This is a genomic window from Vibrio maerlii (assembly GCF_003415655.1).
GTDB lineage: Bacteria > Pseudomonadota > Gammaproteobacteria > Enterobacterales > Vibrionaceae > Vibrio > Vibrio maerlii.
On sequence record NZ_QRHC01000003.1, the window covers coordinates 576,714 to 634,384 of the forward strand.

Annotated in this window: 53 protein-coding genes, 10 tRNA genes and 1 other annotated feature (2 of these 64 cut by a window edge); of the genes, 18 read left to right on the forward strand and 45 right to left on the reverse strand. The window is 44.9% G+C overall.

Annotated elements, in window-relative coordinates; all coding sequences use genetic code 11:
- From aceF to ampD, 4 genes are all read right to left on the reverse strand, one after another.
- Positions 1-299, reverse strand: partial view of a pyruvate dehydrogenase complex dihydrolipoyllysine-residue acetyltransferase gene (aceF, locus tag DPF91_RS06960; protein ID WP_117233702.1) — the start only. It extends 1,597 nt beyond the left edge of the window; 299 of the gene's 1,896 nt are visible here — the first part of the coding sequence; the start codon lies at positions 297-299; the stop codon falls past the left edge of the window.
- A 30-nt stretch (positions 300-329) separates the two neighbouring features.
- On the reverse strand, positions 330-2,993 hold the full coding sequence (gene aceE / locus DPF91_RS06965) for a pyruvate dehydrogenase (acetyl-transferring), homodimeric type (protein WP_117233703.1): 2,664 nt from the start codon (positions 2,991-2,993) through the stop codon (positions 330-332).
- Between the two features lie 59 nt (positions 2,994-3,052).
- Positions 3,053-3,820 (reverse strand): pyruvate dehydrogenase complex transcriptional repressor PdhR, encoded by a 768-nt coding sequence (gene pdhR, locus DPF91_RS06970; protein ID WP_117233704.1) that lies wholly within the window; start codon positions 3,818-3,820, stop codon positions 3,053-3,055.
- 433 nt (positions 3,821-4,253) lie between these two features.
- Positions 4,254-4,802, reverse strand: coding sequence for a 1,6-anhydro-N-acetylmuramyl-L-alanine amidase AmpD (gene ampD / locus DPF91_RS06980; protein WP_117233705.1), 549 nt, complete (start codon positions 4,800-4,802; stop codon positions 4,254-4,256).
- A 105-nt stretch (positions 4,803-4,907) separates the two neighbouring features.
- Here ampD and nadC point away from each other — a divergent pair, with 105 nt between their 5' ends.
- The 8 genes from nadC to yacG all read left to right on the forward strand — a co-directional run bounded on the left by nadC (position 4,908) and on the right by yacG (position 12,074).
- Positions 4,908-5,795, forward strand: a complete 888-nt coding sequence (nadC, locus tag DPF91_RS06985) for a carboxylating nicotinate-nucleotide diphosphorylase (protein ID WP_117233706.1) — start codon at positions 4,908-4,910, stop codon at positions 5,793-5,795.
- Positions 5,796-6,036: 241 nt separating this feature from the next.
- Positions 6,037-6,495: a pilin gene (locus DPF91_RS06990; RefSeq protein ID WP_117233707.1), complete on the forward strand. Its 459-nt coding sequence runs from the start codon at positions 6,037-6,039 to the stop codon at positions 6,493-6,495.
- 21 nt (positions 6,496-6,516) lie between these two features.
- Positions 6,517-8,205 carry a type IV-A pilus assembly ATPase PilB gene (pilB, locus tag DPF91_RS06995; protein WP_117233708.1) on the forward strand — a complete coding sequence of 563 codons (1,689 nt, stop codon included), beginning with the start codon at positions 6,517-6,519 and terminating at the stop codon, positions 8,203-8,205.
- A gap of 9 nt (positions 8,206-8,214) precedes the next feature.
- On the forward strand, positions 8,215-9,447 hold the full coding sequence (locus DPF91_RS07000; RefSeq protein ID WP_117233709.1) for a type II secretion system F family protein: 1,233 nt from the start codon (positions 8,215-8,217) through the stop codon (positions 9,445-9,447).
- 38 nt (positions 9,448-9,485) lie between these two features.
- On the forward strand, positions 9,486-10,361 hold the full coding sequence (locus DPF91_RS07005; RefSeq protein WP_117233710.1) for a prepilin peptidase: 876 nt from the start codon (positions 9,486-9,488) through the stop codon (positions 10,359-10,361).
- Positions 10,358-10,972 carry a dephospho-CoA kinase gene (gene coaE / locus DPF91_RS07010; protein WP_117233711.1) on the forward strand — a complete coding sequence of 205 codons (615 nt, stop codon included), beginning with the start codon at positions 10,358-10,360 and terminating at the stop codon, positions 10,970-10,972. Before DPF91_RS07005 ends, coaE begins: the two co-directional genes overlap by 4 nt.
- 67 nt (positions 10,973-11,039) lie before the next feature.
- The gene (zapD, locus tag DPF91_RS07015) at positions 11,040-11,780 is read left to right on the forward strand and encodes a cell division protein ZapD (RefSeq protein ID WP_117233712.1); all 741 of its coding nucleotides are present in this window, start codon (positions 11,040-11,042) and stop codon (positions 11,778-11,780) included.
- Between the two features lie 99 nt (positions 11,781-11,879).
- Positions 11,880-12,074 carry a DNA gyrase inhibitor YacG gene (gene yacG / locus DPF91_RS07020; RefSeq protein WP_117233713.1) on the forward strand — a complete coding sequence of 65 codons (195 nt, stop codon included), beginning with the start codon at positions 11,880-11,882 and terminating at the stop codon, positions 12,072-12,074.
- 251 nt (positions 12,075-12,325) lie between these two features.
- Here yacG and rplS read toward each other — a convergent pair whose 3' ends face one another.
- The 5 genes from rplS to ffh form a co-directional block, all read right to left on the reverse strand.
- Positions 12,326-12,679, reverse strand: coding sequence for a 50S ribosomal protein L19 (gene rplS / locus DPF91_RS07025; RefSeq protein WP_021712249.1), 354 nt, complete (start codon positions 12,677-12,679; stop codon positions 12,326-12,328).
- 41 nt (positions 12,680-12,720) lie between these two features.
- Complete coding sequence (gene trmD, locus DPF91_RS07030) at positions 12,721-13,479, reverse strand: tRNA (guanosine(37)-N1)-methyltransferase TrmD (protein WP_117233714.1); 759 nt, start codon at positions 13,477-13,479, stop codon at positions 12,721-12,723.
- Positions 13,480-13,505: 26 nt separating this feature from the next.
- On the reverse strand, positions 13,506-14,060 hold the full coding sequence (gene rimM / locus DPF91_RS07035) for a ribosome maturation factor RimM (RefSeq protein WP_117233715.1): 555 nt from the start codon (positions 14,058-14,060) through the stop codon (positions 13,506-13,508).
- A 28-nt stretch (positions 14,061-14,088) separates the two neighbouring features.
- A complete protein-coding gene (gene rpsP / locus DPF91_RS07040; RefSeq protein ID WP_117233716.1) occupies positions 14,089-14,337 on the reverse strand; it encodes a 30S ribosomal protein S16 in 249 nt (82 codons plus the stop codon).
- Positions 14,338-14,583: 246 nt separating this feature from the next.
- Complete coding sequence (gene ffh / locus DPF91_RS07045; protein ID WP_117233717.1) at positions 14,584-15,972, reverse strand: signal recognition particle protein; 1,389 nt, start codon at positions 15,970-15,972, stop codon at positions 14,584-14,586.
- 260 nt (positions 15,973-16,232) lie between these two features.
- On the opposite strand from ffh, the gene DPF91_RS07050 reads away from it, so the two are divergent.
- Both DPF91_RS07050 and DPF91_RS07055 read left to right on the forward strand, forming a co-directional pair.
- Positions 16,233-17,027 carry a cytochrome C assembly family protein gene (locus tag DPF91_RS07050; RefSeq protein WP_117233718.1) on the forward strand — a complete coding sequence of 265 codons (795 nt, stop codon included), beginning with the start codon at positions 16,233-16,235 and terminating at the stop codon, positions 17,025-17,027.
- A 134-nt stretch (positions 17,028-17,161) separates the two neighbouring features.
- Positions 17,162-18,427, forward strand: coding sequence for an HlyC/CorC family transporter (locus DPF91_RS07055; protein ID WP_117233719.1), 1,266 nt, complete (start codon positions 17,162-17,164; stop codon positions 18,425-18,427).
- Positions 18,428-18,509: 82 nt separating this feature from the next.
- Here DPF91_RS07055 and brnQ read toward each other — a convergent pair whose 3' ends face one another.
- Positions 18,510-19,820, reverse strand: a complete 1,311-nt coding sequence (brnQ, locus tag DPF91_RS07060; protein ID WP_117233720.1) for a branched-chain amino acid transport system II carrier protein — start codon at positions 19,818-19,820, stop codon at positions 18,510-18,512.
- Between the two features lie 314 nt (positions 19,821-20,134).
- On the opposite strand from brnQ, the gene DPF91_RS07065 reads away from it, so the two are divergent.
- Both DPF91_RS07065 and srmB read left to right on the forward strand, forming a co-directional pair.
- The gene (locus DPF91_RS07065) at positions 20,135-20,893 is read left to right on the forward strand and encodes a tRNA1(Val) (adenine(37)-N6)-methyltransferase (protein ID WP_117233721.1); all 759 of its coding nucleotides are present in this window, start codon (positions 20,135-20,137) and stop codon (positions 20,891-20,893) included.
- 85 nt (positions 20,894-20,978) lie between these two features.
- A complete protein-coding gene (srmB, locus tag DPF91_RS07070) occupies positions 20,979-22,223 on the forward strand; it encodes an ATP-dependent RNA helicase SrmB (RefSeq protein ID WP_117233722.1) in 1,245 nt (414 codons plus the stop codon).
- A gap of 55 nt (positions 22,224-22,278) precedes the next feature.
- On the opposite strand, the gene DPF91_RS07075 is transcribed toward srmB, so the two are convergent.
- The 3 genes from DPF91_RS07075 to DPF91_RS07085 form a co-directional block, all read right to left on the reverse strand.
- Positions 22,279-22,914 carry an alternative oxidase gene (locus tag DPF91_RS07075; RefSeq protein WP_117233723.1) on the reverse strand — a complete coding sequence of 212 codons (636 nt, stop codon included), beginning with the start codon at positions 22,912-22,914 and terminating at the stop codon, positions 22,279-22,281.
- 200 nt (positions 22,915-23,114) lie between these two features.
- Positions 23,115-23,891: a peroxide stress protein YaaA gene (gene yaaA, locus DPF91_RS07080; protein WP_117233724.1), complete on the reverse strand. Its 777-nt coding sequence runs from the start codon at positions 23,889-23,891 to the stop codon at positions 23,115-23,117.
- 122 nt (positions 23,892-24,013) lie between these two features.
- The gene (locus DPF91_RS07085; protein ID WP_117233725.1) at positions 24,014-25,447 is read right to left on the reverse strand and encodes an alanine/glycine:cation symporter family protein; all 1,434 of its coding nucleotides are present in this window, start codon (positions 25,445-25,447) and stop codon (positions 24,014-24,016) included.
- A 737-nt stretch (positions 25,448-26,184) separates the two neighbouring features.
- On the opposite strand from DPF91_RS07085, the gene DPF91_RS07090 reads away from it, so the two are divergent.
- Positions 26,185-26,364, forward strand: a complete 180-nt coding sequence (locus tag DPF91_RS07090) for a DUF3545 family protein (protein ID WP_117233726.1) — start codon at positions 26,185-26,187, stop codon at positions 26,362-26,364.
- Between the two features lie 83 nt (positions 26,365-26,447).
- Here DPF91_RS07090 and DPF91_RS07095 read toward each other — a convergent pair whose 3' ends face one another.
- The 3 genes from DPF91_RS07095 to nfo form a co-directional block, all read right to left on the reverse strand.
- Complete coding sequence (locus DPF91_RS07095) at positions 26,448-26,999, reverse strand: hemerythrin domain-containing protein (protein WP_117233727.1); 552 nt, start codon at positions 26,997-26,999, stop codon at positions 26,448-26,450.
- A 166-nt stretch (positions 27,000-27,165) separates the two neighbouring features.
- On the reverse strand, positions 27,166-27,834 hold the full coding sequence (gene ung, locus DPF91_RS07100; protein WP_420855577.1) for a uracil-DNA glycosylase: 669 nt from the start codon (positions 27,832-27,834) through the stop codon (positions 27,166-27,168).
- Positions 27,835-27,839: 5 nt separating this feature from the next.
- Positions 27,840-28,727, reverse strand: coding sequence for a deoxyribonuclease IV (gene nfo / locus DPF91_RS07105; RefSeq protein ID WP_117233728.1), 888 nt, complete (start codon positions 28,725-28,727; stop codon positions 27,840-27,842).
- A gap of 323 nt (positions 28,728-29,050) precedes the next feature.
- On the opposite strand from nfo, the gene grcA reads away from it, so the two are divergent.
- A complete protein-coding gene (grcA, locus tag DPF91_RS07110) occupies positions 29,051-29,428 on the forward strand; it encodes an autonomous glycyl radical cofactor GrcA (protein WP_117233729.1) in 378 nt (125 codons plus the stop codon).
- Between the two features lie 77 nt (positions 29,429-29,505).
- Here the strand turns inward: grcA and DPF91_RS07115 are convergent, their stop codons facing one another.
- The 4 genes from DPF91_RS07115 to thrA all read right to left on the reverse strand — a co-directional run bounded on the left by DPF91_RS07115 (position 29,506) and on the right by thrA (position 34,958).
- Positions 29,506-30,165, reverse strand: coding sequence for an NADPH-dependent FMN reductase (locus DPF91_RS07115; RefSeq protein ID WP_117233730.1), 660 nt, complete (start codon positions 30,163-30,165; stop codon positions 29,506-29,508).
- Positions 30,166-30,248: 83 nt separating this feature from the next.
- A complete protein-coding gene (thrC, locus tag DPF91_RS07120; protein ID WP_117233731.1) occupies positions 30,249-31,529 on the reverse strand; it encodes a threonine synthase in 1,281 nt (426 codons plus the stop codon).
- Entirely contained in the window at positions 31,526-32,482 is a 957-nt protein-coding gene (gene thrB, locus DPF91_RS07125; protein WP_117233801.1) for a homoserine kinase, read from the reverse strand. Before thrB ends, thrC begins: the two co-directional genes overlap by 4 nt.
- 16 nt (positions 32,483-32,498) lie before the next feature.
- Positions 32,499-34,958 (reverse strand): bifunctional aspartate kinase/homoserine dehydrogenase I, encoded by a 2,460-nt coding sequence (thrA, locus tag DPF91_RS07130; RefSeq protein ID WP_117233732.1) that lies wholly within the window; start codon positions 34,956-34,958, stop codon positions 32,499-32,501.
- A gap of 42 nt (positions 34,959-35,000) precedes the next feature.
- Positions 35,001-35,119, reverse strand: a sequence feature (Thr leader region).
- A gap of 339 nt (positions 35,120-35,458) precedes the next feature.
- Here thrA and DPF91_RS07135 point away from each other — a divergent pair.
- Positions 35,459-35,938: a ribonuclease regulator gene (locus DPF91_RS07135; protein ID WP_117233733.1), complete on the forward strand. Its 480-nt coding sequence runs from the start codon at positions 35,459-35,461 to the stop codon at positions 35,936-35,938.
- Between the two features lie 52 nt (positions 35,939-35,990).
- Here the strand turns inward: DPF91_RS07135 and DPF91_RS07140 are convergent, their stop codons facing one another.
- On the reverse strand, positions 35,991-36,485 hold the full coding sequence (locus DPF91_RS07140; protein ID WP_117233734.1) for a putative 4-hydroxy-4-methyl-2-oxoglutarate aldolase: 495 nt from the start codon (positions 36,483-36,485) through the stop codon (positions 35,991-35,993).
- Positions 36,486-37,054: 569 nt separating this feature from the next.
- On the opposite strand from DPF91_RS07140, the gene arcA reads away from it, so the two are divergent.
- A complete protein-coding gene (gene arcA / locus DPF91_RS07145; protein WP_117233735.1) occupies positions 37,055-37,771 on the forward strand; it encodes a two-component system response regulator ArcA in 717 nt (238 codons plus the stop codon).
- 63 nt (positions 37,772-37,834) lie between these two features.
- On the opposite strand, the gene luxS is transcribed toward arcA, so the two are convergent.
- The 23 genes from luxS to DPF91_RS07260 form a co-directional block, all read right to left on the reverse strand.
- The gene (gene luxS, locus DPF91_RS07150; RefSeq protein ID WP_117233736.1) at positions 37,835-38,353 is read right to left on the reverse strand and encodes an S-ribosylhomocysteine lyase; all 519 of its coding nucleotides are present in this window, start codon (positions 38,351-38,353) and stop codon (positions 37,835-37,837) included.
- 55 nt (positions 38,354-38,408) lie between these two features.
- Complete coding sequence (gene gshA, locus DPF91_RS07155; protein ID WP_117233737.1) at positions 38,409-39,986, reverse strand: glutamate--cysteine ligase; 1,578 nt, start codon at positions 39,984-39,986, stop codon at positions 38,409-38,411.
- A 143-nt stretch (positions 39,987-40,129) separates the two neighbouring features.
- A complete protein-coding gene (locus DPF91_RS07160) occupies positions 40,130-42,988 on the reverse strand; it encodes a M16 family metallopeptidase (protein ID WP_117233738.1) in 2,859 nt (952 codons plus the stop codon).
- 79 nt (positions 42,989-43,067) lie between these two features.
- Positions 43,068-43,529 (reverse strand): YqaA family protein, encoded by a 462-nt coding sequence (locus DPF91_RS07165; protein ID WP_117233739.1) that lies wholly within the window; start codon positions 43,527-43,529, stop codon positions 43,068-43,070.
- A complete protein-coding gene (locus tag DPF91_RS07170) occupies positions 43,523-44,473 on the reverse strand; it encodes an NADP-dependent oxidoreductase (RefSeq protein WP_117233740.1) in 951 nt (316 codons plus the stop codon). Before DPF91_RS07170 ends, DPF91_RS07165 begins: the two co-directional genes overlap by 7 nt.
- A 149-nt stretch (positions 44,474-44,622) precedes the next feature.
- Entirely contained in the window at positions 44,623-45,753 is a 1,131-nt protein-coding gene (locus DPF91_RS07175) for a sodium ion-translocating decarboxylase subunit beta (RefSeq protein WP_117233741.1), read from the reverse strand.
- A gap of 9 nt (positions 45,754-45,762) precedes the next feature.
- Positions 45,763-47,550: a sodium-extruding oxaloacetate decarboxylase subunit alpha gene (gene oadA / locus DPF91_RS07180; RefSeq protein ID WP_117233742.1), complete on the reverse strand. Its 1,788-nt coding sequence runs from the start codon at positions 47,548-47,550 to the stop codon at positions 45,763-45,765.
- Positions 47,551-47,580: 30 nt separating this feature from the next.
- Positions 47,581-47,838, reverse strand: a complete 258-nt coding sequence (locus DPF91_RS07185; protein ID WP_117233743.1) for an oxaloacetate decarboxylase subunit gamma — start codon at positions 47,836-47,838, stop codon at positions 47,581-47,583.
- Positions 47,839-48,246: 408 nt separating this feature from the next.
- Positions 48,247-48,323, reverse strand: a tRNA-Arg gene (locus tag DPF91_RS07190).
- Positions 48,324-48,374: 51 nt separating this feature from the next.
- Positions 48,375-48,451: transfer RNA gene (locus tag DPF91_RS07195), tRNA-Arg, on the reverse strand.
- 51 nt (positions 48,452-48,502) lie between these two features.
- Positions 48,503-48,579: transfer RNA gene (locus DPF91_RS07200), tRNA-Arg, on the reverse strand.
- A 51-nt stretch (positions 48,580-48,630) separates the two neighbouring features.
- Positions 48,631-48,707 (reverse strand) — tRNA-Arg (locus DPF91_RS07205).
- Positions 48,708-48,758: 51 nt separating this feature from the next.
- Positions 48,759-48,835, reverse strand: a tRNA-Arg gene (locus DPF91_RS07210).
- 51 nt (positions 48,836-48,886) lie between these two features.
- Positions 48,887-48,963: transfer RNA gene (locus DPF91_RS07215), tRNA-Arg, on the reverse strand.
- A gap of 82 nt (positions 48,964-49,045) precedes the next feature.
- Positions 49,046-49,122: transfer RNA gene (locus DPF91_RS07220), tRNA-Arg, on the reverse strand.
- 84 nt (positions 49,123-49,206) lie between these two features.
- Positions 49,207-49,299 (reverse strand) — tRNA-Ser (locus tag DPF91_RS07225).
- 44 nt (positions 49,300-49,343) lie between these two features.
- Positions 49,344-49,420 (reverse strand) — tRNA-Arg (locus DPF91_RS07230).
- A 38-nt stretch (positions 49,421-49,458) separates the two neighbouring features.
- Positions 49,459-49,551, reverse strand: a tRNA-Ser gene (locus DPF91_RS07235).
- Positions 49,552-49,813: 262 nt separating this feature from the next.
- Entirely contained in the window at positions 49,814-50,011 is a 198-nt protein-coding gene (csrA, locus tag DPF91_RS07240) for a carbon storage regulator CsrA (RefSeq protein ID WP_004415691.1), read from the reverse strand.
- A gap of 93 nt (positions 50,012-50,104) precedes the next feature.
- Positions 50,105-51,292, reverse strand: a complete 1,188-nt coding sequence (locus tag DPF91_RS07245; RefSeq protein WP_117233744.1) for an aspartate kinase — start codon at positions 51,290-51,292, stop codon at positions 50,105-50,107.
- Positions 51,293-51,401: 109 nt separating this feature from the next.
- Entirely contained in the window at positions 51,402-53,984 is a 2,583-nt protein-coding gene (alaS, locus tag DPF91_RS07250) for an alanine--tRNA ligase (RefSeq protein ID WP_117233745.1), read from the reverse strand.
- Positions 53,985-54,184: 200 nt separating this feature from the next.
- Positions 54,185-54,880 (reverse strand): oxidative stress defense protein, encoded by a 696-nt coding sequence (locus DPF91_RS07255; protein ID WP_117233746.1) that lies wholly within the window; start codon positions 54,878-54,880, stop codon positions 54,185-54,187.
- Between the two features lie 139 nt (positions 54,881-55,019).
- The gene (locus DPF91_RS07260) at positions 55,020-55,916 is read right to left on the reverse strand and encodes a LysR family transcriptional regulator ArgP (protein ID WP_117233747.1); all 897 of its coding nucleotides are present in this window, start codon (positions 55,914-55,916) and stop codon (positions 55,020-55,022) included.
- 117 nt (positions 55,917-56,033) lie between these two features.
- On the opposite strand from DPF91_RS07260, the gene DPF91_RS07265 reads away from it, so the two are divergent.
- Both DPF91_RS07265 and DPF91_RS07270 read left to right on the forward strand, forming a co-directional pair.
- Positions 56,034-56,651, forward strand: coding sequence for a LysE/ArgO family amino acid transporter (locus DPF91_RS07265; RefSeq protein ID WP_117233748.1), 618 nt, complete (start codon positions 56,034-56,036; stop codon positions 56,649-56,651).
- Between the two features lie 14 nt (positions 56,652-56,665).
- Positions 56,666-57,151 carry a YbaK/EbsC family protein gene (locus DPF91_RS07270; protein WP_117233749.1) on the forward strand — a complete coding sequence of 162 codons (486 nt, stop codon included), beginning with the start codon at positions 56,666-56,668 and terminating at the stop codon, positions 57,149-57,151.
- Between the two features lie 62 nt (positions 57,152-57,213).
- On the opposite strand, the gene mscS is transcribed toward DPF91_RS07270, so the two are convergent.
- On the reverse strand, positions 57,214-57,671 hold the 3' portion of the coding sequence (gene mscS / locus DPF91_RS07275; RefSeq protein ID WP_117233750.1) for a small-conductance mechanosensitive channel MscS. It continues 412 nt past the right edge of the window; the window shows 458 of its 870 coding nt (coding positions 413-870); the start codon falls outside the window, past its right edge; the stop codon is at positions 57,214-57,216.

Sequence of the window (57,671 nt, forward strand, 5' to 3'; positions counted from 1 at the left end):
GCCGCCGCTGCTGGTGCAGGAGCTGCCGCTGGAGCTGCTTCAGGAGCAGGTGCCGCAGCACCCGCCTCTTCGCTCTCGAAAATCATGATAAGAGAACCAGTCGTTACTGAATCGCCTTCAGCAATTTTGATTTCTTTAACGATACCTGCCTGAGACGCTGGTACTTCCATAGAAGCTTTGTCGCCTTCAACAGTGATCAGAGACTGTTCTTCTTCAACCTTGTCGCCAACGCTTACAAGAATCTCAGTAACTTCAACCTCATCCGCACCGATGTCAGGTACATTAATTTCGATTGCCATTGCTTATTTACCTTCTAGTTAAGCGCTGTATTAAGCGTATTGTGGGTTTGTTTTTTCAGTATCGATATCGAACTTAGCAATTGCTTCTGCAACTATAGACTTCTCGATATCACCACGGTTAGCTAGCTCAGTTAGTGCTGCAACTACTACGTAGCCTGCGTTCACTTCGAAGTGACGACGTAGGTTTGCACGGCTGTCTGAACGACCGAAGCCATCAGTACCAAGTACTTTGTAAGACTCAGAAGGCATGAACGCACGTACTTGCTCAGCGTAGTTCTTCATGTAATCCGTTGCAGCGATTGCTGGTTCATTACCAAGAACTGTTGTGATGTAAGGTACTTTCGCTTCTGCTTCTGGGTGAAGCATGTTGTAACGCTCTGCGTCTTGACCATCACGAGTTAGCTCGTTGAAAGACGTTACAGAGAATACATCAGATGCGATGCCGTACTCTTCGCTTAGGATAGTTGCTGCTTTACGTACTTCGTTCATGATAGTACCAGAGCTCATTAGCTGAACTTTACCCTTCGCGCCAGCATGAGTTTCTAGCTTGTAGATACCCTTGCGGATGCCTTCTTCAGCGCCTTCTGGCATTGCTGGCATTGCGTAGTTTTCGTTCATTACCGTTAGGTAGTAGAACACGTTCTCTTGGTTCTCACCGTACATGCGACGGATACCGTCTTGCATGATTACCGCTAGCTCGTAAGCAAACGTTGGGTCGTAAGAGATACAGTTAGGGATAGTGTTCGCTTGGATGTGCGAGTGACCATCTTCGTGCTGTAGACCTTCACCGTTCAGTGTTGTACGACCTGCTGTAGCACCTAGTAGGAAACCACGAGCTTGTTGGTCACCTGCTAGCCATGCCATGTCACCGATACGTTGGAAACCGAACATTGAGTAGTAGATGTAGAACGGGATCATTGGCAGATCGTTTGTGCTGTAAGAAGTCGCAGCAGCAACCCAAGATGCCATTGAGCCTAGTTCGTTGATACCTTCTTGAAGAACCTGACCAGACGTTGCTTCTTTGTAGTAAGAAACGATGCCTTTATCTTCTGGCGTGTATTCCTGACCATGTGGGTTGTAGATACCAACCTGACGGAATAGACCTTCCATACCGAACGTACGAGCTTCATCACAGATGATAGGAACGATGTTCTTACCAATGTTCTTGTCTTTTAGTAGGATGTTCAGTGTACGAACGTAAGCCATTGTTGTAGAGATATCACGCTTCTGCTCACCTAATAGTGGAGCGAATGCGTCAAGCTCAGGAACCTTGAACTCTTGAGTGAACTTAGGCAGACGCGCTGGCGTGTAACCTTTAAGATCTTTACGACGAGCGTGTAGGTATTCGTATTCCGCTGAACCTTCTTCAAGTTTCAGGTAAGGAAGCTCTGCCACTTTCTCATCAGATAGAATGTCTTGTAGACCTAGACGATCACGTAGGTATTGTACGTGAGTCATGTCCATCTTCTTAACACCGTGAGCGATGTTCTTACCTTCTGCAGCTTCACCCATGCCGTAACCTTTAACCGTCTTAGCTAGGATTACAGTCGGCTTGCCACCTGTCTCTTTTGCATTGTTGAATGCAGCGAACAGTTTAGAAGAATCGTGACCACCACGCTTCAGTTCGAAGATTTGGTCGTCAGTCATGTCTGCCACTAGTGCAGCTGTTTCTGGGTACTTACCAAAGAAGTGCTCACGTACGTATGCGCCATCTTTAGATTTGAATGTCTGGTAGTCACCATCGATAGTTTCGTTCATTAGTTGAAGAAGCTTACCTGTTGTGTCTTTAGCCAGTAGAGAATCCCAGTTGCTACCCCAGATAACTTTAACAACGTTCCAACCTGCACCTTTGAATAGGCCTTCAAGTTCTTGGATGATGCTACCGTTACCCATTACAGGGCCGTCTAGACGCTGTAGGTTACAGTTGATGAGGAAACATAGGTTGTCTAGCTTCTCACGCGCAGCGAAAGAGATAGCACCACGTGATTCTGGCTCATCCATCTCACCGTCACCTAGGAACGCGTATACGCGCTGTGCAGATGTGTCTTTAAGACCACGGCCTTCTAGGTACTTAAGGAAACGCGCTTGGTAGATCGCTGAGATTGGACCTAGGCCCATAGATACAGTAGGGAACTGCCAGAACTCAGGCATTAGTTTAGGGTGCGGGTATGATGGGATACCTTTACCGTCTACTTCTTGGCGGAAGTTGTCTAGCTGCTCTTCAGTTAGACGGCCTTCAACGAATGCACGAGAGTAGATACCTGGTGAGATGTGACCTTGGTAGTAAACGAGATCGCCACCGTCTTTCGCGTTTGGTGCGCGGAAGAAGTGGTTGAAACATACTTCGTAGAATGCAGCTGCTGACTGGTAAGAGGCCATGTGACCACCTAGGTCTAGGTCTTTCTTAGATGCACGCAATACGATCATGATTGCGTTCCAGCGAATGATTGAGCGGATACGACGCTCAAGAGTAACGTCACCAGGGTAAGCTGGCTCTTGCGCTGCAGGAATGGTGTTGATGTAGTTAGTGTTGATACCTGTTGGCATATCAACGCCGTCTAGACGTGCTTTCTCTAGAACGGTTTCTAGTAAGAACTGTGCGCGTTCTACACCTTCTTCACGTACAACTGACTCAAGAGCTTCTAACCAATCCTGAGTTTCCAGTGCATCTACGTCATGCTTCATGTCAGACATGGCGATCTTTCCTTTTGTTGGTTTGATCTACTAATTAGTTATGGCAAATGATTCTTAATCTAAGAATCATTACCTCGTTGAATTCGACGTAATGAGCGTTCTCGACGAGACTCCTCACGCGTCAGATCCAGCAATGTTTCTTCAATATAAGCTAAGTGTGAATGCGACATTTCTCGCGCCTTTTCAGGGTGACCAGAAACGATAGCCTCAACAATATTAGCTCTATGTTTGCTCACTCGCTCCAATACCTCCTCGCGGCGGTGAAGGAGCTTTAAATTTTGCAGAACATTTTGCTCAAGCAGGGGTGCAAGGCTTCGAACAATATGCAAAAGCACCATGTTATGAGCCGCTTCAGTGAGAGCGACCAAAAAGGCCATAACAGCATTGGCTTCAGCCTCAACATCTTTGTTTTTCTGTGCTGAGTCGATTCGAGCTAAACACTCTTGAATTTGAGCAAAGTCCTCATCGGTACCACGAATTGCTGCAAAGTAAGCAGAAATGCCTTCCATCGCATGGCGCGACTCAAGCAGATCCAATTGAGTTTCAGAATGAGATGAAAGCAAGTCCAATAAAGGATCTGAAAAGTTCTTCCAGATATTTTCACTGACGAATGTTCCCCCACCCTGACGGCGAGTAAGCAGACGCTTTGCTTCCAAACGCTGTATTGCTTCTCGGATTGAAGGACGTGACACATCGAACTGTTTTGCCAATTCGCGCTCCGGTGGCAATTGCTCGCCTGGAGAGAGTGTTCCTTCCACAATCAGCCTTTCCAATTCTTGCTCAATCACATCAGAAAGTTTTGGCTGACGAATCCTTTGATAAGCCATATTTGTTGTTCTTCTTTAAACTCTTTGCAGTGAATTGGTATTACCAATTTCAAGATGTGACGAAATTTAACACGCTTAAAACGCCAATGTCTAGTCAAAAATTGATTCAAATCATAGAACAGGACTAGAGTTAACCGAGATTTAACAAATGAAATTTAAAACAGCAACGCAATTGGTCTTACCATTTACAGCGTTAATACTTTGGGGGAAGGTGCGTGCTAGGGATATGAATAAAGAAATGAGCAGCTGTTAATGCCAATGAAACCTAATTTTGTTGAAAAGGGCATCAAGATCTTATTACTGAGCAAGAAATCATTAACAACCGGCATTAAAGTCTAATAAATCAAAAAATACCCCTTAAGAGAAAATTCAACCTATTGATAGAGTGATTAAATCGTATTGATTAGATTAACCAGTACAAAGCGTTAACAACTCAGGTCGATATTTGCGCAAAGTAATGCTTCCAATCAAATGAAAGGCCCGGGTCGGTCTTGCGTAGAGGTGCAATAAATTGATGTCCTGTGATCCGGTTCAAATTGATTTGCGGATAAGTGAGCATAATTTGACAGCTTAAATCCGATAGAGATTGATACTGTTCAGCGGTATAGGCTACATAATCGGTACCCTCCAACTCGATACCTATCGAATAATCATTGCAGCGTTCAACACCAGCGAAACTTGATTGACCAGCATGCCAAGCTCGATCGTTAAAAGAAACAAACTGTACGATCTCTCCTGTGCGTTTAATCAAGCAATGAGCCGATACCTTCATGTCCTTAATAACGTCAAAAAAAGGATGCTGTTTAGGGTCTAATTGATTCGTAAAGAATGCCTCGATGTACTCATTACCAAACTGGCCAGGCGGTAGACTGATGTTATGCACCACCAGCAACGAGACCCTTGTTTCCTGGGGGCGGTGGTCAAAATTTGGTGAAGGACAATGTCTCGCTTCCACCAGCCAACCCTCTTGATTGATCGTCATTAAAAAGCCTCGCTTATCTTCTATTCTCTTGAGCTATGGTGCTTTAATTTACCTGCTAGCAAGAGTATCATTCGAAGCCAAATTCGAATCAAGCTTAGACCCACGATGAAAAACACACATAACAGCCAAGAACGCCTAGAGTTTCTAAAACAACAGCTACCTCATGAGATCACTCGTGCTGTAGCCGACACATTAAAAGAAGACCTAGGTGGCAACATCGAACTGAGTAATGACGTTACCGCTGGCCTTATTCCTGAAGATGCAGTAAACGTAGCGACAATCATTACCCGCGAACATGGTGTGTTTTGTGGTCAAGCGTGGGCCGACGAAGTTTTTAAACAGCTTGGGGGGCGCGTTACTATCGAATGGCATGTGCAAGACGGTGATAAAGTCGAACCAAACCAAACGCTATGCACACTAACAGGTCCAGCGCGTGACCTGCTAACAGGTGAACGCAACGCGATGAACTTTATCCAGACGCTATCAGGCTGTGCAACGACAACCTCTATCTATGCAGAAAAAATTGCACACACAGAGTGTCGCCTACTTGATACTCGTAAAACCATTCCTGGCTTACGCAGCGCACTAAAATACGCAGTTGCCTGTGGCGGTGGCTTTAACCACCGTATCGGCGTTTTCGATGCATACCTGATTAAAGAGAACCACATCATTGCATGTGGCGGCATCGAGAAAGCTATCTCAACAGCGAAAGAGCTAAACCCTGGCAAGCCTGTTGAAGTCGAAACCGAAAGCCTAGAAGAGCTTCAACAAGCGATCGATGCAGGCGCAGACATCATCATGCTAGACAACTTTACTACAGACATGATGCGTGAAGCGGTGAAGATAAACGCTGGCCGTGCTGCACTTGAAAACTCAGGCAACGTAACGCTAGAAACGATCGCTGAGTTTGCAGAGACAGGTGTTGACTACATCTCTGTCGGTGCATTGACTAAGCACCTCAAAGCAATGGACCTGTCTATGCGTTTTAAGTAATGCACTGACCAACCAGTAATAGCTTCAATAATGACATTAGGGAGAACATTCGTTCTCCCTTTTTGGTGATTAAAAAAACACTACCAAGCTTTAACCCCCTCCCATTTTTTTGTTCCCACAATGCAAGAATGGCCGTTTTTATCGTAGCTCAGTCGTGTACTGTTCCCTGCCTTATTCTTCTTATCACATTCACCCAATATTCTGCTTACCGCTATAAATCATGTGGATAAGGAGATACCCAGTGAAAACTAATACACCCAAAAAACAACAAGGATTCACCCTCATTGAGTTGATGATCGTGGTCGGTATTATAGGCATATTAAGTGCGATAGCCGTACCTGCATATCAAGGGTACGTATTGAAAACCGAAGCAAATACAGCAGTCGGGATACCGCGAGCGTTAACAGCAAACATTGACCTATTTATTCAAAAAACGGGGAAGTTCCCTAGTGATCAGGTTGCAACAGATCTTACTGGTATTGGCGCTGCAACAGACATGAGTTCATTAGGGTTGCTCGATATAGAGCCCACAGCTTCAGGCTCGGAGTATGGCACCATTTTATTCTCTATCGGCTCAACCGGCGCACTATCAGGAAAGAAAGTCCAACTGACTAGATCAGCCAATGGTTGGTCATGCAAGCATGATACAGGACAAAGCTTAAAAGGTTGTACTTCAGGCACATTCAGTAGCGGTAGTTAGTACAGATAATTTCCTCAACCTATGCTTACCAACCTACCTACAATTCTTCGTCAGGCTGAGCTTATTAGCCTGGCGCAAGAGGAAGCCATCATTACACAAGTCCAGCGTTCAGGGAAAAATGTACCTGAAGCGATCCTTGATCTGGGTTTATTATCTTCTTTCGATCTGACCGAACAACTGAGTGTTATCTTTGGTCTTCCCAACACTGACCTCTCCCGCTACCGATATGAAGAGCTATGCACCTCACTTGGTGTGCGTGACCTTATCTTACGCTACCAAGCTCTACCTCTTTCTGAAAACGATGCCTGTTTAGTGATTGCCGTATCAGACCCAACTCATCTACAGGTCGAAGATGACTTTCGGTTCGCAACAGGTAAGCAAGTAGAACTCGCCCTAGCAAACATTAAAGACCTGCAAGCCGCTATTCGTCGATTGTACGGCCAACAAGTTGATCAGCAAGAGAACTCGGGAAAGGAGATCAGCCACCAAGAGCTCGCAGAACTGGTTGATATTAGTCGAGAAGAATTCGTTGAGAGCGAGGATCTCAGTCAAGATGACGCCCCAGTTAGTCGTTTCATCAATCAAGTGCTGCTTGATGCTGTAAGCAAAAACGCATCCGATATCCACTTTGAGCCGTACGAAGACTTTTACCGAATTCGCCTTCGGTGTGATGGTATCTTGGTCGAGACTCAACGCCCCGCCTACCAATTAAGCCGCCGACTCTCTGCTCGAATAAAAATACTCTCCAAGCTCGATATAGCCGAGCGCCGACTTCCTCAAGATGGCCGAATAAAACTGCGGTTAAACATAGACACCGCTATTGATATACGAGTCTCTACCCTGCCGACGCTATGGGGAGAAAAAATCGTCCTACGGATACTCGACAGCAGCACCGCGAGTCTCAACATCGATGCGTTAGGTTATACAGAACAGCAAAAAGATCTCTATCTCCATGCCCTAAAACAGCCTCAAGGTATGATCCTAATGACCGGCCCGACTGGCAGCGGAAAAACAATCTCCTTATATGCTGGGCTAAGCATATTGAATACCGCTGAGATAAATATCTCCACAGCTGAAGATCCAGTGGAGATCAACCTATCCGGAATAAATCAAGTACAAGTCCAACCCAAGATCGGTTTCGGATTCGCCGAAGCGCTGCGATCGTTTCTACGCCAAGATCCGGATGTGGTGATGGTCGGTGAGATACGTGATATCGAAACGGCAGAGATAGCAGTGAAAGCAGCCCAAACTGGACACCTTGTACTGTCTACATTGCATACTAACTCGGCAGCCGAAACCTTACTTCGTCTGGACAATATGGGGATTGAGGCCTATAACTTAGCGTCTTCTTTAAGCCTTATCATTGCCCAACGGTTGGTTCGTCGCTTATGTCCATTCTGCAAGTATCCTGATGCCTTAGCCTCTCTTACTCGTGAAAGCTTAATGATTGCAGAAGATGATTTAATTTTTAAAGCCAATCCACAGGGCTGTAACGAATGCACTCATGGCTATTCTGGCCGAGTGGGCATCTATGAAGTCATGCCATTTACCACAGAGCTTGCACAAGGGCTGATGAATGGAGCGACGGTTGCTGAGCTGAATAAAATCGCAAAAGCTCGAGGTATGTTGACGCTAAAACAATCGGGCATAGAAAAGCTGAAGCAAGGGATAACAAGTTACGCAGAACTTCAACGAGTACTCTACTTCTAGGAAGTTTATATGACCCACCGAAACAGCAATCGAACTCAACTAAAAAACTACCGTTGGAAGGGAATCAATAATTCAGGAAAGCGGGTTTCGGGTAGCACGCTTGCGCTGACGGAGGTGGAGGTTCGAGATAGACTTCGCGACCAACATATCCAAATCACCAAGGTTAAGAAAAGCAACATCTCTTTAATCACTCGATTGAGCCACTGCGTAAAGTCAAAAGACATCACTATACTCACCAGACAACTCGCAACCATGCTAGCCACTGGTGTTCCTATTGTTCAGGCATTAAAGCTTGTGATGGACAACAGTACCAAAGCTGAAATGAAATCCATTTTGAATCAAGTCACCAAAGGCGTTGAAGCAGGTACACCAATCTCCAAAGCGATGAGTACGGCCAGCAGCTTGTTCAACCCGCTCTATACCGACCTCATTGCAACCGGGGAACAAGCGGGTAATCTCGCTGAAGTCTTTGAGCGTTTAGCCACTTATCGAGAAAAGAGCGAGCAGCTGCGAGCAAAGGTAATCAAAGCGCTGATCTATCCATCTATGGTTGTCGTCGTCGCACTCACCGTTTCTTATCTAATGCTAACAATGGTTATCCCAGAGTTTGAACTGATGTTTCAGGGATTTGGTGCTGAGCTACCTTGGTTTACTCAACAAATTTTAAAAGTTAGCCATGCAGTACAACATTATTCTCTCACTACTTTAAGTCTCTTTCTGCTAGCTCTCTTTGTCTTTCGTACAGCGTGCAAAAGCTCCTCTTCATTGCAACTTCAAACCAGTCGTCTTGGATTAAAAGTTCCAGTTATAGGCGATGTGCTCAGTAAGGCCGCTATTGCTAAATTTAGCCGCACTTTATCCACTAGCTTCAGCGCCGGTATCCCAATTCTCACCAGCCTACAAAATACGGCTAAAACTTCGGGTAATATTCATTACCAAACCGCTATCGAATGGGTATATAGAGATACAGCGGCGGGCATGCCTATCTATATCGCAATGAAAAATACTCAAGCCTTTCCAGAGATGGTTTTACAGATGATCATGATTGGTGAAGAGTCTGGAAAACTCGACGATATGCTCAACAAGGTGGCGTCGATCTACGAGTTCGAAGTTGACAACACCGTCGATAATCTAGGAAAGGTTTTAGAACCTCTGATTATTGTTTTTTTGGGCGTAGTCGTAGGAGGATTAGTCGTTGGAATGTACTTACCAATCTTTAACTTAATGAGTGTGTTAGGTTAGACTCTCGTTTAGCTTAAAAGATGTTTAAAGAGACCAACATGGACGCACTACAACAAATACCCTGGTTTTTCCCTACTCTATGTATCCTGTTAGGTCTTATCGTCGGTAGTTTTCTTAACGTTGTTATTTATCGACTTCCAAAAATGATGGAACGCGAATGGCAACTCGAGTGTTCCGAGTCTTTTCCTGAATACAATCTCCCCAAGCCAGAGGGTGAGTTCAATCTGAGTGTCCCACGTTCAACGTGCCCTAAATGCGAACAACCTATTCGTATTATCGACAATATTCCTGTGTTCAGTTGGTTAGTATTGAGAGGGAAATGCTCACGTTGTTCAAACCCGATTAGTCCTCGTTATCCACTTATCGAAGCATTGACTGCATTACTGTGTGGCGCGATTGGTTTTTACTTCGAGCCTAGCTGGTATTCCATTGCTCTACTGTTTTTTACTTTTACTTTAGTTGCAGCAACCTTTATCGATTTAGATACCATGCTACTGCCTGACCAACTGACTTTACCCCTAACATGGGCAGGTATCGCCCTAGCACTATTTGAGATAAGCCCTACCTCATTACAAGATTCCGTCATCGGCGCAATGGCTGGCTATCTATGTCTATGGAGCGTTTATTGGCTGTTTAAGCTGCTAACGAAAAAAGAAGGCATGGGTTACGGTGACTTCAAACTACTTGCGGCACTGGGTGCTTGGCTGGGTTGGCAACACTTACCATTAATCATCTTACTCTCTTCGTTAGTCGGCCTCGTCTTTGGCATTATTCAACTTCGATTGCAGAAAAAAGGCATAGATAAAGCTTTTCCTTTTGGCCCCTATCTAGCGATAGCTGGCTGGATTAGCCTGATATGGGGTGATCAGATCATCACTTGGTACTTCAACAATATCTTAGGAGTCGCGCTATGAGTTTCGTCGTTGCCATTACTGGCGGCATCGCGAGTGGGAAAACCACAGTAGCTAACCTGTTTCATGATGAGTTTGGTATCGAGATAGTGGATGCAGATGTCGTTGCCCGTGAAGTGGTAGCAGCGGGTAGTGAAGGCTTAACCGCGATCATCGAAAAGTTTGGTCAGGATATCCTGACAGAAGAAGGCGAGCTCAATCGTACAAAGCTTCGAGAGATTATCTTTGCGAGTGATGAAGACAAGCAATGGTTAAATGGACTGCTTCACCCAATGATTCGTCAAAAGATGAAATCAGACCTCGACAGTATCTCATCTGAATATGGTTTATTGGTTGTTCCTCTGCTGGTTGAAAACAATCTTCAATATATGGCTGATCGCGTGCTTGTTGTTGATGTAGAAGAAGAAATTCAGATAGAACGTACTATGCTAAGAGATGAGGTTGATAGAAAACAGGCGCTTTCTATCCTCAAAGCTCAAGCAAGTCGAGCCCAACGATTGGACGCAGCAGACGACATAATAGAAAACAGCGTAAAAAACCAACAACTTTTGCCATTAGTCACAGATTTACATCAAAAGTATCTGGCAATGAGTAGGAAAAATCGGTCACAATAGAATTGTTGCAACGAAAGGCTGAAATCAGTCTGCCTCCTGCATTTTAGGAGTACGTAAAGGCTATCCCATGACTATTCATAAATTTGAACACCCACTAAATGAAAAGACTCGTATTTACCTGAGAGTAGAAACGTTACTGAGACAGATGCATCAGTCCTCTTCATTTATTGATAGCCAGCAATATCAACTCTTCTTCCGCTCGATCTTCGATATGCTAGAAATCTTCGAGCAGATTCAGATCAAATCCGAGTTAGCCAAAGATCTTGAGAAGCAGCGCCAAGCTTACCGTAGTTGGTTGAATGTTGAGGGTGTAAACCAAGCCATGCTGCAAGAGGTATTGGCTGAGGTTGATGTGACTCATAAAGCGCTGATGCAGACAGAACGTATCGGCCAATCACTCAAAGAAGACCGCTTCTTGAGTACCATACGTCAACGCTTCAACCTACCTGGTGGTTCATGCTGTTTTGACCTTCCTGCCCTTCATTATTGGCTACACTTACCAAACGAGCAGCGTACACGCGATGCACAGCGCTGGATGGATACGCTAAAGCCACTATCTAACGCCCTTAACCTATGGCTAAAACTGACTCGAGAAACCGGTCATTTCAAACCACAGATTGCACGCGCAGGATTCTTCCAAAGTGACGCTGAAGAAGCTAACATCCTTCGTCTCGCGATACCGATTCATTTCGGCGCTTACCCAATGATCTCAGGCCATAAAAATCGCTTTGCGATTAAATTTATGTCTTTTGAGACTGGGTTAGCCTACTCACAAGATATCGATTTTGATCTGGCGGTTTGTAGTTAAAAAAGAGAGCTAGAGAGCTAGAGAGCTAGAGAGCTAGAGAGCTAGAGAGCTACTTTGTCAGTTACACCAAATATTTAGCAAGTACCACTGAGATTTATTATGTCAAAGATTACCATTGTTCCATGCCCACAATGTGGTGCCGATGTTGAGTGGGGCGAACAAAGCCCTCACCGTCCATTTTGCAGTAAGCAGTGCCAAATGATCGACTTCGGAGAATGGGCAGACGAAGATAACAAAATCGCTGGCGCACCGGATATGTCGGATAGCGACGGTTGGTCGGAAGATCAGTACTAGGGAAAGAAGCTAGTACCTAGAAATGAGTCCCTTGATGGCTGAGGTCGATGTGAATGCATCGGCCTTTTTTATTAACTTTTTCGATTAGAGTGCGGGTATTTTGCTTTCAGCCTAGGAGGAGGAGCGGAGTTTACGAATGTAAAGGAGTACCGACGACAACGGCTGGGAGAAAAATAACCAGCTATAACTCAAAAGAAAAAAACGGAGCCCATATGGACTCCGTTTTCACTATGAGAACGCTAGTTCTAGCATTACTTCTTAGCAAGTTTCTCTTTGATACGAGCTGACTTACCAGAACGCTCACGTAGGTAGTACAACTTGGCACGACGTACTGCACCACGGCGTTTAACTTCAATGCTATCAACCATTGGAGAGTGAGTTTGGAACGTACGCTCAACACCTTCACCGTTCGAGATCTTACGAACTGTGAATGCTGAGTGAAGGCCACGGTTACGGATTGCGATTACAACGCCTTCGAAAGCCTGTAGACGCTCACGGTCACCTTCTTTTACTTTAACTTGAACTACTACTGTGTCACCAGGTGCGAAAGTAGGTAGGTCTTGTTTCATTTGCTCTTGCTCAAGAGCGTTGATGATGTTACTCATTTTTTAAATTCCTAGAATAAACTGATACTAAATTTAATAGGTTACTGCTTGCTTTTCATTGTGAGCTTTTGCTCTTTAATGAATTCAGCCAGTAATTGTTCCTGTTCGTCAGTCAGAGCTAGGTTTTCCAGGAGTTCTGGTCTTCTCAGCCAAGTACGGCCCAGCGATTGTTTTAATCGCCAGCGACGAATGTCCTTGTGATTGCCGGATTTAAGTACCGAAGGTACCTCAACACCGTCTAACACTTCGGGACGCGTATAGTGTGGACAATCTAACAAGCCATTAGCAAAAGAATCTTCTTCTGCAGACGCCATATCTCCAAGCACTCCCGGTACAAACCGAGACACTGAATCAATCAACGTCATGGCTGGTATCTCACCACCCGTCATTACAAAATCACCAATCGACCATTCTTCGTCGACTTCAGATTGAATAACGCGCTCATCTACCCCTTCGTAGCGACCACAAATCAGAAGCAAGTTCTCATTTGTTGCCAACTCTTCGACTCCTTGCTGGTCGAGCTTGCGACCTTGAGGAGAAAGGTAAATGACTTTCGTCTTACCCGGTGAGGCTTCTTTTGCCGCCGTGATAGCATCGCGCAAAGGCTGAACCATCATTAGCATGCCAGGGCCACCACCGTAAGGTCTGTCATCAACAGTGCGATGTTTATCATGAGTGAAATCACGAGGATTCCATGTCTCAATAGATAAAAGACCTTTTTTAACCGCTTGACCTGTTACTCCAAAATCCGTAACAGAACGGAACATTTCAGGAAATAGGCTAATTACGCCAACCCACATGTGTTCTCTCGCTCTGAACTTTAGAGTTAGAATCCAGGATCCCAGTCAACTTCGATCCGTTGAGCTTCGCGATCAACTTTCTTGATCACTTGCTCTTCAAGGTACGGGATTAACCGTTCCTTTTGCCCGAAAGCATCTTTAAGATTTGCTTTTACTACCAAAACATCGTTGGAGCCAGTCTCTAATAGGTCAGTGACCTCACCAAGGTTATATCCCTGAGTGGTAACAACTTGCATACCAAACAATTCACGCCAGTAGAACTCGTCTTCTGACAATTCAGGTAGAACAGCAGGGTCGATTGCGATTTCAAAGTTAGTTAGAAGATGAGCGTCTTCACGAATCTCAAGACCTTCTAGTTTCGCCACCATACCTTTGTTATGGCGTTTCCACGTTTCAACTTTGTACTCAACCCACTCGCCTTTTTGGTTAATAAACCAAGGGCTGTAATCGAAAATACTTTCAGCGTTGTCTGTGTAGGAAAAAACTTTCAGCCAACCACGAATGCCATAGGTAGCACCAAACTTGCCCACAACAATTTTTTCGTTTTGTTCGCTCATCGTTTCTTTATCCTTCATCGACATAAATAAACTAGTCTTCTTAAATTAAGAATTAAGCCGCTTTTTGAGCGTCTTTTACTAGCTTAGCAACGCGGTCAGATAGAGATGCGCCTTGACCAACCCAGTGGTTAACGCGATCTAGATCTAGGCGTAGGCCTTCTTCTTGACCAGTTGCAGTAGGGTTAAAGAAACCTACTTTTTCGATGAAACGGCCAGTTGCAGCATTGCGGCTGTCCGCTACTACGATTTGGTAAAATGGACGCTTTTTAGCGCCGTGACGTGCCAAACGAATGGTAACCATGTCGTCCTCTTTTGCTTTCTCAAAATTAAAAATGACCTCTAATCATTCTTAGATGAATAACTGAGGTCTCGTGCCAAATTAAAGCCCCGGAATTTTACTCTTATCCCGAGGCAATGCAAGACTTTTAGCTATTTTTTCACCAACATACTTTAAAAAAAATGTTTGTGACCTAGCTAACAGTCTGAATTATTTAAGTTCCTAGTTTACTAGTGCCTCTAGGAACTCGCTTCTAGGTACTAGATACTCTTATCGACCGAACGGATTAAAACCGCCACCGCCCATTCCACCCATGCCGCCCATCATGCCTTGCATGTTGCGCATCATGCCTTTCATGCCGCCCTTCTGCATCTTCTTCATCATCTTCTGCATCTGAGTGAACTGCTTAAGTAGACGGTTTACGTCTTGAACCTGAGTACCAGAACCCGCAGCAATACGCTTCTTACGAGAACCTTTAATAAGCTCAGGGCGTTGACGCTCTTTCATCGTCATAGAGTTGATGATTGCTTCCATCTGCTTAAACATTTTGTCGTCGACTTTGTCTTTCACATTATCAGGGAGCTGAGACATGCCAGGAAGTTTATCCATCATGCCCATCATGCCACCCATGTTTTGCATCTGACCAAGCTGCTCACGGAAGTCTTCAAGGTCAAAACCTTTCTTCTCTTTAAACTTCTTAGCAAGCTTCTCTGCTTTATCTTGGTCAACATTACGTTGTAGGTCTTCAATCAGTGACAGTACGTCACCCATACCTAAGATACGTGAAGCAACACGATCCGGGTGGAACGGTTCAAGTGCATCGGTTTTTTCACCCACACCCAAGAACTTGATTGGTTTACCCGTAATATGGCGAACAGATAGCGCTGCACCACCACGAGCATCACCGTCGACCTTGGTTAGGATCACACCCGTTAGTGGCAGTGCATCTCCAAATGCTTTCGCAGTGTTTGCCGCATCTTGACCTGTCATTGCATCAACAACGAACAGCGTCTCAACTGGGTTGATTGCAGAGTGAAGCTCCTTAATCTCGCCCATCATCTCTTCATCGATAGCAAGACGACCTGCCGTATCGACTAGAAGTACGTCGTAGAATTTCTTCTTTGCATGGTCGATTGCCGCATTAGCAATATCGATTGGCTTTTGATCAGGACTTGATGGGAAGAAGTCTACACCCACGTCAGTTGCAAGTGTTTCTAGCTGCTTGATTGCCGCTGGACGGTAAACGTCGGCAGACACAACCAGCACTTTCTTCTTGTCACGCTCTGTAAGAAGCTTAGACAGTTTACCTACAGAGGTGGTTTTACCCGCACCTTGTAGACCTGCCATCAGGATCACAGCCGGTGGCTGAGCCGCAAGGTCAAGTGCCTCATTTGACTCACCCATAACCGCTTCAAGCTCAGCCTGAACGATTTTAATGAACTCTTGGCCTGGAGTAAGCGATTTAGAAACCTCTACACCTACCGCGCCTTCTTTAACTCGCTTAACGAAATCACGTACAACCGGTAACGCTACGTCAGCTTCAAGTAATGCCATGCGCACTTCGCGCAGGGTCTCTTTAATGTTGTCTTCGGTCAGGCGACCTTTACCGCTGATATTCTTCAGCGTTTTGGATAGTCTATCCGTTAAATTCTCAAACATAGTTGTCTCTTCGCAAACCTATTTGTCTTTTTGCAAAGCCTTATCAGTGATTAACAAGCGATGCCTCTTTGCAAAAAGCGGCGACATATTCCCCGAAGTATACCTCACGCAGCACGTGACTGCATACCCGCTAAATCGAGGGCTAACTAACAAAGCGATGAAACTTCGCGATTGTTTGGGTTGAACTCGTAGCCCATTGTGTGTTGTCAGGGTATAATTGCCTATTCATCACATTCATTTTGGGAATCTTAGTTGAAGTTATGGACAGCATAATCGCTATTGGCGCTGCTATTCTTTACGTTCTTGCAATCGCAATGATTGTTCCGGGCTTGGTCCATCAAACGGGCATTCGAGCTAAGACGGTATTCGTAAGCGCAACCATCGCCCTTGTTTTTCATGCTTGGCTACTTAGCGATCTTATATTTGCCACTTACGGCCAAAATCTTAGTATTCTCAACGTCGCTTCTCTTATCAGCTTCATTATTTCTGTAGTAATGAGTATCGCGATGCTCAAGACACGTATTTGGTTCCTACTGCCAGTGGTATACAGCTTTGCTGCTATTAACTTAACTGCTGCAACCTTTCTACCAACATCGTTCATCACGCACTTAGAGTCTCGCCCAGAAATCCTGCTTCACATGTCGCTAGCCTTGTTCTCTTATTCAACGCTAACTATTGGTGCGCTCTATGCACTGCAGTTAGCATGGCTAGACCACAAACTGAAAAAGAAAAACGCCTTAGCAATTAACCCAAATTTACCTCCACTAATGAAAGTGGAAAGACAGCTATTCAAGATCATCTTGATTGGTAACCTGTTGCTAACCGGTACACTACTGACTGGCTTCACCTTCGTTCAGGATATGTTTGCCCAAGGAAAGGCACACAAAGGTATTCTCTCTTTCATCGCATGGATCATCTATACCACTCTACTTTGGGGTCATTACCAAAAAGGCTGGCGTGGTAAAAAGGTGACTTGGTTTGCGGTGGCAGGTGCGACCATCCTTACACTGGCTTACTTTGGTAGCCGCTTTGTTCAAGAAGTGATTCTTAGCTAACGTCACAAAGAGCTTTGATTGAAAGGTGATTAACCATCACCTTTCTTTTACAATATAAGGTTCTCTATTAGAATTTGACTCCACTCTCTATTTGGGTCATAAATTAACCAAACATACTAAGGAAAAGATAAGTTTTGGAAGACATATCAACAGGCATATTATTTGGATTACTCGCCTGTCTTATCATCATCTCTGGATACTTTTCAGGTTCAGAAACAGGGATGATGTCCCTAAATAGATACCGACTTAAACACCTATCTAATCAAGGCCACAAAGGCGCTAAACGCGTTGAAAAGCTGCTTGATCGCCCCGATCGACTCATTGGTCTTATCCTTATCGGCAACAACCTAGTTAATATTCTTGCTTCAGCGATTGCGACCATTCTTGGTATGCGCCTCTATGGTGACCTTGGCGTTGCGATTGCAACGGGTGCCTTGACCATGGTGGTGCTAGTTTTTGCAGAGGTTACGCCTAAAACACTCGCTTCCCTTTATCCAGAGAAAGTCTCTTACGCAAGCAGTATCGTTCTCTCTCTCTTGATGAAGATACTGTCGCCACTGGTGCTGTTAGTTAACTTCATCACCAATGGTTTCCTTCGCATCCTTGGTATTAAGGCCGATCACGGTGCAGAAGACCATTTAAGCTCAGAAGAGCTGCGTACTGTAGTAAACGAGGCGGGCAGCCTAATACCAAGTCGCCACCAAGATATGCTGATTTCGATCCTCGATCTTGAGCATGTGACAGTGAACGATATCATGGTGCCACGCAACGAGATCACCGGCATAGACATCAACGATGACTGGAAATCTATCGTACGCCAGTTAACTCACTCTCCTCATGGCCGCGTAGTTCTTTATCGTGACCAAATTGATGAAGTGGTTGGCATGCTTCGTTTGCGTGAAGCCTATCGCTTGATGCTAGAAAAGAACGAGTTCAATAAAGAGACGCTTTTACGTGCGGCTGACGAGGTTTACTACATTCCTGAAGCAACACCTCTAAATGTTCAAATACTTAAGTTCCAACGCAATAAAGAGCGTATTGGTCTGATTGTTGACGAGTATGGTGATATCAATGGTCTAGTGACACTAGAAGATATCCTAGAAGAGATTGTCGGCGAGTTTACGACCTCGATTGCTCCGAGCTTAGCAGAAGAGATCACCCCACAATCTGATGGCAGCTTCCTTATCGAGGGCAGTGCCAACATTCGAGATATCAACAAAGGTCTTAAGTGGAAACTGCCTACCGATGGTCCACGTACACTAAACGGGCTTATCTTAGAACAACTTGAAGACCTGCCAGAGACCTGTATAAGTTTGGAGCTTGCTAAGCATCCAATGCAGATCATCGAGTTTGATGAGAACAAGATAAAGATGGTTCGAGTCTATCCTGAAGTTCGTTAAGGACTCTTAGAACTCTAACCTTAAAACCTAAAAAAGGATGCCTCGGCATCCTTTTTTGATTCTCGTGTACTCTGAGACTTGATTATGACTGCTGAGCAAGCTCTTGTTCTTGGTTGTTGCCAACAAAGAACATAGCAATCAGTGCTGCTGCAGTTGGCAGCAACCACCCCATCCCCATTTCGAATAGTGGAAGCACGCTGAAGGCTGATACATCGACACCAGCTACTTTTGCACCATCAATCAATGCAAACAGTAGCGATACCAGCATGACTACTCGATATGCACTGCGTGGGTTTGGCAACTTGTGGCGAACAAACGTCAAAGCAACCAATGCAATTGCCACAGGGTAAAGTGCAAACAGCACAGGGACAGAAAGAGAAATCAACTGAGATAGGCCGATGTTCGCAACAACCGCACAAGCGATACCTGTAATGATCACCCACGCTTTGTACGATAGTTTAGTAATCGAGCTGAAGTAGTCAGAACATGCTGAGATCAAGCCGATTGCTGTTGTTAGACATGCTAGCAATACAATCACCGACAGAACCAACTGCCCTGATGAACCGAATAGCGCTTGAACATATTGGCTAAGTACGACACCACCGTTGTCAGCGCCATCAGCAACTGCACCACTGGTTGCGCCTAGGTAAAATAGCGAAATGTAAACAAACGCCAGACCTGCCGCAGCAATCAGCGCAGCACTGATCAGGTACTTGGTAGTTTGTGCTTTATCTTCGATACCCTTTTGACGAATTGCATCCACAATCAACATACCAAACATCAATGAACCAAAGGTATCCATGGTGTTGTAACCCTCAAGGAAACCGGTTGTTAATGGTTGCGTAAGGTAATTGCCTTGTGCTGCCATGATGTCACCTTGCGGGTTAAGGAACACCGCAGCTGCAAGTACAATAAGACCGACAAACAGAGCGGGGGTAAGGAACTTGCCGATGATGTCGATAAGCTTTCCTTGGGTCCATGCAAAACACATTGCGACAACAAAGAAGAAGATTGAGAACAGCGTCAGATCCATTTGACCAGCGTCAGCAATAAATGGACGAATCGCCATTTCATAAGCAACAAGGCCGGTACGTGGCGCAGCAAATGCAGGACCAATAATGATGAAGATCAGAACGGCCATCAGCACTGCAGCGCGTTTTGGTAAGTCTTTCGTCAGATGATCCCAGCTGCCACCAGCAATCGCGATAGCGATAATGGTCAGAAGTGGCAGACCGACGGCAGTAAGAAGAAAGCCAACCATGGTTGGGATGACGTTATCACCAGCCAATTGACCAGCTAGCGGTGGAAAAATGATGTTCCCCGCACCTAAAAAGAATGCAAAAAGCATAAAGCCTAATGCGATAATATCGGATGGTTTTAAGTTGTGCTTCACAGCTAACCCTTTACGTTATCAAATCCGTTAAACTGACGGATATAGTGTGGCGATTGCACTCAACGGCTGAGTGATAATCTATAAAATACCGACGCATCATGCAGAAAGTATCAATAGCCGACAACCCTATAGAGAAAAACACCACATAAAACCAATAGAACCGCAAAAAGCCAGTGATATACACTATATTAAAAACAAATAACTAGAATATTAAACTACACAAAATCGCATACAAACACCACCAAACAGCGTAACAACCTGCGATATAGTTCAACAATAGTCAGATAATTCATAACTTAGGTCATATACAGAATATGCAACCAAAGACAGATACTAACTTCGCTGCCAAGTTTCGATTTAAACAGTTCTCCATCTTTAAAGCAGAAGTCGGAATGCCTGTCAGTACCGATGGCGTAATGCTGGGGGCTTGGACAGAAGTGAAAGCATCGGACAAGGTTCTAGATATAGGAACAGGCACTGGGCTGCTCAGCTTAATGCTAGCTCAACGCTACCCGAACGTTGCTATCACCGCCTTAGATATAGAACCGAGCGCTGTGGAAGCAGCATCATTCAATGCTGAACAATCGCCATGGAACGAGAGAATCGCGGTTCAACAAGCCGATGTTTTGCAGTTTGCACAAAATAAAGATGACCAAATAGTCTTCGATAGTATTATCTGTAACCCACCCTATTTCATTTCAGGTGAACAAGCGCAAAGTGAAGAGCGAGCTACCGCAAGGCATTGCGACTCACTCGATCACCGCGATTTATTGATTGCATGCGAGCGGCTATTAAACCCAAATGGCGGTGCAAGTTTCATCCTCCCTACTGTTGAAGGAGAAGCCTTCATCACGATGGCGGAAACCTTAAGCTGGAAGTTGACCAGACTCTGTCGTATCCGCTCAACAGAGAAGAAGCCATACTCAAGACTGCTGTTCGAGCTCACTTTAACCAAAGACCAGGCAGAGTACGAAGAAGGTTTCGAAGAAGAATCACTGACGATCCACGGGGATCACAAAGGCTACAGTGAGGCGTTTGTTGACCTGACCCATGCCTTTTATCTCAAGATGTAGAAATAACATGTGATCCTTATCACCAAACCCTCTATAATAACCGACCATTTTTTAAGCCCATTCACTGGCTAGCGGAGACACTACTGTGATCAGAACTTTTGCTGAACTCGATCTTGATCCTACCCTACTCACTGCTCTTGAGGAGATGGGGTTTGACCGTCCTACTCAAGTACAAGCAGAGGCGATTCCTCAAGCTCTAGAGGGTAAGGATATTCTTGCCTCAGCACCAACCGGCACAGGTAAAACAGCTGCGTTTGCTATCCCTGCTATCCAGTACCTAGAAGACTTCCCTCGTAAGAAAGCGGGCCCTGCACGTGTTTTAATCTTAACGCCAACTCGTGAGCTAGCCATGCAGGTTGCAGAGCAAGCGCGTCAACTAGCAAAACACACTCACCTAAAAGTGATTACCATTACAGGTGGTGTACAGTATCAAGAGCATGCAGACGATCTAGCGGCGACTCAAGATATCGTGGTGGCCACTCCTGGTCGTCTGATGGAGTACATCGAAGCTGAGCGTTTTGATTGCCGAGCAATTGAGTGGTTAATCCTAGATGAAGCAGACCGCATGCTAGATATGGGCTTCGGTCCAGTTGTTGATCGTCTATCAGGTGAGTGTCGCTGGCGTAAACAAACATTACTGTTCTCGGCAACGTTAGAAGGCCGAGGTGTTGAAGGTTTTACCGCGGATCTACTAAAAGACCCAGCAGAGATCGAAGCTAAATCTTCGCTACGTGAGCGTAAAAAGATCACTCAATGGTATCACCGTGCTGATACTGCAGAGCATAAGTTGCAGCTTCTAAAACACATCATTACTAATGATGCTGAACGCACAATTATTTTCCTTAAGACGCGTGAGCGTCTTGCTGATCTTCGAGCACAGCTTGAGAGTGCGCAAATCCCATGTGCATGGATCCAAGGTGAAATGCCACAAGATCGCCGTAACAATGCTATCTCACGCTTCCGAGATGGAACGGTGAACGTCCTGCTTGCTACGGACGTTGCGGCTCGTGGTATTGATTTACCTGACGTTAGCCACGTAATTAACTACGACATGCCACGTACTGCTGATGTTTACCTACACCGTATTGGCCGTACTGCACGTGCTGGTAAGAAAGGTAATGCGATTTCACTGATCGAAGCTCACGATCAGCCAATGATCGAACGTGTTGCTCGTTACACTAAAGAAGCGATCAAAGAGCGTTTTGTTGAAGGCATGCGTCCTACGCACAAGAAAGCAGTGTTTAAAAAGAAAAAGAAAGACACTGCGAAAGGTAAAAAACCAGCAAGCAAAGCGAAGAGCAGTAAAAAGAAAAGCGCTAAGAAGAAATAACACTCTTACCGTATTTGAGAAGAGCCGCATCATGCGGCTCTTTTGGTTTTAGTCATTAAAGTTGGTGTGCTGGGAGCGCTTTTTCTTCATACGCATCAGCAAAGCCGTGGTTACGATCACGGTGACCCGCTTCATCTTCACGGATTCGCAGAACCACATCTCGTAGTTTTGCATCTAAAGGAAGCTGATAGTAATCAATCGCCAGCTTTGGAGCCGGTACATTCTCCACTTCCTCATTATCAATCTTCTCTAGATACTCGGTGTAGCTATTACACGCTTCTTCTTCAAAGTAACCGACCACTCGGTGAGCAATCTTTGAAGACATCAAATAGATCAGGCTATAAACGACAATGAATACGCCCTGACCTAACAACACCAATAGCCGCTCTACCCAGCTTGGTTTTGCAATATCGAGGAAAATCATCAGATGCATACGTTCATTTTCCGCTTCATCTAATAATTCACGAATCCAGCCCTCATCATCCTTCATTCGACGCAAAGCTTTCAGGTGGTTAAACATCCCAGCCACCATGCCTGGAACAGCGGCAATAGTCTCGAGTATCACTGCACGCTTCGCATACTTTTTGCCGTAAAAAACATTGAGCGTTAGCTTCAATAACTTGGTAATTCGTAATGCAACGTACTCTGATAGCTTTGATGCTTTCTTATGTGTGAGCTTGAAGTCTGACATGATGAGCATTCCTTATTTATAAGTTGCATTTAACATACAACTTATAGCCTTCCCGTTCAACTTTTTTTTAATGGATAAAATAATTTTTAACAGAAATTGCATGGAGCGACAAGTGTACAAATACCGAACAATAAAAAAGGGCTGACCTTAATGGTCAACCCTTTCGCTTTTTAGCTCTCGCGTGGCGATACTGCTAAAGATTAATTTTGCTCTTCGCGCTTAAATACAAGCTCGGTTGCTGTCGACTCTTCTTCGACAAAGTAGTAACCCGCTGTGTCAAATTTAGTCAGATCTGCCACAGATTCAACACGGTTCTCAATGATATATCGCACCATCATGCCACGAGCTTTCTTCGCGTAAAAACTAATCACCTTATATTGACCATTCTTACAGTCTTTGAACACTGGCGTGATGATTTGACCATCCACGTTCTTCGGTTTCACAGCTTTAAAATACTCGTTTGAAGCAAGGTTAATTAAGACATTGTCACCTTGAGCATTCAAAGCCTCATTGAGCTTATCCGTTATCAGGCTTCCCCAGAATTGATAGAGATTGGTGCCACGAGCGTTAGCTAGCTTAGTCCCCATCTCTAGACGATATGGTTGCATCAGATCGAGTGGTTTTAATAAGCCATATAGGCCAGAGAGCATACGTAGGTGTTGTTGAGCGTAGCCGAAATCTGCTTCAGTTAAGCTCTGAGCATCCAGTCCAGTATATACATCACCTTTAAAGGCTAAGATGGCTTGGCGAGCATTTTCTTGTGTGAACTCGGTAGACCACTCTTGGAAACGCGCCACGTTAAGGCCTGCAATCTTATCGCTTACCTTCATCAAACCCGATACATCAGCCGGAGAGAGCTTACGACACTCCTCAATAAGCTCTGCAGAATGTTCAACAAACTCTGGTTGAGTATAAGTTTGTGTCGCGAGCGGCGATTCATAGTCCAGCGTCTTAGCCGGAGAAACAACGATGAGCATGACTTTAAGTCCCTAATAATATTTATTCTGTACTTAGGGTACAAAAAAAGCCGTGCATTGTCTGCACGGCTTTCTCAATCGTTTTGATTGTCGCGCTCTATCAAGAGCACTCAACTACAAGATTACTTCTTGTCGTTGTTATCCCAAATACCATCTTCAAGTTGAGATTTAAGCTCTGGGTAATCGTTCGCATCAAAAGTCGGCACCTTGCCTGCTTTCAGCTGCGCATTGTAGTCTTTTGCTAGCTTGATAACGATACCTGATAGAAGCAGGATTGCCACTAAGTTAACGATAGCCATCAGACCCATAGATACGTCAGCTAGAGACCACACTACTGGTAATGAAGCCATTGAACCAAACATAACCATACCAAGAACAATCACACGGAAGATGCCAAGGCCAGCTTTGTGGTTGTGCTCTAAGAAGATTAGGTTCGTTTCCGCGTAAGAGTAGTTCGCAATGATCGATGTGAATGCAAAGAAGAAGATTGCAACCGCAACGAAGATACCACCCCATTCACCAACCTGAGTACTTAGTGCGCGCTGTGTTAGCTCGATACCTGTTACCGCTGTCTCAGCACCAACGTACTCTCCAGACATCAGGATAATCGCAACCGTAGCTGAACAGATAACGATAGTATCTGTAAATACACCTAACATTTGTACGTAACCTTGAGAAGCAGGGTGCGGCGGGTAAGGTGTTGCTGATGCTGCTGCGTTTGGCGCAGAACCCATACCAGCTTCGTTCGAGAATAGACCACGCTTAATACCGTTAATCATCGCTTGAGCAATTGCGTAGCCTAGGCCACCTGCAGCCGCTTCTTGTAGGCCGAATGCGCTCTTGAAGATTAGCGACAGCACGCCTGGTAGCTTGTCTAGGTTAGTTAGCATGATAAACAGAGCTAGCGCTAAGTAAGCAAGTGCCATTACTGGAACAATTAGCTCAGCAGTACGAGCGATACGCTTGATACCACCGAAGATAACAACTGCTGACAATACAACGATAGCAATACCAACATACATTTCGTCTAGGCCAAATGCCGTCTTCATTGCGCCAGCGATTGAGTTTGCTTGTACTGCGTTAAACACTAGACCAAACGCGATGATCAGGAAGATAGAGAATAGAACCCCCATCCAACGCATACCCAGGCCTTTTTCCATGTAGTATGCCGGGCCACCACGGTAGTTACCGTCATCATCTTTCGTTTTGTATAGTTGTGCTAGCGTACTTTCAGCAAATGATGTTGCCATACCCAGCATTGCGATTAACCACATCCAGAAGATAGCACCTGGGCCACCTGCCGTTAGTGCTACCGCCACACCCGCCATGTTACCTGTACCTACACGAGCAGCAAGACTAGTACAAAGTGCTTGGAAAGAAGAAATACCAGCGCTGTCTGCTTTTCGGCTGTTCTTAAGAACCGAGAACATGTGGCCAAAGTGGCGGAATTGAATGAAGCCTAGGCGTACGGTGAAGTAGATACCAACACCAACTAGAAGATAAACAAGAATCGATCCCCAAAGTAGATCGTTCATTAAGTTAATTAGATCTGTCACGATAACCTCTCATAGAGTTTTAGCTGACCCGCAGTTGTGCATGCTCCACACTTCACACCGCCAAAATCATTTCAGCAACGTATTATTAAATTTGTATATGAAGTGTAGGTCGTAAATCCTACTGAACGATAGAATTTACAAATCAGTGATTTTTTGACGCGGCGGATAATGCGCTCGAAGAAGTAAAAAATCAATATGCAACCAATTAAATAAAACTGTAAATATCACCAAATAAAAACATCGCATTTACATAATTTAGAAGTTTAAGCCTCATAATTATCTACAATTGTAATTGATTGAAACATGATTATTTGTAGCGCGATAGGTTTGTGCTTCTAATATAAAAAAGTCCCTTTAGCCTTTAAGCTTCAATGCTTGCCTAAGTTCACCTCGTACCTGTAAAGTCAAAAACCCATCAGTGATCGAAAATAAGACGATTTGGCGACTTATCGCATTACGCAATCGTTCATCCACACTCTTTTAACAAACTGATGCAACGACAAAAAAACCACGTTAATAGTTTGTTTGACTACTTTTTAACCATAACTCTGGTAAAAAAAGTGTGATTCGCTCCTTAGTTTGACCTCAAAATGTCATCTGGAAGAAACAATTGAGAAATAAATCACCGCTAATATGACCCTAAATATGCTCTACTGGCTCAGCTCAATAAGTTTCAATAAAAGCTGGCTTGAAGGGCATGACAAATAGGCTTAACACGTTTTGGCAAGGGGCTGCTTATGGAAGGCTTTCAACTTGATAGTGTAATGGAAATGGATGTTCCTCAATCACGTTCCACTCGTTCTAAACCCACAAAAAGAAAATGGCGAGAGATAGAGGCGATCAAAGACCGCCAACGTCTTCAAAAAGAGCTTAAAGACCTAGGGGTAGAGTTCGAGCTAGAAGAAATCAATATCTGACATTCCTTTAAATAGAAAGACGCCTACTAGGCGTCTTTCTTCTATCTATATACTTGCACAGCTTCAATTAAATCTTGTGGGTTCTACACGCACTCTCTTTCGTTCTGTTTTACTCTATCAGCAAGCTGCTTGTATTGGTCTGCAATGGTATCGCCGAATACAGGGTCATCTTCTGTGACCTCCCACATCGCTTCGACATTTTTCCAATCTTCAGTGGTAAAGGCTGTTTTAATCAAAGGAAGGACGTTCTTTTCTTCCATATCAAGGTGCTGCTTCTGTTCAACAATGAAATGCTCGAGACGCTCAACGAACACCTCTTTAGGAACCACAGCGTCTTGCAAGATCATCTCAACGATATCGAGAAAATCATGCGTATTCTTAGATAGCTCGACATGCTGCAGTTCTAGGTTTTCGATATCCTGTTGGTCACCATAATGGTCAATAAAGTAGCGATAAAGAATATCTTCTTTAGGGTGATGCACTTTCTCAGAATGGTTGCCCAAGTAGTCTACAATCTCTTTGACTAAGCTGTAGTTAATCGTCTTTTCGTTGTTGAGTTGAGCTAGTTTACTTTTAAGAATAGCTAACAGTCGTACCATATAGCCATGCTCTCGCTTAATCCTTTCAATCATCATGACATCACTCCTTATCACTTACTTTTTATAAGTGTATAGAAACAGTTTAGTTGATGCTTTGATGACGGTCGAAATTTAAGCACCTCACCCCAATTGGTGAAACTATGGCTATAGAGTTACCGCTTTAACGACTACAGTTATCGCTCTACTATATAGCCATATAGCGTTACACCTGCCAGTTGATAGCAGAATGTCCTTGTTCAATAAGGAACTGATTGGCTTGTGAGAAGTGTTTGCAGCCAAAGAAGCCACGGCGCGCAGACAAGGGAGATGGGTGGACCGTTTTTAAGACACAGTGATGATTCTCATCGATGTCTTTCCCCTTCTTCTGAGCGTGTGCGCCCCAAAGTAAAAAGACAATAGGCTGCTTTTGTTGGCTAAGGGTCTTAATCACCACGTCCGTAAAGGTTTCCCAACCAAATTTAGCGTGAGAATGAGCACTTCCCTCTTCAACCGTCAATACAGTATTAAGAAGCAACACTCCCTGTTCTGCCCAACTCTGAAGGTACCCATGCTTAGGAAGCTCAAATCCTTCAATATCTTCAGCAAGCTCTTTGTACATATTGCGTAAAGACGGCGGTATTTTTACTCCTGGATGCACTGAGAAACTCAGCCCATGAGCCTGCCCCGCCCCGTGGTATGGGTCTTGTCCAATAATAACAACCTTTACTTGATCCAACGGCGTGGCTTCAAATGCACTGTAGATATCTTCAGGTTGAGGGAAGACCTTAACGCCGGCTTTGCGACGAGACTCAATCTTGCTCTCCATTTCAACGAAGTAAGGTTCTGCTTTCTCTTGCTCTATTAAAGCTTGCCAGTTATTCAGTGGTTTCACATTCTTTACTCCTGCTCTAATGCTAAGAGGTGATGTTGACGCATCCAGTGAATTTCATCTTTCCATTTATCAGGGTCAATCGTCTCGAGAACCAATGGCATACCATCAAAGCGAGGATCTCTCGAGATGTACTCAAAACAATCCCAACCTATCTCTCCACTTCCCAACGAATGATGTCGATCGACACGTGAACCCAGTTCTACTTTAGAGTCGTTAATATGCATCGCTCGTAGGTATTGCATTCCAACTACACGATCAAATTCAGCAAATGTTTCTTCGCACGCTTGCATTGAACTCAAGTCATAGCCCGCCGCAAAGGTGTGGCAGGTATCAATACACACCCCGACTCTCGATTTGTCTTCAACTTGCTCGATAATGGCAGCGATATGTTCAAAGCGCCAACCTAAGTTAGAGCCCTGCCCAGCTGTGTTTTCAATAACGGCGATAACCTTGGGCACGGCTTGATGAGCTATGTTAATAGACTCTGCAATTCTCGATAAACACTCGTCCTCAGCAATTTTCTTCAGATGGCTTCCAGGATGAAAGTTCAATAGGGTTAACCCAAGTTGCTCACAGCGCTTCATCTCATCAATAAATGCAGCACGAGATTTCTCGAGCTTTTCTTCTTCTGGTGCACCAAGATTAATCAGATAGGAATCATGAGGTAGAATCTGGTCACTCGAAAATCCCAACATTTGACAGTTAGCTTTAAACGCTCGGATTGTTTTCTCTTCTAAAGGCTTCGCATTCCATTGACGTTGGTTCTTGGTGAACAAGGCAAACGCATTGGCGCCGATTTCTCTTGCACGCATCGGCGCCTGATCAACCCCACCAGCGGCTGAAACATGAGCCCCTAAAAATTTGTTGCCATACATCTTTTTATTGTTTGTCATTTAATCACTTTCGACTTTCAAAATACTCTGCTAACACCTTGAAACTAGGTAAGCAGAAACAAGAACAAAAACCATTTTGTAGTAAAATTACAACAAAAGCGGCGTTAAACTATTTTTTAATGATTAAAATATTATGTTACACGCCTGTTTTTAATAGTTTTATTGATATAGAACAAAAAATTAACCTCACTATAAATAATGTTTTTTGTTGATTTTTGACTTAAATCAATATTATTATAACCACATTGAGGTATACATTACTCAGCTCAACAAAAATTGAAAATTAACACCAAATATCCACTAAAGTGGAATAGGAGAAAGTAATGATTCAAGGTATTCAAATTACTAAAGCTGCAAACGACGACCTACTAAACTCTATCTGGCTACTGGATACAGAAAAGAACGAAGCTCGTTGTGTTGCTGCAACTGCTGGTTACGAAGCAGACCAAGTTGTTGCTGCTGCAGACCTAGGTGAGTACGAAAGCCGTGAGGTTGCTATCGAAGCTGCGCCAAAAATCGAAGGTGGCCAACACCTAAACGTTAACGTTCTGAAGCGTGAAACTCTAGAAGACGCAGTTGCGAACCCAGAGAACTACCCACAGCTAACTATCCGCGTATCTGGCTACGCTGTACGTTTCAACTCTCTAACACAAGAGCAGCAACGCGACGTTATCGCTCGTACATTCACTGAATCTCTATAATTTTAGAGACGAAGTACAAAATTTAAAGAGCTTGGTTAGCGATAACCAAGCTTTTTTTATGTCCGAAGACCGTCCCTTTATGGTGCATTTCTTTGGGAAGGGTCCTTACTAAACACCTTAGCTTTCTTCGTCGGATCTTGCCTTTCTCTTTGCAGAGCTGCTCCCTGTGCCCACCATAACAGCTGATGTAATGTGCGATTCATATACTCATCCCATTCACTCTGTTCACTAGCATTAACAACAAAGCCATTCTCATCCAGTACTTGCGCAGCTTTTGGTAAATGAATCATTGCCGATACAGGTAAACAGCCAAGTTCAGATAAGAAAGTACGCATATTGACCGCAGCTCTTGCTCCTCCCCACTGTCCGGCAGAGTATGTCACTATCGCACTCGGTTTGTACGAAAAACGAGAGCTTCCAAAATGATTGAGCAGGTTTGCCAATGCTGGACTCATGGAGTGGTTATACTCTGGGCTGACCATAATATAGCCGTCAGCATCTTGAATTTTCTTCGCTAATGATTCCATTTGATTCGGCACTTGAGAGCGTCTATAGGCAAACTCCGGTTTGAATATATCGCCGAAGTCATACTCTAATGGATCAATGAGTTCCACAGTATGCTGTGGGTAGCTTTGTTCTAGCAATCGAACACAGGCCCTACTCACTCTCATCCCAATTCTGGCAGGCTTGGGCGGCGTACTCTCTCGAACTGAACCCAAAAAAACTAAAAAGTACATTTCACTCACCTTAGAGTCTAATCAAAACAAAAAAGGTGAATGCGACAGCATTCACCTTCCTCAGTTTAAATATTCAACCTGATTTACTGAACTCGACGCAGCACCGCTTTTAGAGCCTCAAAGTCGTTAGCAAGGTCTTCCGATAACAGTTCCATAACAGCGTGTTTCGCAAGTGGACCTGGAAGTTCGATATCTGATTCTAGGATTTCATCAACGACTTCTTTGAACTTCGCAGGGTGCGCGGTACACAAGAAGATACCTGTTTCACCTTCTTGCAACTGTTCATCAAGAAGACGATAGGCAATCGCACCGTGTGGTTCACATAGGTAACCTTGTGCATTAAGAGCTTTCACGGATTCCGCGCTCTCAGCATCGGATACCTTACCTTTACCTAAAGTATCTAATCCCCAGCCTTTAATACGACAAAGCTCTTCGATTCTCGGCCAGTTGTTCGGCTGGCTAACATCCATTGCGTTTGATGTCGTCGCTACCGTTGGCTTTGGATCCCACTCACCGGTTTCTAGGTAACGAGGTACCGTGTCATTCTCATTGGTTGCAGCAATAAAGCGTTTAACCGGCAGACCCAGTGCTTTTGCTAATAGACCGGCAGTCAGGTTGCCAAAGTTACCACTCGGTACAGAGATAACTAGCTCTTCTCGCTGTGCTTTTGTTAGCTGAGAGGCTGCTTCAAAGTAGTAACAGATCTGCGCCATTAGGCGGCTAATGTTGATTGAGTTTGCAGAGTTTAGACCAATCTCTTCGCGCAGAGCTGCGTCATCAAATGCTTGCTTCACCAGCGCCTGACACGCATCAAAATCACCATCGATAGCAACCGTATGAATATTTTTACCTAGCGTACAGAATAGTTTTTCTTGCAGTGGACTAATCTTCCCTTTCGGGTAAAGGATCACAACATTGATGTCTTCCATGCCATAGAACGCATGTGCTACAGCTGCACCAGTGTCACCAGATGTCGCGGTTAGAATCGTGATCTTGCCGCCATCCGAAACCGCCGCCAAAGACTGAGCCATAAAGCGACCACCGAAGTCTTTGAATGCTAATGTTGGGCCATGAAAAAGCTCAAGTGCGTAAACACCTTCTTTAACTTGATTAATAGGTGCAGGGAACTGGAATGCTGCATCAACCAGTGCGTTCACTTGTTCTTTTGGTAGTTCATCACCAATTAGGGCAGACAAAATCTTAGTACTACGAGAAACAAAGTCTTCCTCAAGTAGTGCATCGATATCATCAAACTTTGGCAATTCTGATGGGAAAAATAGACCCTGGTTACGACCAAGACCTTGGCGAACAGCTTGTCCAAAGCTTACTTGTTCGTCATTTTCTTTGATATTGTACAGCTTCATAGCTTACTTCCTGTTACTTTTGAGCCCTGTTTGTTCAGACGACAAACATGGACGAATCCTTCTTCATTTTGAACATAATTTTGTTCTAGCCATTTAGCTACGCGTTCAGCCACGTCTTTCTCTTTACAGATACTAAACAGAGTTGGACCACTGCCAGAGATACCCGTTGCAAGAGCACCCGCTGTAGCAGCATATTGGCGAGCTTGCTTGAAGCCTGGCAATAGTTTTTCACGGTATGGTTCCGCGATAACGTCTTTGATCATCTTCGCGGCTAACTCTGGTTGGTTAGAGTGGCATGCGTGAACAAAGCCTGCTAAGTGACGGCCATGAGCAATAATATCTTGTCTGCGATACTGAGATGGTAGGATCTCTCGCGCCTCTGCAGTCGATACCTTGATGCCTGGATACGCCATTACCCAGTACCAATCGTCAAAGCTTGGTACTTCCTGGCTAATGATGTCGAGCTCTTCAACCATCAGCTGCACACCACCTAGGTAACAAGGTGCCACATTATCATAGTGAACACCACCGGAGATCTTACCTTCCATCTCCCCCATCAAAGCCAGAAGTTCCGTCTCGTTGAGTGGTTGATCATGGAAACGGTTTAACGCATCTAGTGCCGCGACAATGGAGCAAGCGCTTGAACCTAGACCCGAGCCGATAGGCATATTCTTCTCGAGTGTCATAGCGACGGGTTTTACAACCAGCCCTTTCTTATCCAGTTCGCGAGAGAACACCTGCCAGCAATCATAAACAATGTTCTCTTTAGTCTCTGCCGGTAGCTTATCAACAAAGCGACCAGCCGTGGTAAGTGTAAATGCTTCATCACCCGATGCCACTAAAACACGGTCACCCAATAAGGTTCCATCAACCGGTGAAACCGCTGCACCAAGTACATCAAAACCAACACTTACGTTACCGATTGATGCTGGTGCATAAACGACAACATCCATATTACCTTCGCTCATATTACATCCCTAGCTTCCAGCCTAAAGTACGCATCACATCAGAGAATACACCTGCTGCCGTTACCTCAGTACCAGCACCATACCCACGAAGAACCAGTGGGATCGGTTGGTAGTAGCGGCTGTAGAATGCTAATGCGTTCTCACCATCTTTGATCTTGAACATTGGGTCATTGCCATCAACGGCAGCAATTCGCACCTTGCACTTGCCGTCGGCGATTTCACCGACATAGCGGAGCACTTTGCCCTCTTCTGCAGCATTCGCACACTGTTCACGGAAATAAGCATCCGCTTCAGGAAGGCGAGCCATAAACTCTTCAACCGAACCTGAATCATCAAAGCCAGGTGGTAGAGCTTGGTCAACTTCAACATCTTCAAGTTCGAGCATCATGCCAGCCTCACGCGCCAGGATTAGAAGCTTACGCGCGACATCCATACCAGATAGGTCATCACGAGGGTCTGGCTCCGTGAAACCATTTTCTTTAGCAATGTTAGTTGCTTCGCTTAACGTCATACCTTCATCAAGCTTGCCGAAGATGTAAGACAAAGAGCCAGACAAGATGCCATTGAAGCGCTCAAGCTCATCACCTGCAGCAATAAGGTTTTGTAGATTTTCGATTACCGGTAGACCTGCACCAACCGTAGTTTCATACATCAACTTACGACGAGAGCGACGAGACACTTCTCGTAGCTGATGGTAGTACGCCATGCTCGAGGTGTTTGCTTTCTTGTTTGGCGTCACAACGTGGAAGCCTGCGGCTAAGAAATCTGCATATTGATTGGCGATATCTTCACTAGAAGTACAGTCAACTAGAACAGGGTTGATAATATGGTTGCGAGAAACAAGCGCACTTAAAGAGGCAACGCTAAAGCGCTCAGATGCATCTTTCATTCGGTCACGCCAGCTCTCCAGAGGAAGACCCTCACCATCCAATAGCAGGCCTTTACTGTTTGCTAGGCCACACACACGAATAATGATGCCTTTCTCTTTCAATTTTGCTTGCTGACGCTCAATTTGGTCCACCAGTTCACCACCAACGCCGCCAACACCGACAACAAACACATCAAGGAAGTGCTTGGAGTTAAATAGATTTTCGTGACACGCCTTGATCGCTTCAGAGATCTTATCTTCAGGGATCACAGCAGAAATAGCACGCTCTGATGAGCCTTGGGCAATCGCAACGATGTTTACGTTCACTTCAGCCAGTGATGAGAAGAATTGTGAAGCCACACCGCGCGAGGTACGCATACCGTCACCAACTAGCGTAACGATCGCGACGTTGTTTAAGAATTCCACTGGCTCTAACAGGCCATCTTTTAATTCGAGCTCAAATGTTTCACTCAGGATAGCTTGTGCTTTGGGTTTGTCAGCCGCTTCAATACAAAAACTGATACTGTATTCAGACGAAGATTGAGTGATGAGTACAATCGATACACCTGCAGTCGACATCGCACCAAATACACGGCTCGCCATGCCAACCATGCCCTTCATGCCTGGGCCTGACACGTTAACCATAGTGAGGTCACTCAAGGTAGTGATCCCTTTGATTGCTAGGTTATCTTCACCAGTATCTTGACCGATTAATGTGCCTGCACCCTGTGGGTTAAAGCTGTTCTTGATAAGGCAAGGAATGTGGAACTGTGCGATCGGAGCAATGGTTTTAGGGTGAAGAACAGAAGCCCCGAAGTACGACAGCTCCATAGCCTCTTGGTAGCTTAGCGATTTTAGAAGACGCGCGTCTTCAACAAGGCGAGGGTCACAGTTGTATACGCCATCCACGTCTGTCCAGATTTCACAGCAATCTGCACGTAGACACGCTGCCAATACCGCTGCTGAATAATCAGAGCCATTACGACCTAGCGTAACGATCTCACCTTTCTCATTACCGGCAGTAAAGCCTGGCATGATGTTTACATGACCTTGTGGAAGTGGCGCATTGCGGAAGTTTTGCGTAGAGAGCTCAACATCAACCATCGCCTCTAAATGTGGACCTTGTGCAAATAGATATTGAACTGGGTCAATAAGACTCGCAGGCTGACCTTTCGCCTCAAGAACAGCCTTCATTAGCTGGATAGAAATGCGCTCACCTTTACTGATGATGCGTGCATTGACATTGTCTGGGCACATACCCAACAGTTGAATACCATCAACAAACTGGCGCAGCTGGCCAAGAGAGCTATCCACCTGCTGTTGGAAGCCTTCACCATTGATATTCGGGAGCACTTGTTGAATTTCGGCGTACAAAGAAGCAAATGAAGCTTCAAGCTCTGAAATCTGTAATTCCGCACCTTGATTCTTAAGCGCACATTCAATGATAGCAACTAGCTTATTGGTTGTTTTACCTGGCGCCGATAGTACAACGGCTACTTCTTCTTGCTGGGCATTATTAGCAATGATGTCACTCGCTCTCAAAAAGCGATCTGCATCAGCTAATGATGAACCTCCAAACTTTAAAACTCGCATCCCTTCCTCCAAATTGAAAAATCGATAAGCTAAAAAATCGATAAAAAAAAGGCCCGTATCGTGTTGGATACAGGCCTTTTTTTTGAAATCCTTTAGTTAGCAGCCTGCCCCAACATTGTGAATGCCGGTAATAATCATGGTTGTGGTCATCATAATTAGGCTGTTAACGTACATAATAAAAACGGTTTGTTTTCTCTTCAAATCTCTTAACTCTACGTTTACCGACTTTACACTCTTGAGTCAATCAAAAGTTACATTTTTTGGCAAAATAGAGATTTTTCTGCTATTCGATGATGAAACTAATAGGGCCCTTTCATGTAATGCGTTACATGAAATTTGAAGCAGAGACTGAATTTCACGACTAATAACTAATTAGCATATAGATTTTGCATCAATTTTTAGACGATATGTTATTTTTGATCCTAAGATTAACAGTATAAAAATTCTCTTGCATATGAATGCAAGGGAGCATTCAAGCGGTGGTACGCAGGGAGGGATACATGACGAGAGCGTGGTTTTTACTATCATGGCTTTTTGCATCAGTGTGTTACGCCAGTGATCTGCCAACTCTACCGAGCCACAAAGAGACCTCACCTCATAAGTTATTCATTTCTAGCGAGCAGAATAGTAACCAATCCTTTGATACTTGGACCATTGACAGCGGCTACGCCTACTCAATCCTCGACGATGTCGATATTTATATAGGTGCAAGGGTCAACAATGGCAATGAAATCAGAGAAAATGGTTTTCTTAGTGGTGTGAGCTACCAATTCAACGACAAGATCGTTTTCAAAAGTACTCTTCATGCGAAAGATCGCCCTGAAGACGACGTAGTCAGTGGGAATGCAAAGTTCAAGGATAGTGTAACCGCTGAGGTTTCAAGCCGCGTTAAGCTCTCTGAGAATATTGATATCCACGCGACTCTAGATTATGAGCAGTTTGAACAAGGTATTGAGTTTGGATTGGGTTTCCGCTTTTAATGACAACTAATTCGTAAACAGCAAATAAAAGCGGAACCGATACGAGCTGTCTCTATAAAAACTTAGTAAGGTCCAGTTCGTTATGGCTTAAAAGGGTACCATTCCAATCAGCGTAGATATAATCTCCTGGCTGAATGATCTGCCTTTGGATTTGCAAGGTAACATTCACCTCACCCGCTCCACGCTTTTCCGTTTTAAACGGGCTAGTCGCCAATGCCTTAACACCGAGATCCATCTCTGACATAGCCGCGACATCTCGTACAGCCCCGTTGACAATCACACCTTCCCATCCATTTTCTATCGCCAGTACCGCTAACTGATCCCCCAACAACGCCTTTTTACAAGATCCATTACCGTCTACGAACAGAACTTTGCCTCTGCCATCGGTTGCAAGTAGTTCTCGTACTTTTGAGTTGTCATGAAAACATCGGATGGTAACAACTTGACCGTAGAATGAGTAACGTTGGCCAAAGCTTTGCAACGGCAAATCAATCATTGTTACTTCTTGCTCAAAGTGATCACAAATCTCTGGGGTAAGGTCTCTCATAGTTTCCTCCTTGATTAAATTCCTTTTCCTTGGCGTACACAAACCTTAAGCAATCTATCTTGCAAACTTTCAAAACAGTTAATTTCTTTCAGTTCATAGGGTAGTAAGGCACTATCTGTCCAAGATAAAAACCACCGAGACGCAGGGAGCGAGAATCGTCAAATAAACCGCTAAAAAACTCCATATAGCGGAAAAATCATAAAAAACATCAAACTTTCATTAATCTCCATAGAAAAAGAGATGATGAAAATGTATCCATTACTTGGCGCATACTATTAACTTTAGTTACACAAGCCCTATTGATATAAATCAACAAAGTGAATGGAATTAACATTCTGCCATTGTTAGCAAGCTGTTAACATTATAGAATTCACACAATTCGCTAGAATAAACAAAAAAGCGTTAAGGAGAATGCGAAGTTTGGCAGTAGACCTCAAGGATGAAACTAACGATGTGATGTTTTTTTGATACGCTTTGCGATATCATCAAAAAATCATTACATAAATGTTATTATTGCCTAGAATTTATTCTAAAAGCACAATTTTTGTCACAAGATTTAGGTACCTATAATGCAAACTCCGCAGATTCTTATTGTTGAAGATGAGCAAGTTACTCGTAATACGCTGAAAAGCATTTTTGAAGCGGAAGGATACACCGTATTTGAAGCTAGCGATGGTGAAGAGATGCACCAGAAGCTTTCTGACAACCAAGTGAACCTAGTTATCATGGACATCAACCTACCTGGTAAGAACGGTCTTCTGCTAGCTCGTGAACTACGTGAGCAAGCAAACGTAGCACTTATGTTCCTAACCGGTCGTGACAACGAAGTTGATAAGATCCTGGGCCTTGAGATTGGTGCTGATGACTACATCACTAAACCATTCAACCCTCGTGAACTGACCATCCGTGCTCGCAACCTACTAAACCGCTCGATGACTTCTGGTGTTGTTCAGGAAGAGAAACGCGTGGTAGAGAAATACGAGTTCAACGGTTGGATTCTAGACATCAACAGCCGTTCTCTTGTGAGCCCTGCTGGTGAAGCTTACAAGCTACCTCGTTCTGAGTTCCGTGCGCTTCTGCACTTCTGCGAGAACCCTGGCAAAATCCAAACACGTGCAGACCTTCTTAAGAAGATGACAGGCCGTGAGCTTAAGCCACACGACCGTACTGTAGACGTTACAATTCGTCGTATTCGTAAGCACTTTGAGTCTGTATCTGGAACGCCAGAGATCATCGCGACAATCCACGGTGAAGGCTACCGCTTCTGTGGTGATCTAGAAGACTAATACCAATTAGCTTCTCTGAGATACAAAAAAGGACGCGCAAGCGTCCTTTTTTACATCGATAGATTAATCTACCTTTAGCTCTTTAAGCATCTCTTCAGGCAGTGCAAGCTCATCATTCTTATTCACTTGGATGCCTGCAGCGATGATCGCCTTTGCAATCTCTTGCGCTTCTTGCAGTGAGTGCATAGCCGCAGTACCACACTGGTACTCGTTTAGCTCAGGGATCTTGTTCTGGCTCTCAACCTTTAACACATCTTCCATCGCAGCCAACCAAGCGTCAGCAACTTGCTGCTCAGACGGTGTACCAATGAGGCTCATGTAGAAACCAGTACGGCAACCCATTGGTGAAATATCGATAATCTCAACGTTCTCACCGTTTAGGTGTGCACGCATGAAGCCCGCATATAGGTGCTCGAGAGTATGGATACCCTTCTCAGAAAGAATGTCTTTGTTTGGCGCAGTAAAGCGTAGATCGAATACAGTGATCGTATCGCCCTTTGGTGTTTGCATTGTTTTTGCAACACGTACTGCTGGCGCATTCATGCGAGTATGGTCAACAGTAAAGCTATCTAGTAGTGGCATGGAAATCTCCTCGTTACTCACCACCAGAGCCTAATCTGGTGGTCAAATTGGGGCACTATTGATTTTCTAGATTTAAGAAATCAAAGTAGTTATTTAAGAATGCATCAAAGCTTAACTCATCGCTTGCTTCAATGTCAGCTTGTTCTTGGCGAGAACGGGCAACTTCTTGCTCCATCAGATCACTTGAATAGATCTGATATTGAGCCTGTTCGAAGGTCTGCTGATATTGAGCACCAAGCTCAACGCCGACTTTGCCCAATCCACCTAGCTCAAGTGTTTTTTCCAGAAGCTTGCCAGAGTTAGTAAGCTCAGGGTTATCAATCCACTCTGCAAGCTCACTGCATACATTTTGATACGGAGTACCGGCTAAAGGCGCATCCATCGCTTGCGCAATCTCATTAAGCTCAATAAATACGCGGTGTGCCCACTCTTGTAGAGACAGCTTCTCACCTTTACAGCCAATGGTTAGCTCTAAACCAGGCTTGCGGCCTTCTAGAATCACTCGATTCCAGTTTTCACGCCAGCACTCCAGCTCACAGTTATCCATCGGATCCGATTCACTCAGAGCCGACCAAACTAGGAATAGGTCAAGGAATCGTACTTGCTGCTCGCTAATACCAATTGGGCTAAATGGGTTCACATCAAGTGAACGCACTTCGATGTACTCCACGCCACCACGCTTAAGTGCACACGATGGTTTCTCTCCGCTTTGCGTCACACGCTTAGGACGAATTGGTGAGTAAAGCTCATTCTCAATCTGCAATACATTGCTATTAAGTTGACGATACTCACCCTCAACCTTAATGCCAATCTTAGCAAAGTCGTCTGAAGGGGTGTGAATCGCTTTATTCAGACCTTCTAGGTACTCATCAAGACTATTAAAGCCAATTCTCAACTCACTTTGTGCGCTGTTGGTGTAGCCCAAGTCACTCAAGCGTAATGAGGTTGCTTGTGGCAGGTACAATGTATGACCCAGTTCTTTGAACGGCAGTGCACTTTCTTTGCCTTGTAAGAAAGAAGAACACAACGCTGGAGAGGCACCAAAGAAATAAGGAATCAACCAGCCAAAGCGGTAGTAGTTACGAATTAACCCAAAGTAGGCGTCTGACTTGGTGTTTGCTCGCGCTTCTTCACCCTCTTCACCATGTAACGCATCCCAGAACTCTTCAGGGAAAGAGAAGTTGAAGTGAACACCAGAGATGATCTGCATCAGGCTGCCATAGCGACGCTTCAGCCCTTCACGGTAAAGGGTCTTCATTTTGCCGCTATTCGACGTACCATATTGAGCCAGCTTAATGTCTTCTTCATCGGCGACATAACATGGCATCGAAAGCGGCCACAGTTTCTCTTCACCCAACTTAGATTGAGTAAAGTGGTGTACATCTGAAAGCTGGGCAAGCAGTTCTGAAACCTCTGTTGAAACTGGAGTAATAAACTCAAGCAGAGACTCAGAAAAATCTGTGGTTACCCACTTATTCGTTAACGCTGAGCCCAGGGCTTCGGGGTGTGAGGTTACCGCTAGACGACCGTCTTCCTTGTAGCGCAGTGTTTCTCGTTCTACACCACGACCCAACTTGGTGAGAGCACCAGAATGGTTAGCAACTTTCTGAAGTCGCGTAGCAAAATTAGTCAAAATTAGAATCGCTTATTTTCTGTGTAAGCTAAAGCACAATAATAAGACACTTTTGTCACAATTGGGACTAGAGATCTTTAGCTCAGCTTATCTCGTGAAAGAAAAAGAGGCCGCAATTTCGGCCTCTCCTTGTTATGTGTGCGTTAACGTTCAATTTCAAGCTTTTGAATTGGAATATTCAAGCTTTCTAATTGAGGTTCTAATGATTTAGCATCCCCAACGACTATAATTTGGTAATCATCGGGGTTAAACCATTTCTCAGCAACCTGGTTTAACGTCTCTAAATCCATTTGTTCCAGAATACGAGCACGCTGTTGCAGGTAATCCTCATCTAGGTTGTAGGCGATGATGCCACCCAATAAGTTCGCCTTTTGCGAAGGTGTTTCGTACTTCAACGCATCTTTCTGCCCCATAGCGAGCTGCATAAAGCGCAACTCTTCTTCCGTCACGCCCTCTGCAGAGAACAGCGCCAATTCTTTTTGCAACTCTTTGATGGATTCAACCGTTGAGTCAGCTCGAACTTGCGCATAGAACACGCCCGCTCCCACTTCACGGTTACTCGCAAAGTAGCCGCCAGCACCGTAGGTATAGCCCTTATCTTCGCGCAGATTCTGATTGATACGGCTATTAAAGTTACCCGCTAGATTGAAGTTCGCTAACTGCATTAGGTAAAGCTCGCCCGTTGCATCAAAAGAGACACTGTTTCGCACCAAACGAACAATGCTTTGTGGTGCATTCGGCTTATCAATCAGGAAGATTGATTGGCCCTCTGGTTTCTTCACTAACTGTGGGCGAAGCATTGGAGCAATATCTCCTTCCCACTCTTGTATGAACTTAAGCTGCTTCTGCACTTCAGGTTTATTGATATCACCAACCACGACAATCTGCGCACCCTGTGGCGTGTAATGCGAACGATAGAAGGCCTTTACATCTTCTAAGTTAATCGTTGCAACCGAACGCTCTGTACCATCATCAGAGCGGGCATAAACGCTATTACCAAATAGCACCTGACGCGTTGCTTGAGATGCTAACCATTGTGGTCTCTGATGTTGATAAATTAATCCTTGGAGCGTCTGCTGCTTTAGACGCTCAAAATCTTGTTCATCAAATCTCGGCTCTAACAGAATCTCTTCTACGAGCGCTAACGTTTGTGGCAAATCCTTGGTTAATGACGAAATAGAAACCGTGGTTGTGTAATTCGAAGAACGAATACTCACAGCGCTTCCTAAACGGTCGAGTTCAGCTTCAATTTGCTCCGATGACTTGTTCACCGTCCCTTCGTTGAGCAGCGCTGCGGTCAATGATGCAAGCCCCTCTTTACCACGTGGCACATAGCGATCACCCGCTGGAAGGTCAATCTGAATCTGAACCGTAGGAACTTCCGAGGTATCTGTTCCTAGCAGTTCTGCTCCATTAGAGAAGTGAAGACGATAAAGCTTAGGAACTTCAGCTTTTACTGGTTCAGCAACCTCCGGCATGATCGAACGGTCAAAATTATCAACAGCCTTACGGTAAACCAATTCATCCTCTGTCACTTTTTTCGTTTCAGGCAGGTCTCTAGATTCAAACTTAAATGTCGCTTCTTGTGCGGCAAGATTAGTCTTACCTTTTGGTACAACACTTAATACCACCTTGTTATGACCATTGAGGTAAGTTTGATAAAGAGAGTTGACAGAGTTTGGGGTAACTTGACGAATCTGCTCTAATTGCGATTCAATACGATCCGGTTGGTTAAAGAAAGTCTCGTTTGATGCTAGCTGAGTCACCTTGCCGCGCACACTCTCAAGAGCAAAAACCGCATTGGCTTCTGCCATACCTGTAATTTGGTCTAAGCGATCCTGGGTTACTCCTGTTTGCTCAAAGCTTTCAAGCGAAACCTGTAAGGCATCATACAATGGGGTCAAATCGCCTTCATCACCTGCCTTACCCATAGCATAAACATACATGTTACAAGCCAGTTCACCACAGTCATGGAAAGCACCTGCATCCAGCGCAATCTGTGTTTTCACTAAGTCTTGGTAAAGAACGCTGTTCTTACCACCACCAAGTACGTTAGCTAACGCATTGAAGCTCGCCTGGTTCTCATCACCCAGATACGTCGTTGGCCAACCGATGACCACCATAGGTTGACGGATGTTATCTTCCAGCGTGACGTACTTGTCTTCATTCAATGTTGCCGGTTGCTTTGGAGCACTCTCTACTTCAGGGCCTTTTGGAATCGTTCCGAAGTACTTGTTCACCCATTCCAATGTTTCTTTGGTGTCGATATCACCACCGATCGTCAGTACCGCATTATTTGGGCCATACCAACGTAGGAAGAAGGATTTTAGGTCTTGCACATCAACACGGTCTAAGTCTTCAACATAACCAATAGGTTGCCATGAATATGGATGCCCCTCTGGATACATTGCCTGCCCCATGGTTTCCCACATCAGCCCGTATGGACGGTTTTCATAGTTTTGTGCACGCTCATTCTTCACCGTGTCACGTTGAATCTCGAACTTGCGCTGCGATACCGCATCGAGCAAAAAGCCCATACGATCCGCCTCAAGCCAAAGTACTTTCTCTAGCTGATTTGATGGCACGGTTTCAAAGTAGTTAGTGCGATCTCTGTTGGTGGTACCATTAAGCGTACCACCTGCTTCCGTGATCAGTTTGAAATGCTGCTGATCACCGACATTTTCGCTGCCCTGAAACATCATGTGCTCAAAAAAGTGTGCAAAACCAGACTTACCTATTTCTTCACGGGCAGAACCAACATGATAAGTAACATCAACATGCACCAATGGATCTGAGTCATCTGGAGAGAGCATCACAGTCAAGCCGTTATCCAGCTGATATTTCTCGTAAGGGATTGAGACTTTGTCCGCAGAGGCTTGTTGTGTCTCAAGTAGCGTAATGCCACTTGGTAGGTTAGAAGTTGAGGAAACGGGTGATGTGGTAGAAGATCCACAGGCGGTTAAAGCAAGTGCCACCAAGGCACTTAGCACTACTCTTCTCATAAATACTCCACAAATGAATAAGGCTCAGTAGGAGCTACTAAGCCAAAAATTAGGTTCTTTTTAGTTACTACAACTGACATTAAAGCAACCCAAAATAGAGGGCTGCGAGTAGGCTATAGCGCACCATTTTTCCAATGGCAATCATGATGAGCGAAGGAATAAATCGCATTCTTAGCCATCCAGCAGCTAGGCACAGAGGGTCACCGATAACAGGCAACCAGCTCATAAGTAACGCCCAGTAACCGTGGTTTTCTAACCACTTCATTGCTTTATGACCGTGTTTTTCTTGTTGAGTTCGATTTGGTAACCACAAGCCGAGCCAATAATTGGTTAATCCACCAAGCGTATTACCTACGGTAGCAACTGCGATGATTACCCAAACAGGGTCTTGAGCAAGAGATAGTGTTGCTATTAACCCAGCTTCTGATCCCCCTGGTAACAGGGTGGCACTAAGAAAGCCACTAAAAAACAGAACCCACAACGCTGAGTCTGAGAACCATAAAGCGAGCGTCTCAAACCCAGAATTAAACCACTCTAACATTGCATATCTAGCAAGACCTTACCCCGCGTTCGTCCTGTTTCTATTTGAAGATGCGCTTGAATCACTTGCTCAAGCGGGTAAATCTGTTGAATCTCAATCTTTAGTAATCCTACGCTCACCATATATAGGAGTGTTTCAAACAACTCAATATCAGGTTTAACCAACATTCCCTGAGCATCAAACCCCAATAACTTTGCCTTTTCACAAATCAACTCAGCAGTGACAGTTGGGATAGTCACAACGCGAGCTTCATCCTTTAGACACTTCAGAGCATCAAGAGCTGCATCACCACCGACAAGGTCAATCAATACATCGACCTCCTCTAGCCTTTCTGAGACCGGAGCGAACTGATAGTTAATTGCATGTGCCCCAAGGGTAGCAAGGTAATCAAGATTAGCTTCACTGCACGTGGTATAAACCTCTGCTTGAGTCGCAACAGCCAGTTGAACAGCAATATGACCAACACCACCCGCACCAGCAAGCACCAAGACGCGTTCACCTTCCTTGATTTGGGCAAGATTAACAGCTTGTGCTGCAGTTAAACCTGCTAGCGGTAGCGCAGCTGCTGCTTCCAATGTAATCGAATCAGGCACCAAGCTGAGCTCCGATTCTGGCACACATATATATTGACTATAAGCGCCACCACGGAGTGGGAAACCGATCATTCCTGCGACATTGTTACCGACCTGAAAGTGCTGAGTATTTTCGCCTAATGCAATTACTTGCCCTGCAATGTCGTAACCTTGGACCCAAGGTAAGTTGTCTTTATTGCTTTGCGCTGCCCATCCAAGCCCAGCACGCGTTTTTACATCAATGGGATTCACACCAGAAAAAGCAACCTTGATTACAACCTCACCTTCTTTAGGCTTAGGTACGGTAGAAGTAGTAATACTTAGTACGTTGGGTTCACCAAACTCAGTAATCGCGATCTGCTTATTTTCCATGCTGTGTTTATCCTTTTTGATTGCTAAAAAGAAAGGGATGCATTTGCATCCCTTTGACTATAAACCATTTAAATATCTGGTGTTAGATATAGCTCTGATTTTGACGGCTTACTGACCGAACATTTGCCTACAGAAGACGAAGCTCGTCCTTAGCCAACCAACGCTAATAGAATACCTGCAGCGACCGCTGAACCAAGTACACCCGCAACGTTTGGACCCATTGCATGCATTAACAAGAAGTTTTGTGGGTTAGCATCTAGTCCAACCTTATTCACAACTCGCGCCGCCATTGGTACAGCCGATACACCGGCGGCTCCAATAAGTGGGTTGATGTCTTCTTTGGAGAACTTATTTAGAACCTTCGCCATCAAAACACCACCGGCGGTACCAATACTAAATGCCACCGCACCAAGCGCCAAGATACCCAAAGTTTCTACGTTCAAGAACTCGTCCGCTTGCAGCTTAGAACCGACACCTAAACCTAGGAAGATCGTCACGATATTGATCAGCTCGTTTTGCGCAGTCTTAGATAAACGATCGACCACACCAGCTTCACGCATCAGGTTACCCAGACAGAACATACCTACAAGAGGCGTAGCCGATGGTAAGAACAGGATCGTCATCACCAATACAGCAAGTGGGAACAAGATCTTCTCACCTTTGCTTACATGACGAAGCTGCGCCATCTGGATCTTACGCTCTTCCGGAGTCGTAAATGCCTTCATGATTGGTGGTTGAATGATCGGTACCAACGCCATGTAGCTGTACGCTGCTACCGCAATCGCGCCCAAAAGATCTGGTGATAGCTGACTTGCTAGGAAGATGGCAGTAGGACCATCCGCACCACCAATGATCGCAATTGAGGCTGCGTCTGGCATGGTAAATTCCATGCCAGGTACGTAATTCAACAAGATCGCACCAAACAGGGTAGCGAAGATACCAAACTGGGCTGCGGCCCCCAACCACAAGGTTTTAGGGTTAGCGATCAAAGCACCGAAGTCTGTCATTGCACCTACCCCCATGAAGATCAACAAAGGGAAGATCCCGGAGTCGATACCCACGTAGTAGACGTAATAAAGCAAGCCACCTGGCTCTGTGAAGCCGGCATTCGGGATGTTCGCTAAGATAGCACCAAAGCCAATCGGCAATAACAGTAATGGTTCAAATCCTTTTTTGATCGCAAGAAATAGGAGCATACACCCAACGAGGATCATGCATAACTGACCAAACTCAAAGTTTGCGATCCCTGTTTCTGACCATAAGATCATTAATCCTTCCATGATTCTCCCTTACGCCAGACTTAGTAATGGAGAGCCAACGGTAACTGCGTCACCTTCTTTAACATGTAGGTCTTGTACTATGCCAGAGCGCGCTGCACGAACCTCTGTTTCCATCTTCATCGCTTCAAGAATCAACAGAACATCGCCTTCAGCCACTTCAACACCCGATTGAACATTCACTTTGAAGATGTTGCCAGCAAGCGGTGCTGGTACAGCCTCAGCTTCACTTGCCGCTGCAGGTGCAGCCTGAGCAACAGGTGCTGTAGCCGCTGCTGGAGCAACCGAAGTCAATTGACCTTGTGGGCCAACCTCTACATCGTAAACCTGGCCATCAACCTTAACGCTATAGCTTTCAACCGCACCCGCTTTCGCAGCAACCGGAGCTACAACTGGTGCTGCAGGCTCTTCTTTACCTGGCGCTGGCTCAAAGGCTTCAGGGTTGCGACGGTTCTTGAGGAATTTGAGACCGACCTGTGGGAACAAGGCGTAAGTAAGCACATCATCAACAGTATCTTCTGCTAATGAGATACCTTCTGATTTCGCTTTCTCTAGCAACTCAGTCGTTAGCTTATCCATCTCATTTTCGATCAGATCGGCAGGGCGACAGGTAATAGCTTCTGCGCCATCGAGCACTTTAGCTTGTAGCTCAGCATTGAGCTCTGCTGGCGCAGCACCATATTCGCCTTTAAGTACACCAGCGGTTTCCTTTGTCATACTCTTATAGCGTTCACCGGTAAGTACATTAATGACAGCTTGGGTGCCAACGATCTGCGAGGTTGGCGTAACAAGTGGGATATAACCAAGGTCTTTACGTACGCGAGGGATCTCTTCAAGCACTTCATCAATACGATCTGCCGCACCTTGCTCTTTAAGCTGACCTTCCATGTTCGTCAACATGCCACCAGGTACTTGAGCGGTAAGGATGCGTGCATCAATCCCTTTAAGTGCTCCCTCCCACTTCGCGTACTTCTTACGAACATCACGGAAGTAAGCGGCAATGGGTTCAATTTGATCAAGGTTCAGATTCGTATCACGCTCTGTGCCTTGAAGCATCGCAATCACGGTTTCAGTTGGGGTGTGACCGTAAGTACAGCTCATTGAGGAAATAGCGGTATCTAGGATATCAATACCCGCTTCGACCGCTTTCACTGCTGTTGCAGTTGATAGGCCTGTTGTCGCATGGCAATGTAGTGCCAGAGGGATATCTGTCGATGCTTTGATTCGTGTGATCAGCTCTTCTGCTTCGTATGGCTTAAGCAGGCCTGACATATCTTTAATACAAAGTGAGTGACAACCTAAATCTTCTAAACGCTTCGCAAGATCCACCCAAGTATCCGCATTGTGAACCGGGCTTGTTGTATAAGAAAGAGTACCTTGAGCGTGAGCACCAACGTCTACTGCTGCTTTCACCGCTTTCTCAAAGTTTCGTACATCGTTCATTGCATCGAAGATACGGAACACATCCATACCATTGGTATGTGCACGCTCAACAAATTTTTCTACCACATCATCGGCATAGTGGCGATAGCCCAACAGGTTCTGTCCACGCAGTAGCATCTGCATTGGTGTGTTTGGCATCGCTTTCTTAAGCTCACGCAGACGCTCCCACGGATCTTCACCCAAGAAACGAATACAAGAATCAAACGTTGCGCCACCCCAGGTTTCTAGCGACCAATAACCGACTTTATCCAACTCTGCGGCGATTGGTAGCATATCTTCAATACGCATACGGGTTGCAAATAGTGACTGATGTGCGTCACGAAGTACCACATCTGTGATAGCGAGTGGTTTAGACATGCTCATAACTCCTTTTAATCCTTTCGAGTGCTATTTTGCTTCTGAGGCTCGGTACTGATGTACCGCCGCAGAGATCGCTGCCACAACTTGTGGGCTCACAGCAGGTGAAGGTGATTGATTTTTTGTAATTGTTTTCGGTGCTGCGTTCAATTCTGGCACTTCTTGGGGTACCAATTTAGACATTAATCGAACGAGATATACGAGAATAGTTAAGAAGATGAAGACCACGGCCATCCCAGTAATCATGAGAGTAGCTGCATCTCCAAGCAGGCTTCCAATATTAGTCATGTTGCTTCCTTTCCTTGTCTTCCTGACAACATATCTATCCGCGCTAAGCGCTATTCATTGTCCATTTATCCAATAAATAGAATAGGCATTAGCAAATTAGATAATGGCTTAGGATTATCTCGATTGGTGAAATTTTGTCAATTTTGTTTAAAGGCTGACACCTCAATACGCACAATCTTGGTGAATATTGCCCCACAATTGCCATATAACTCTGTATAACAGCCTTGTATCAGAGCTTAAAGCTAGGCCATAGACTTAAAATAATGAAAAGGAAAGAAGAAAACTGAGATATGGTTAAAACTTCAACAATCGATATCTAAGATAGAAACGCATTTAGGTTCTATTTTTTGGTTATGTGAAGAAAAGCAGATACGAAAAAGCCTCGCAAAAGCGAGGCTTTTTGGAAAGTGGCGCGCTCTGGAGGATTCGAACCTCCGACCGCCTGGTTCGTAGCCAGGTACTCTATCCAGCTGAGCTAAGAGCGCACGGTATTTTCGATATTATCTTTCAACAACATCAGGCAGTAGCCTAAAAAGTGGCGCGCTCTGGAGGATTCGAACCTCCGACCGCCTGGTTCGTAGCCAGGTACTCTATCCAGCTGAGCTAAGAGCGCACGGTGTTTTCGATATTATCTTTCAATAATATCAGGCAGTAGCCTAAAAAGTGGCGCGCTCTGGAGGATTCGAACCTCCGACCGCCTGGTTCGTAGCCAGGTACTCTATCCAGCTGAGCTAAGAGCGCACGGTGTTTTCGATATTGTCTTTCAACAATATCAGGCAGTAGCCTAAAAAGTGGCGCGCTCTGGAGGATTCGAACCTCCGACCGCCTGGTTCGTAGCCAGGTACTCTATCCAGCTGAGCTAAGAGCGCACGGTGTTTTCGATATTGTCTTTCAACAACATCAGGCAGTAGCCTAAAAAGTGGCGCGCTCTGGAGGATTCGAACCTCCGACCGCCTGGTTCGTAGCCAGGTACTCTATCCAGCTGAGCTAAGAGCGCACGGTGTTTTCGATATTATCTTTCAATAATATCAGGCAGTAGCCTAAAAAGTGGCGCGCTCTGGAGGATTCGAACCTCCGACCGCCTGGTTCGTAGCCAGGTACTCTATCCAGCTGAGCTAAGAGCGCACGTTTATTTTCGATATCGGTCCTTATAATAAGACAACAATATCAGGACATAAAGCCCTCAATTCTTTTTCTAAAGAAAGAATGGCGCGCTCTGGAGGATTCGAACCTCCGACCGCCTGGTTCGTAGCCAGGTACTCTATCCAGCTGAGCTAAGAGCGCACGGTATAAATTCTTTAAGTTGTGAAACAAGTCACACTCAGTTTCATAAGAAACAAAAAAACGGCCATTGGCCGCGGCAATTAATGGCGGAGAGGGAGGGATTCGAACCCTCGATGCAGCTACAAACCACATACTCCCTTAGCAGGGGAGCGCCTTCGGCCACTCGGCCACCTCTCCGTATTAATTGTTTATCCTCAAATTTCAAAAGAAAAAAGAGAATATGGCGCGCTCTGGAGGATTCGAACCTCCGACCGCCTGGTTCGTAGCCAGGTACTCTATCCAGCTGAGCTAAGAGCGCACATTGTTGCCTGCTTGCTATTCAGACTAAGCAAGAAATGGCGGTGAGGGAGGGATTCGAACCCTCGATGCGGCTACAAACCACATACTCCCTTAGCAGGGGAGCGCCTTCGGCCTCTCGGCCACCTCACCGTCTTGCGGAGGCACATATTACGATTTACCGAAAATAAGTCAAACATTTTCTTGGCAATTTTCGCTAAAAAATGACTGATAGACTAGCAAATGAACAAACGACTACTTAAGTCGTAATAAATGAACATTATCTCAGCGATTATTCGCATTAATCGCCTCTAAAAGTCTTAGCAGGCATCCTAAACACTAGGTATAAAAAAACCGATGAGTATTCTCATCGGTTTATCTCAATCAATCAACAAGGTGAGCCTTGGCCGACTAATTAGTAATTTCCTGAAGCAACGTTACCGTTACCTTTCTCTGCTTGAATGCGCATGTAGATTTCTTCACGGTGTACAGATACTTCTTTCGGAGCGTTAACACCGATACGCACTTGGTTACCTTTAACACCTAGTACAGTTACAGTCACTTCATCACCGATCATTAGTGTTTCGCCAACACGGCGAGTCAAAATTAGCATTCTTAGCTCCTTGAGTAATTCTCTAAATTATTTTGCTGTCGAGCCATTATCCACTAAAAGTTATATTTTCGTAAACAGGCTGAACCAAAGTTTTTAACCGAAAACCTTTTGTTTTTCATCAGATAGCGTATCTGAGTCGGAAACAATGAATTTCTGATGAATCAAGTTCGCCGCACGTTGACTGTCTTCTTGAGTCACCAGGTAGCTCGCCGAGCATCCCTCTTTGAAAGTGTGAGACACAATACATCCGTTATTATCGAGATACTGTACGAGTTCTTCACTAACACGCTCAATGCATAAGCCAACACATGTTAGAACACTTACTGCCTCACTATTACGGATTTCGTCAGCAAAGACCATCTTTAATTTGGCAAAGGATTCTTCTTTAATCAAGATTGCGTGACGGCTAGCATCTTCAAGTGTGTTCCAGATATCAATACCAAGAAGTTTGCATTGTTGATGAACACGCTCAGCAGTATGGTTCTCAATATCAACCAAACGCATTGCTTGCTGGATTGCCAAGCCCGAAATCCCTTTATTAACATCCTCACCACGAATAATGGTCCCCTCTCCGTCCTTAAAAGAAGACAGTACGCGAAGCGGTACTTTATGTTTCCAAGCAAACTGCACACAAGGCAAGTGAAGAACCTTTGCACCTTTGCTTGCTAGGCGCTCCATGCTTGGGAAGTCGATACTATCAATCTTCTGCGCTAATGGGACAACGCGAGGGTCTGTTGTGTAAATGCCATCAACATCAGTAAATATCTGACATTCATCGGCAGACAATAAGCCTGCTAGTGTCACTGCTGTAGTGTCAGAGCCACCACGACCCAATGTCGTGATATCTCCATTCTCTGTCATCCCTTGAAACCCAGCGACGATGACAATGGTATCTTGGTCGAAGTAAGAAAAGAGTAGCTCGCGATCAACCGAACTAATTGTTGCGTCGTTATGACGCTGATTGGTGATGATTCTAGCTTGTGTACCTGTTAACGATACTGCTCGATAGCCTAACTTATTCAACTCCATGGAGAGAAGCGCCATAGACACCTGCTCACCTGATGAGAGCAGTACATCAAGCTCACGTGCATTAGGTACTGCATCAATTTGATTTGCTAGAGACATTAGACGGTTGGTTTCTCCAGACATTGCAGAAACAACAACCAACATTCGATTACCTTGCTCTTTGGTCTTTATAACCTGCTCAGCAACCGCTTGAATTCTTTCAATTGAACCAACAGAGGTTCCACCAAACTTTTGTACAATTAGGGGCTTGTTCACCAGCCTTCACCTTCCCGAGGTCATGCCTCATTAAACTGTTATGTATAAAACAAAAAATGCTGGCAACCTAAGCTGCCAGCATAACGATTAAAAAATCAATTAGTAACGCTTATAGGCGCTCTTCAAGCCAAGTCGGAATAGACTTCATTGCTTCAGGTAGTGCTGCTACGTCTGTACCACCAGCCTGAGCCATATCTGGACGACCGCCACCTTTACCGCCAACTTGCTCAGCAACCATCTTAACTAGGTCACCCGCTTTTACTTTGCCGATAAGGTCTTTAGTCACACCCGCGATTAGGCCAATTTTCTCACCATTGATGTTCGCAAGCATTACTACGCCACTGCCCATCTGGTTCTTCGCGTTATCAACCATAGTACGTAGGTTCTTAGGATCAGCACCTTCCATCGCAGCGATAAGTACTTTAACGCCATTGATTTCTTGAGCTTTACCCATAATGTTTGCGCTTTCAGCCGCAGCCATCTTCTCTTTCAGCTTCTGGATCTCTTTCTCTAGAGATTTCGCTTTCGATGCTGACTCAGCTAGCTTCGTTTCAAACTTAGCTTGTTGCTCTTCGATTGCATCCAGTGCAGCTTCACCCGTTACCGCTTCGATACGACGAATACCTGCTGCAATGCCACCTTCAGAAGTTATCTTGAATAGACCGATGTCACCAGTATTATCAGCATGAATACCACCACAAAGCTCTGTAGAGAACTCGCCCATAGACAGAACGCGAACTTCGTCATCGTACTTCTCACCGAATAGCGCCATTGCACCCTTCTGCTTAGCAGATTCGATGTCCATCACATTAGTTTCGATTACGTGGTTGCGACGAACTTGTGCGTTTACTAAGCGCTCAACTTCTTTCAGCTCCGCAGGCGTTACCGCTTCTAGGTGAGAGAAGTCAAAACGTAGGTTGTCAGGCTTAACTAGTGAACCTTTCTGCGCTACGTGCTCACCAAGAACTGTACGAAGTGCTGCGTGCAATAGGTGTGTTGCTGAGTGGTTTAGTGAAATCGCAGCGCGACGTTCTGCGTCTACGACAGCTTCAACTTCATCACCTTTCGCTAGAACGCCTTCCGCTACAACACCGTGGTGCGCGATTGCGTTACCAAGCTTCTGAGTATCTTCAACTTTAAACACACCTGATTCAGTTTTTAGAACACCCGCATCACCACACTGACCGCCTGACTCAGCGTAGAATGGTGTTTCACCTAGGATGATGATTGCTTTATCACCAGCAGATAGAGATTCAGCCGCCTCACCTTCTACGAAGATTTCCGCAACCTTGCTCTTACCTTCTGTGCCTGTGTAACCACAGAACTCAGATTCAACCTCTGACTTAAGCGTTGCGTTGTAGTCTGTACCAAACTGGCCAGCTTCACGAGCACGTTGACGCTGCTCTTCCATCGCTTTTTCGAAGCCTGCTTCATCGATAGTAAAATCGCGCTCACGAGCAACATCGTTAGTTAAGTCAGCTGGGAAGCCGTATGTATCGTAAAGTTTGAATACCGTTTCACCGTCAAGCTCTTTGCCTTCAAGTGCGTCTAGTGCTTCGTTCAGGATAACCATGCCGCGCTCTAGAGTACGACCAAAGTTTTCCTCTTCGATGCGTAGAACTTTTTCAACAATTGCTTGCTGCTTCTTAAGTTCAGCAGCAGCAGAGCCCATCACTTCTACTAATACACTCACTAGTTTGTGGAAGAATACGCCCTTCGCACCTAGCTTGTTACCATGACGAACTGCACGACGGATAATACGACGTAGAACGTAGCCACGACCTTCGTTTGAAGGCATAACACCATCAGCGATTAGGAATGAACAAGAACGGATGTGGTCAGCAATCACGCGTAGAGACTGGTTAGATAGATCGTCGTGACCTACAACTTCAGCTGTCGCTTTGATTAGCTTTTGGAATACATCGATTTCGTAGTTTGAGTGAACACCTTGCATGATTGCAGAGATACGCTCAATACCCATACCTGTATCAACAGCAGGCTTAGGTAGTGGTTCCATCGTGCCATCAGCATGACGGTTGAACTGCATGAATACGTTGTTCCAGATCTCGATGAAACGGTCACCGTCTTCTTCAGGAGTACCAGGACGGCCGCCCCAGATGTGCTCACCGTGATCGTAGAAGATTTCAGTACATGGACCACAAGGACCGGTATCACCCATTGTCCAGAAGTTGTCAGATTCGAACTGCTTCCCGCCTTCTTTGTCACCGATGCGAACAATCTTGTCTGCTGGTACGCCTACTTGTTTGTTCCAGATGTCGAAAGCTTCGTCGTCTGTCTCGTATACCGTTACTAGTAGCTTTTCTTCTGGTAGACCAAGTGTCTTAGTTAGGAATTCCCAAGCAAACGCGATCGCGTCTTCTTTGAAGTAATCACCGAAGCTGAAGTTACCTAGCATTTCAAAGAATGTGTGGTGACGAGCCGTGAAGCCAACGTTCTCAAGGTCGTTGTGTTTACCACCCGCACGTACACAACGCTGAGCCGTAGTTGCTCGAGTGTAGGCACGCTTTTCGGCGCCTAAGAAGCAATCTTTAAATTGGTTCATACCTGCGTTTGTGAATAGCAGGGTTGGGTCGTTGTGTGGAACCAACGATGAACTGTCTACGATTTGGTGTCCTTTGCTTTCAAAGAACTTAAGGAACGCGTTACGAACCTCATCAGTGCTCATGTACATGCAGCTCTTCCTAAGAATTAGTCGAGTTAGAATTTTGCGCTATTGTAGACCAAGCAAGCGCTGACGACTAGTTTTCTAACAGAAAAGAACCTATTTAATGACCAGTTTGGGAGTGAAGGAAAGCGGGCTTGCTGGGTGTGCAAGTGCAGTTTTTCGGTTGAAGGTGTTGAACACCTTCAACCGAGGAGGAATAGGACTTATTAGTCCTCAAGCTGATAGATAACATCTACACGGTCACGAATAATTAGTGTAGAGTCTTCGTAACCCATAGATTCAGCTTTTGCATCCATCGCCATGCTACGCATCAATACAGGTTGTGAGGAAGTACCGTTGTAGCTTACTCGCCAAACTTGACCTAGTTCTTTATCAAAACCTTCAGCTAGGGAGCTTGCCTTATCATTGGCATTCTTAATCGCAGCAAGACGAGCTTGGTCTTTATACCTTTGCTCATTCTTCACTTTGAGTTGAACATTCTCTACATGAGTAATTCCCGACTGCAGTGCAGTATCGAGTAATACGTTAAGCCGAGTAATATCATTCAACGTCACATCGATATTACGTGAAGCACGGTAGCCAATAAGCTCTGGCTGACCGCTCTTTGGATAATGATATTGTGGTGCTAAGTAAAGATTGGAGCTGCTTACATCATCACGAGACACTCCATCCTTTTCGAGTGCGTCTAGGTAGCGATTCACAACCTTATCAGCGGCTGCCTTAGCTTGCTCTGCTGCCATCGCAGTTTCTACCACCTTTACTGTGAATGTAGCGGTATCTGGCGTCGCAACGACCTCACCGTAGCCCGTCGTTACGATATGAGGAAAGTTGGGAGTCTCTGCAAATACGTTTGCAGCCAACAACAATGAAGATATTGCGATCAGAGTTTTTACGCGTTTCATAAAAATCCTTCTTGTTCTTTTTATGCTCAATTGGATGATAGTCGAAAACGCTAAACTGCCAATATACATCCGATGAAAATGACATAACTTTAACTGTCCACACACAAAACAAGGGGTTATGTATCAATGTTAAAAAGCGTTATTGAGGCAGATGATCTCGAGCAAAGCCGATTATCGACTGCGTAACCTCTTTGAGTAAGCCGCTCTCGAGCTGCCAGTGGTGCCAATACAGACGATGGGTAAGAAACAGATTAGGGGTCAACTCCACCAACTCTGCTGATGCGAGCTCAGACTCTATCTGCAGTCGCGGAATCAAGCAATATGCCACACCAGATAGCGCTAATTTCACGAATGCTTCAGAGCTTGCAACTGTGTGATTAATAATCGTATCTCTGGGCACATTGAAATGTTGATGAAGATACTGTTTGTGCAGGTCATCATATTGGTCAAATGAGACCGCAGGAGCCATTGCTAGCGTTTTATAGTTCACTCCTTGTGAGAAGTACTTATCGACAAACTCCTGACTCGCCACACATACATAGTCAATTCGTCCGAGGTAATCCGCATCACAGCCTTGAATAGGCTTCTCTTCCTGACTGATAGCACCTACCACCTCTCCGCTTTTCATCTTATCTAAGGTGCGTGATTCACCGTACACCACAATATTCATTTCGACTTTCCGAGATTTCATAACCGGTGAAATCGCGGGCAGTAACCAAGTAGCTAGGCTGTCGGCATTGGTGGCTATGGAGATCGATAACGCTCGCTCCTGTTCTTGATTCGCAAGCTCTGGGATTAGCTCACTCTCTAACAGCTTGACGCGTTTATGTAAGCTAAGCAGCTTCTTTCCAACCAATGTCGGTCGTGGTGGCTGCTCTCGAATTAGAGCGGGTTGAGCAAGAAACTTCTCGAGTTGTTTGAGCCTCTGCGAGATCGCCGACTGCGATATATATAAGCCCTCTGCTGCGCGCTCGAAGCTTCCTTGAGTCACGATAGCCTCTAAGGCTTCTATCCACTTGTAATCCAATCCTCGCATCTCACCCACCTCATTAGATAAACTTATGAGAGATTAAAATCATTAATTATATTAATCAAACCATCTCAGTTATCTTTGCGCACATTAACAAAAAACAACAAGATAACAGGTAGTAACATGAGCTTTTGGGTTCTTTTACAGGGTTTTGGTTTGGGTGCGAGTATGATTATTCCTATTGGCGCGCAAAACGCATTTGTTTTAAATCAGGGTATAAAGCGCCAACACCACTTTACGACCGCGACTATTTGTAGCGTGTTGGATATGATTTTTATCTCGCTAGGTATCTTTGGTGGTGGTGCACTGCTATCTCAAAATGAGACTGTATTAACAGCCGTCACCCTAGGTGGCATCGCATTTTTGTTGTTCTATGGTGCACTATCCCTAAAAAGTGCTTTTGCTCCAACTAAACAAGAGAATGCTCAACAAGTGACTGCACGTGGCCGTCGAACCGTCATCCTGGGCGCACTTGCGGTTACAGTGCTTAACCCACACCTTTATTTAGATACGGTGGTGATCTTGGGCTCGATTGGTGGGCAATTTGAAGGAAGTGAGCGTATTTCATTTGCTATCGGTACTGTGCTCGCTTCATTCGTATGGTTCTACTCTTTATCATTCGGGGCAGCTAAACTAGGACCGACTCTTTCTAAACCAAGCGTAAAGAAAGGCATTGATATCGCGGTAGCAACCATGATGTTCGTTATTGCAGCGATGCTAGCTAAGGGCTTACTAGACTAACTGGGAATTCAAGGATGAATACTGTTGATACAATCTATGATTTCAACATCCACTTATTCGCGAAAGCGGATGTTGAGTATCAAGAATGGATACACGAACCGATTTTGGATTTTGCAACCGATGAGCGTGTCGCTGTTGAATTAGGTTGGACCGGGACACACACTAAGAGTTTATTCTTAAAGTCAAAAAATGGCCCCTTCACCTTGTATCTCACAGAGAAGGACAGTCGTTTAGATAGTAAAGCGATAAAAAACATAACAGGACGTCGAGTTTCCATCTGTAAAGATGAAGAGATGGTAGAGCAAACTGGGTGCGTACCAGGTGCTGTCTGTCCATTTGGATTACCTGATAGCGTTGAGTTAGTCATCGATAAAACGCTCCTCGAATGTACAGAGCTACTATTTACCCCAGGTAAGCCTGAATTCACCTTTGCCTTTAAGGGCAGTGATCTAAAAACACTTCTTGATGCTTTACCAAACCGCGTATATTACTTGGATTAAATAAAAACAGGCGGATAACTCAGTTATCCGCCTGTTTCACATTAATTCGAAGAGATCGAAGCTTAAGCCGCTTCAACCTTATTTAGGTGCACATCCATTTGTGGGAATGGGATCTCAATGCCTTCGTTATCCAAGCCTTCTTTAATCGCTTGCATTAGGTCGAAGTACACTCCCCAGTAATCTTCAGTTTTTACCCATGGACGAACCACAAAGTTCACTGAAGAATCTGCCAACGTGTGAACACCAACTTGAACACCTGGTTCTGGTAAGACACGCTCATCCGCTTCACAGATCTTAGTCAGTAACTCTTTTGTTTTTTGCAGATCCGCACCGTAAGAGACACCGATCATTAGATCAATACGACGAGTAGCGTGGCGTGAGTAGTTGGTTATTGGGCTACCAATCACGCTGCCATTAGGTACTACGACCATCTTATTATCTGGTGTTGTTAGAACCGTTTGGAAGATTTGAATTGATTCAACCGAACCTGCAACGCCACCAATTTCAACATAATCACCAG

Excerpts from the sequence above, each read along its gene's own strand:
- pilB (WP_117233708.1), top strand. The coding sequence starts at position 6,517 with ATGCTTACCAACCTACCTACAATTCTTCGTCAGGCTGAGCTTATTAGC.
- ffh (WP_117233717.1), bottom strand. The coding sequence starts at position 15,972 with ATGTTTGAGAATTTAACGGATAGACTATCCAAAACGCTGAAGAATATC.
- grcA (WP_117233729.1), top strand. The coding sequence starts at position 29,051 with ATGATTCAAGGTATTCAAATTACTAAAGCTGCAAACGACGACCTACTA.
- rpsP (WP_117233716.1), bottom strand. The coding sequence starts at position 14,337 with ATGGTTACCATTCGTTTGGCACGTCACGGCGCTAAAAAGCGTCCATTT.
- DPF91_RS07160 (WP_117233738.1), bottom strand. The coding sequence starts at position 42,988 with ATGAGAAGAGTAGTGCTAAGTGCCTTGGTGGCACTTGCTTTAACCGCC.
- thrA (WP_117233732.1), bottom strand. The coding sequence starts at position 34,958 with ATGCGAGTTTTAAAGTTTGGAGGTTCATCATTAGCTGATGCAGATCGC.
- nadC (WP_117233706.1), top strand. The coding sequence starts at position 4,908 with ATGAAAAACACACATAACAGCCAAGAACGCCTAGAGTTTCTAAAACAA.
- DPF91_RS07265 (WP_117233748.1), top strand. The coding sequence starts at position 56,034 with ATGAGCTTTTGGGTTCTTTTACAGGGTTTTGGTTTGGGTGCGAGTATG.
- DPF91_RS07255 (WP_117233746.1), bottom strand. The coding sequence starts at position 54,880 with ATGAAACGCGTAAAAACTCTGATCGCAATATCTTCATTGTTGTTGGCT.
- DPF91_RS07165 (WP_117233739.1), bottom strand. The coding sequence starts at position 43,529 with ATGTTAGAGTGGTTTAATTCTGGGTTTGAGACGCTCGCTTTATGGTTC.
- thrB (WP_117233801.1), bottom strand. The coding sequence starts at position 32,482 with ATGGATGTTGTCGTTTATGCACCAGCATCAATCGGTAACGTAAGTGTT.
- aceE (WP_117233703.1), bottom strand. The coding sequence starts at position 2,993 with ATGTCTGACATGAAGCATGACGTAGATGCACTGGAAACTCAGGATTGG.
- DPF91_RS07115 (WP_117233730.1), bottom strand. The coding sequence starts at position 30,165 with ATGTACTTTTTAGTTTTTTTGGGTTCAGTTCGAGAGAGTACGCCGCCC.
- rplS (WP_021712249.1), bottom strand. The coding sequence starts at position 12,679 with ATGAGTAACATCATCAACGCTCTTGAGCAAGAGCAAATGAAACAAGAC.
- DPF91_RS07000 (WP_117233709.1), top strand. The coding sequence starts at position 8,215 with ATGACCCACCGAAACAGCAATCGAACTCAACTAAAAAACTACCGTTGG.
- ampD (WP_117233705.1), bottom strand. The coding sequence starts at position 4,802 with ATGACGATCAATCAAGAGGGTTGGCTGGTGGAAGCGAGACATTGTCCT.
- DPF91_RS07175 (WP_117233741.1), bottom strand. The coding sequence starts at position 45,753 with ATGGAAGGATTAATGATCTTATGGTCAGAAACAGGGATCGCAAACTTT.
- DPF91_RS07050 (WP_117233718.1), top strand. The coding sequence starts at position 16,233 with ATGGACAGCATAATCGCTATTGGCGCTGCTATTCTTTACGTTCTTGCA.
- DPF91_RS07005 (WP_117233710.1), top strand. The coding sequence starts at position 9,486 with ATGGACGCACTACAACAAATACCCTGGTTTTTCCCTACTCTATGTATC.
- zapD (WP_117233712.1), top strand. The coding sequence starts at position 11,040 with ATGACTATTCATAAATTTGAACACCCACTAAATGAAAAGACTCGTATT.
- DPF91_RS07185 (WP_117233743.1), bottom strand. The coding sequence starts at position 47,838 with ATGACTAATATTGGAAGCCTGCTTGGAGATGCAGCTACTCTCATGATT.
- DPF91_RS07135 (WP_117233733.1), top strand. The coding sequence starts at position 35,459 with ATGACGAGAGCGTGGTTTTTACTATCATGGCTTTTTGCATCAGTGTGT.
- nfo (WP_117233728.1), bottom strand. The coding sequence starts at position 28,727 with ATGACAAACAATAAAAAGATGTATGGCAACAAATTTTTAGGGGCTCAT.
- thrC (WP_117233731.1), bottom strand. The coding sequence starts at position 31,529 with ATGAAGCTGTACAATATCAAAGAAAATGACGAACAAGTAAGCTTTGGA.
- DPF91_RS07170 (WP_117233740.1), bottom strand. The coding sequence starts at position 44,473 with ATGGAAAATAAGCAGATCGCGATTACTGAGTTTGGTGAACCCAACGTA.
- DPF91_RS07075 (WP_117233723.1), bottom strand. The coding sequence starts at position 22,914 with ATGTCAGACTTCAAGCTCACACATAAGAAAGCATCAAAGCTATCAGAG.
- luxS (WP_117233736.1), bottom strand. The coding sequence starts at position 38,353 with ATGCCACTACTAGATAGCTTTACTGTTGACCATACTCGCATGAATGCG.
- yaaA (WP_117233724.1), bottom strand. The coding sequence starts at position 23,891 with ATGCTCATCGTTGTTTCTCCGGCTAAGACGCTGGACTATGAATCGCCG.
- arcA (WP_117233735.1), top strand. The coding sequence starts at position 37,055 with ATGCAAACTCCGCAGATTCTTATTGTTGAAGATGAGCAAGTTACTCGT.
- pdhR (WP_117233704.1), bottom strand. The coding sequence starts at position 3,820 with ATGGCTTATCAAAGGATTCGTCAGCCAAAACTTTCTGATGTGATTGAG.
- oadA (WP_117233742.1), bottom strand. The coding sequence starts at position 47,550 with ATGTCTAAACCACTCGCTATCACAGATGTGGTACTTCGTGACGCACAT.
- coaE (WP_117233711.1), top strand. The coding sequence starts at position 10,358 with ATGAGTTTCGTCGTTGCCATTACTGGCGGCATCGCGAGTGGGAAAACC.
- DPF91_RS07270 (WP_117233749.1), top strand. The coding sequence starts at position 56,666 with ATGAATACTGTTGATACAATCTATGATTTCAACATCCACTTATTCGCG.
- alaS (WP_117233745.1), bottom strand. The coding sequence starts at position 53,984 with ATGTACATGAGCACTGATGAGGTTCGTAACGCGTTCCTTAAGTTCTTT.
- DPF91_RS07095 (WP_117233727.1), bottom strand. The coding sequence starts at position 26,999 with ATGATGATTGAAAGGATTAAGCGAGAGCATGGCTATATGGTACGACTG.
- csrA (WP_004415691.1), bottom strand. The coding sequence starts at position 50,011 with ATGCTAATTTTGACTCGCCGTGTTGGCGAAACACTAATGATCGGTGAT.
- DPF91_RS07140 (WP_117233734.1), bottom strand. The coding sequence starts at position 36,485 with ATGAGAGACCTTACCCCAGAGATTTGTGATCACTTTGAGCAAGAAGTA.
- DPF91_RS07260 (WP_117233747.1), bottom strand. The coding sequence starts at position 55,916 with ATGCGAGGATTGGATTACAAGTGGATAGAAGCCTTAGAGGCTATCGTG.
- DPF91_RS07090 (WP_117233726.1), top strand. The coding sequence starts at position 26,185 with ATGGAAGGCTTTCAACTTGATAGTGTAATGGAAATGGATGTTCCTCAA.
- yacG (WP_117233713.1), top strand. The coding sequence starts at position 11,880 with ATGTCAAAGATTACCATTGTTCCATGCCCACAATGTGGTGCCGATGTT.
- rimM (WP_117233715.1), bottom strand. The coding sequence starts at position 14,060 with ATGTCGATGAAGGATAAAGAAACGATGAGCGAACAAAACGAAAAAATT.
- trmD (WP_117233714.1), bottom strand. The coding sequence starts at position 13,479 with ATGTGGGTTGGCGTAATTAGCCTATTTCCTGAAATGTTCCGTTCTGTT.
- DPF91_RS07065 (WP_117233721.1), top strand. The coding sequence starts at position 20,135 with ATGCAACCAAAGACAGATACTAACTTCGCTGCCAAGTTTCGATTTAAA.